Raw genomic sequence first — 56,256 nt, 5'->3', positions numbered from 1 at the left:
CTTGCGACCTGATCGGGCGTCAGTGTCTCGGTGAACCGCAACTCGGCCGCATCTCCCGGCAGGAGTGACGTCAGCACGAACACCAGTACCGAGAGCACGACCAGCTGAAGCACCGCGAGCAGCGCCCGCTGGACGGCGTACGACCGCATTCAGGCCAGCCACACCTTGTCGAACCGGCCCTGGTCCAGCGTGTTCGGCGGCGCCGCCTGCACACCCTGCACCTTCGCCGACACCGCCACGAGGTAATCGGGTAATCCCCACGCGAGGATGCCGCCCTCGTCCCGCAACGACTTCTGCAGTACGCCGTACTTCGCCGACCGCTGCTCCTCGGACGTCACCGCACGCGCCGCCGCGAACGCCGCGTCGAACGCTGGCCGCCGCCAATGCGTCACATTGAACGGCGAGTGCGACAGCAGCCGATCGGTCACGTACTGCGGGATCGGCATGGCCCCCGAGCGATGGTTGCCGATCGCACCCTTCGTCAGCAGGTCCTTCGCATACGTCTGCGGACTCCCGGTCGTCACCTTCAACCGCACGCCGGCCTCCGCGACCTGCTCCGCGAACAACGTCGCCGACTCCACGAACCCGGCCGAGGCGTCCGCGGTGAAGATCTCCACCTGCTTGCCAACCAGACCGGCCTTCGCCAGCAACGACTTCGCCTTGTCGACGTCCCGCTCGCGCTGCGGAAGATCGGCCGGGTAGTACTGATATCCCTTGCCGAACAGGTCGTTCCCGACCGCGCCCCGCCCGGCGAGCACGACGTCGACCAGCCGCTGCCGGTCCGCGAGCAACTTGAACGCCAGCCGCACGTCCGGGTTGTCGAACGGTGGCTGATCGACCTTCATCACGAACGCCTGCATCGTGCTCGCCTTGGCCGCCACGATCCGGACGGCCTTCCCGGCCTCGGCGGTCCGCGCGAACGTCGCGGTCATGTCGTTGGCATACTCCGCCTGCCCACCCTGGACGGCGTTGGCGCGCGCCTCCGAGTCGGCCGACAGGATCTGCAGTTCCTCGATCCGCGCGGGCTCGTCCCAGTAGTCGTCGTACCGGGCGGCGACCATCGATCGGCCGGCCTCGAAGGACACGTACCGGAACGCGCCGGTGCCGACCGGCTCGGCCGGGTCCTTGAACCCGTTCCGCACGATCTGCGTGCCGATCCCGGCCAGCAATGCGGGGAACTCCGCGTTCGGCGCGGTCAGCACGAGCTCGACCGTCGAGCGGCCGATCGCCTTGCTGCGCTTGAGATCCAGCGTCGCGAGCGACGACTGCGCGACCCGCTCGGGTACGGCGGGATCCGCGATCCGGGCGAGGCTGTACAGCACGTCCTCGGCGGTCAGCTTCGCGCCGTCGTGGAACGTCGCGTCCCGCAGCGTGAACCGCCACGTGGTCGCCGTACCGTCGTGGTCCCACTTCGACGCGAGACGCGGTACGGGCTTCAGATCGGGGCCGAGCTCGACGAGCTTCTCGTAGATCGCCTTGTGCCGCGCGATGTCCACGAACAGGCTCTGCACGTGCGGATCCAGCACTTCCTTGGCGCCACCACCGGCGTACACCGCGCGCAACCGCCCGCCCTGCTTGGGTTGCGCGGCCGCATCGGCCCCGCACCCGGTGACGGCAGCCAGCCCGGCAGCCAGCCCGGCAGCCCCGGCCAGCCCCAGAAATCCACGCCTACCCCAAGCCTCGGACACGCGACAATCCTCACGTTAGTGAAAACGATTGTCAAATCCAGCGCGCATCCGAACCCGACGCGAATCATTCTTTCGGCAGGGTCTCGCCCGCCGCCTGCTGTGACGGCGTGTCACCACACAACTACCAGCGAGTACCTGGAGTAACCGCTACTCGTCGCAGTCCGCCGGGGTGCAGGTGGCGGGGAGGTCTTCGGCGATGCGGGTGAGGAGGGTGGTGAGCTGGGTCTGCTCGTCCGGGGTGAGGCGGTCGAAGAAGAACGTTCGGACGGCGGCGACATGGTCCGGAGCGGCGGCGTCGACGGCTTTGCGGCCCAGTTCGGTGAGGCGGACCATCGAGCCGCGGGCGTCGTCGGTGCACTCCTCGCGGCAGACCAGACCGCGCTTCTCCATCCGGCTGACCTGGTGCGACAGGCGGCTGCGTTCCCAGCCGACCGAGCGGCCGAGGTCACGCGTCCGGAGTACGCCGTCGGTGGCCTCGGACAACGGGTGCAGCAGCGCGTAGTCGGCGCCGGACAGACCCGAGTTGGTGATCATCCGCGCCTCGAGCGCGCGCATCAGTTCGCGATGCGTGTCCCGGTACGACTGCCAGAGTCGCGCCTCCCGCTCGTCCAGCCATCGCGGTTGCGTCATTTACCCAGTGTACGGGCGTCTGTTGACATGTCACCGACTCGCGTCACGGCGTCCGCGACAGCGCGACCGCCAGCCCGATCGTCGCCCCCATCACCACGAGTTCCAGTACGGCGAGGTGCCGGAACGCCGCCGCATCCCCGTCCACCAACCGTCGCAGGGTGTGCCGGCGGTGCTGCCACCCGATGAACACCAGAGTCGCGAACGCCAGGGTCTTCCCGAGCACCAGAACGCCGTACCCGCTGGTGACCCACTGGGTGATCAGGCCCCAGCCGTCCGCTCGCCCACCGAGGTGGATCTCGGCGGTCAGCAGTCCCGTCAGACCGACCGTCACGGTGCAGACGAGAGCGAGCGTGCTGAACAACTCGACCGCCTGCGGCGAACGGGCGTACCGCAGTACGGCGCCCAGGCCGCCGACCCACACGACAACGGCGACGACGTGGACGACGAGCGAAGAAGTCGCGAGCACCGACCAGAAGCTCGTACTGGCGATGGCGCCGTGCCCGGTCAGCAGCGGACCGATCAGCGCGGCCACGGTCAGCAATGCGGCGAACCGGGCACCACGCAACGTCTTCACACCAGACAGCACAACGGCCAGTACGGCGGTGAGTACGACGGCAACCGCGAGCGCCCGGACCTGCGGCAATTGTCCCGCCGGCGCCGCGTGTTCGGTGAGGTGGGACAGCGGGATGCCGAGGATCACCGTCGCGGTCGCCACCAGACCGCCGATGCTCGCGACGGCCCACACCCCAGCAGCAACCGCGGCGTCCTGACAGGCCCGGATCGCTTTGTCACCGAGCTTCCCGTCCTTCGCGGGCAGGAACAGCACGACGGCCAGTACGGCGCCCCCGGTCGCCACCGCGGCACCGTCCGCGAGGATCCGCAGTACCGGAACCGCCCAGGAGATGCCGAGGCCGGCGCCGAGCAGCCCGTCCGCCGGCCGCGTCGGGGCACCGCCGGCGGCGAGCAGGCCGAGCACCATCACCACGATGCCGGCGGCAACCATTCCCGGCAGCACCAAGCGGGTGCGGCTCATGAGGCCGGGCGGCGCCGGACGATGACCACCGCCAGGGCGACGACCACCAGCATCACCAGGCACATCGCGACGATCGTGACGGTGTTGGAACTGCTGTCCTGCTGGGTCCCCGTCGGGGTGCCGACCGGTTCGGTCGCGGGGTGGCCGGCGTGCGTGACCGTGAACGCACCGGAGACGGTGACCGGGTGGCCGTCGGCCGAGACCACCCGGGCCTCGACGGTGTACTTGCCGGCCTCGATCATCGCGCCGACCGGCTGGGTGACCGTGTTGTCGACCACCTGGACGTCACCGTTCGCGACGTTCTTGCCGCTCGGCGAGTTCACCTGGACCTGCGTCCCGTCGGCACCGACCGGTTCGTTGAAGGTCAGCACCACCTTCGCCGGCGGCGCGGCCATCGACGCCCCGTCGGCCGGCGTCATCGACTCGAGCTTGGCGTGCGCCGCCGCCACGCCGGTGGAGACCACCAGCGCGGCGAACGACGCGACGAGTATTGCGATCAGTCGGCGCACGGCTACTTCCCGGACTCCGCCGCGACCGGCTTGCGCGGACGCAGACCGAACGCGAGACCGAGCAGCCCGACCAGCAGACCGGCACCGCCGAGCCAGCGGGCGAGCGAGTCCGACGTACCTTCCGACCCTGCGGACGCCGTGGCGGCGACCGGAGTGACCGCGGCGGTCAGCTTCAGCGTCGGCGCGGGGTGCTCGGGCTCGTCGGCGCCGTCCTTGGCGACGTCGGCCCACTTCACCACCTCACCGTCGCTGTACGTCTGGACCGCCGGGAAGCTCAGCGAGTCAACGCCTTCGGGCAGCTTGCCGACCGACAGCGCGAACTCGTCGAAGTCGTTCGGCGGGATACCGCCCGCGGCCGCGGTCCAGGTGACCGTGGTGATCGCCTTGGTCAGCGTCACGTCACCGACCTTGACCGCCGCCGGGAGCTTCTGCTCCGTCTTCTCCACCTTCCACCCGTCCTTCACCTGCGCACCGACGTGTGCGAACGGGTGGTCCGCGGGCAGGGACACGACGAGTTTCGTCGTACTGGTGTTGTCGGACTCGGTCGGGACGCGGAACACCAGCTTCGCGTAGCCACCGGGCTTGGCGTCCGGTGACGACACCGTGACGTGGGCCGACGCCGAGCCCGCGGCACCGATCGCCACGAGCACGGACGCCGCGACGATCGCGCCGGCGCGCAGCACGAATCTCTTGGGCATGAGAGAACCTTTCAAGGCATACGAGTAGTCCGGCCGGTGAGCCGGTTCAGACAGCTGGGAGCACTCGTACGCCGGGAGGCCCGCGCCCGGAGACGCTCGAACCGAGCCGGGCCCCGGTAGGGGTCCAGGGTGAGCGGAAATCCGGAACAGCGGAGGCGAGGGGCAGCACAGGCCGCAGTACCGGCAACTCCGGGAGCAGCCGGGCGAACACCGTCCGTACCCGCAGAACCCACCGGTGCGCGCGGCTGATCGCGAGTACGCCCGCGAGCAGGGCGCCCAGATGCGTTGCGGTCATCAACAGACCGCCTCCGATACCGGGAGACATCCCATGATGCATGGTCGAGGCGTCGAGGGTGACGTGGACGAACAGCTGCACCGTGGCCAGCACAAGGGCCGTCAGCAACCACTCGCCTGCCAGGTGCTCCCCCAGCAGCCAACACACCGCGGCCAGCGCAGCCAACGGCGGCACCACGACGAGCGGAACCCCACCACCCCCGACGAGCACATGACCGAGCACCGCAACCGCGACGCTCAGCGCCGCGACCACGGGCGTGGCCCTGCCCTCGGTCGGCATCACAGTCCCCTCGCTCCAGTCACTCTACGGACAAGAGCGCGCGACCGTTCCCACATTCCTGAGATCTGACCGCGAATCCGTGCAACCGTTTGACCTGTTCAGCACGTTTGCCTCGGCATGACTGGGGAGAGCCGCGGGTGAGACCGGAAACCGAGCAGGATTACGTCGAGTTCGTGACCCATCATGCGAACGCTCTGTGCCGGACCGCCTACCTGCTGTGCGGGGACTGGCGGCGGGCCGAGGACGCGACCCAAGAGGCGCTGATCCGGCTGTACCGGAGCTGGGGCCGGATCCAGCGCAAGGGTGCGATCGGCGCGTACGCCCGGAAGGTCGTCGTGTCGACCACCCTCGACGCGCTGCGCCGCAAGTCCAGCCAGGAGGTGGTCAGCGCCGGCGAGTACTTCGTCAACGAGCCCGACCGCTCCAACTCGCTCGGCGATCTGGAGAACCGGCTGGTGATCACCAAGGCGCTCGCCGAGCTCCCGCCCCGGCAGCGCGCCTGCGTCGTACTCCGCTACTTCGACGAACTGTCAGTCGACGAGACCGCGATCGCCCTCGACTGCCGCCCCGGCACGGTCAAGAGCCAAACGCTGCGCGCGCTGGAGAAACTACGCACGCACCCGGCCCTCGCCGAGCTCTCCGATCTGGCTGGGATGAAGGGCTGAAATGACGAACGAACTGAAGACCTTGATGGACGAGGCGTCCGACCGGCCGGCCACGTTCACCCCGGACGCGACCGAACTCGTCGCCGCCGGACGGCACCGGACGCGCGTCCGTCGGCTGGCGATGGCCGCGACCGCTGCCGGCACCACCGCCGCCGCGGTCGTCGCCGTCCTCGTGGTGGGCCGGCTCGACGGGCCGCAAACCGTCCAGATGCCGGCTCCGGCCGTGACCCAGCCGCCCGCGATCACCGACCTGTGCGCCAAGTCCGACGACTTCTTCCGGACCGCGAACGACGACGCCTGGCGCGAGAAGGTGGTCGCCACCTGGACCGACAAGGTGGTCGAGGTGTCCGATCCCGACGGGTCGATGACCGTGCGGCGGTCGCCGGACGGGACCCAGTACGCGTACTGCGTGGCCGGCGTACCGGTCGACAAGCAGCCACTGGGCGGGTTCGGGGCGACCCTGCTCAACGTCGGCATCGTCACCCGCGAGTACCAGATCCAGCGGTACTGGAGCACGGCCTGCGGCGATCACGCGGTCAATCGCGACAACATGGCCGCACCGGACGGGCACGTCGCGCCGACCGTCTGCCACGGGGTGCGGTACAGCTACGCGGGCCGGGTGCCGGAGGGAGTCACCCGGATCGCGTTCAGCGGCCTCGGCCAGCAGGCCGACGCCACGATCAAGGACGGTTACTGGGCACACCGCGTGTGGACCGGGAACATCCTGCTCGGCAACACCGACCCGATCTACATCACGATGTACGACGCCTCGGGGAAACAGGTGTTCAAGGAGCAGTACTGAAGTCCTGCGATGATGTGCCAATGGACGTAGCGGTGCTGGAGATCGGGGGAAGTCACGTCACGGCGGCCGTGGTGGCGCCGGAATCGTGGGACGTGACCGAGGTGGATCGGGCGCAGCTCGAGTCCCAGGCGGCCGCCGAAGTGGTGGTGGAACAACTCGCGCAGGCGGCCCGGAAGTTGCCGCTGGCAAACGGCCTGGCGGTCGCGCTTCCGGGTCCGTTCGACTTCGGGACCGGGGTGGCCTGGTACCGGGCCCAGGGCAAGTTCGACCAGTTGTACGGCTTCAACCTGGGCGCCGCGCTGGCGAAGGAGCTCGGGATCGACCGGTTGCTGTTCATGAACGACGCCGAGGCGTTCGCCGTCGGTGAATGGACCGCGGGTGAGGTCCGCGGCGCCGAACGCTGCGTCGGCGTCACGATCGGCACCGGCATCGGTACGGCGTTCCTCGCCGACGGCCGGGTGGTCCGCGAGGGCGACACCGTCCCGCCGGGCGGTGAGCTGTACAAGACGTCGTACGCCGGGAAGCCGTTGGAGGACTCGATCTCGGCGCGGGCGATCCTGCGCCGGTACGCCGAACGGACCGGGGCGGAGGCACCCGGGGTGAAGGAGATCGCCGACCAGGCCCGCGCCGGCGAGACCGCCGCGCACGAGGTGCTGACCGCCTGCTTCACCGACCTGGCCGCCGCGCTCGGCCCGTGGCTGGAGCGTTTCGGGGTGACGCGCACGGTCCTCGGCGGGTCGATCTCCGGCGCCTTCGACCTGATCGCCGCGGCGCTGCCCTTCCCCGCGTCCCCGACCCACGACACCGAACACTCCGCCCTCGTCGGCGCCGCCGCCCACTACCTGCGTTCCTGACGAGCCCGGACCTGCACCACCCACCAACCGCGCCTGACGGCCGCTTCGAGCTGTCGGCCGAGCGCAAGCCCGGCGACCGGCGGACGGTTGGTGAGTGGTGGGAGTCCGCCGCTTGTCGGTGGCGGCGGCTACGGTCGGGGTCGTGAAGATCGCCGTACCGCGTCTGCGTGCCCAGCTCGAGTCCGCGCTGCCGGAGCAGATCGAGGACGAGGAGCGGTTGCTCGATCTCGGGCTCGAGGACGTGGACCTGAGCGACCTGGAGGCCGAGCACATCGAGGTCAGCGGTTGCCGGCTGACGCGGTGCAAACTGGCCGGGTCCGATCTCGAGAAGCTGATCGTGGTCGACACCGAGCTCGTCCAGTGCGACATCGCGAACGCCCGCTGGTCGGACGCGGCGCTCACGCGGGTCGCGATCACCGCGTCCCGGATGATCGGGTTCGCCGGACCGGGCGCGACGTTCCAGCACGTCACGGTCCGCGACACCGTGCTCGACTTCGGCTCGTTCCGGTTCGCGAAGTTCCACAAGGTCGAGCTCACCGACTGCCGGCTGCAGAACGCCGACTTCGTCTCCGCCGACCTGACCGGTGCGGTGTTCCGGCGCTGCGACCTGTCCGGAGTCGAGTTCTCCCAGGTCAAAGCCACCAAGGCAGTGTTCGTGGACTGCACCTGGGACGGTGCGAAGGGGCTGGCTTCGCTGGCCGGCGCGACTGTCGCGGCGGCGTCCCCGATCGACACTTTGGCCTTCACGAGTGCGGTGACCGTCGCGACCGGGATCACGCTGGCCCACCCGGACGATCTCGACTGAAGGATCACCGGGCGTGAGCCTCCCCACGCCGAAGCCGGCCCGGCCGGATCGCCCATTAGGGTGGGGCTGTGACTGACTCGACGATCATCTACACGCACACCGACGAGGCTCCGGCGCTCGCCACGTACTCGTTCCTGCCTGTCATCCAGGCGTACGCCGGTCAGGCCGGTGTCGGCGTGGAGACCCGGGACATCTCACTGGCCGGCCGGATCCTCGCGGTCTTCCCGGAATACCTGAAGGACGACCAGCGGATCGCCGACGCGCTGACCGAGCTCGGTGAGCTGGCCAAGACGCCCGCGGCCAACATCATCAAGCTGCCGAACGTCTCGGCCTCGATCCCACAGCTGAAGGCCGCGATCGCCGAGCTGCAGTCCCAGGGCTACGCGCTGCCGGAGTACCCGGACGAGCCGAAGACCGACGAGCAGCGCGACATCCAGGCCCGCTACGACAAGGTCAAGGGCTCCGCCGTGAACCCGGTGCTGCGCGAGGGCAACTCGGACCGCCGCGCGCCCGCCTCGGTGAAGAACTACGCCAAGACCCACCCGCACCGGATGGGCGCCTGGTCCGCCGAGTCGAAGACCAACGTCGCGACGATGGACAACGACGACTTCCGCGCCACCGAGAAGTCCACCGTGATCCCGGCCGACGACTCGCTGCGGATCGAGCTGGCCGGTGACGACGGCAGCACCACGGTGCTGCGCGAGTCGGTCCCGGTGCTGGCCGGCGAGGTCGTCGACGCGTCCGTGCTGCACGTCGCCGCGCTCCGCGAGTTCCTCACCGCGCAGGTCGCGCGGGCCAAGGCCGAGGACGTGCTGTTCTCGATCCACCTGAAGGCCACCATGATGAAGGTCTCCGACCCGATCATCTTCGGCCACGTCGTCCGGGCCTTCTTCCCGGAGACGTTCGCGCAGTACGGCGATGTGCTCGCCAAGGCCGGCCTGACCCCGAACGACGGTCTCGGCGGCATCCTGAACGGCATCGCCGCGCTGCCCGAGGGCGCCGACATCAAGGCCTCCTTCGACGCCGAACTGGCGGCCGGCCCGAAGCTCGCGATGGTCGACTCGGACAAGGGCATCACCAACCTGCACGTCCCGTCCGACGTGATCGTCGACGCGTCGATGCCGGCCATGATCCGTACGTCGGGGCACATGTGGGGCCCGGACGGCGCGGAGGCCGACACCCTCGCCGTACTGCCGGACCACAGCTACTCCGGGATCTACCAGGCCGTCCTCGACGACTGCCGCGCGAACGGTGCGTTCGACCCGTCGACGATGGGCTCGGTGCCGAACGTCGGCCTGATGGCGCAGAAGGCCGAGGAGTACGGCTCGCACGACAAGACCTTCGAGATCCAGACCACGGGCGTCGTGCGGCTGGTGAACACCGCCGGTGACGTCGTCCTCGAGCAGGCGGTCTCGGCCGGCGACATCTTCCGCGCCTGCCAGACCAAGGACGCGCCGATCCAGGACTGGGTCAAGCTGGCCGTCAACCGGGCCCGGGCGACCGGCGACCCGGCGGTGTTCTGGCTGGACGAGACCCGCGCGCACGACGCCCAGATCATCTCGAAGGTGCAGGAGTACCTGTTCCACCACGACACCGAGGGCCTGGACATCCGGATCCTGGCGCCGGTGGACGCGATCAAGTTCTCGCTCGAGCGGATCCGCCGCGGCGAGAACACGATCTCGGTGACCGGCAACGTGCTGCGTGACTACCTGACCGACCTGTTCCCGATCCTCGAGCTCGGGACCTCCGCGAAGATGCTGTCGATCGTGCCGTTGATGGCCGGGGGCGGTCTGTTCGAGACCGGTGCGGGTGGTTCGGCACCGAAGCACGTGCAGCAGCTGGTCAAGGAGAACTACCTGCGCTGGGACAGCCTGGGTGAGTTCTTCGCGCTGGCCGCGAGCTTCGAGCACCTGGCGCAGGCGACCGGCAACGCGCGGGCGCAGATCCTCGCCGACACCCTCGACCGGGCGACCGCCACGTTCCTGAACGAGGACAAGTCCCCGACCCGTCGCGTCGGCGGGATCGACAACCGCGGCAGCCACTTCTACCTGTCGCTGTACTGGGCGCAGGAGCTGGCGAAGCAGACCGACGACGCCGACCTCGCGAAGGCCTTCGCTCCGCTCGCCGAGACCCTGGCGAGCAACGAGCAGACCATCGTCGACGAGCTCCTCGCCGTCCAGGGCACCCCCGTCGACCTCGGCGGCTACTACCAGCCCGACCCGGCCAAGGCCGCCGCCGTCATGCGCCCCTCCAAGACCTGGAACAACGCGTTGTCCTCGCTGTAACCAGCAACGCCGCTTCCCGGCGGGGCGGTCGGCCTCCCGCCCCCAGCCGGGGTGCGGGCTCACGCCGCCACCGCTTTTCTCCAGCCCCCGGCGCCCGCAAGGGCGCCGGGGGCTGTTAATTGAGCGGCGGGCCGCATCTCCTCCTCCTAAACTCGTACGGCATGAAGACGACCCGTTCCGTGCTTGCCGATCAGGCAGCGGACTTTCCCCGTTGGTTCCAGGATGTGATTGCCAAAGCCGAGCTCGCCGACAACGGGCCGGTCCGGGGGACGATGGTCGTGCGACCGTACGGGTACGGGATCTGGGAACTGTTGCAGGAGGCAATGAACCGCCGGATCAAGGCCACCGGCGCCGCGAACGCGTACTTCCCGCTGCTGATCCCCGAGAGCTACCTGCAGCGCGAGGCCGAGCACGTCGAAGGCTTCAGCCCCGAGCTGGCCGTCGTGACGCATGCCGGCGGCAAGCAACTCGAGGAGCCCGCCGTGGTCCGGCCGACGTCGGAGACCGTGATCGGCGAGTACATGGCGAAGTGGGTCCAGAGCTACCGCGACCTCCCGCTCCTGCTGAACCAGTGGGCCAACGCCGTCCGCTGGGAGCTCCGCCCGCGACTGTTCCTGCGGACCACCGAGTTCCTCTGGCAGGAGGGCCACACCGCCCACGCCTCCGCCGAGGACGCCCGCGCCTACGTGACACGGATCCTGTACGACGTCTACCGCGCCGTCATGGTCGACATCCTGGCGATCCCGGTCGTCGCCGGCCGTAAGACCCGCCGCGAACGCTTCGCGGGCGCGATCAACACGATGACGCTCGAGGCGATGACGGGCGACGGCAAGGCGCTGCAGATGGGCACGTCCCACGAGCTCGGCCAGAACTTCGCGCGCGCCTTCGACATCGGGTACCTCTCGCGGGACGGGCAGCGTGAGCTCGCCTGGACCACGTCGTGGGGCAGCACGACCCGAATGGTCGGCGGCCTGATCATGGTGCACGGCGACCAGGACGGCCTCCGTGTCCCGCCCGCGGTCGCGCCGGTACAGGTCGTCGTACTCGCGGTGAAGGACGAGACCGTCGAGGCGGCTCGGCGGATCGCGGCGGACCTGGAGTCAGCGGGGCTGCGGGTGACGGTCGACGATCGCACCGATCAGCCGTTCGGTCGGCGTGCCGTGAACTGGGAGCTGAAGGGCGTACCGATCCGGATCGAGCTGGGTCCGCGCGACCTGGCCGGCGACAGCGCGACCGTCGTACGCCGGCTTCGTGGCTCGGCCAAGGCCGCGGTCGGCCTGGCGGAGCTGACGTCGACCGTCGCGGCGGCGATCGAGGACGACCAAGCGAACCTGCTGGCTGAAGCGGCCGCTCGCCAGGCTGCCCGCATCACCACGGTGAGGACGGTCGAGGAGGCTGTCGAAGCCGCGGCCGCGGGTTGGGCGAGCCTGCCGTACGACGCCGTCGGCGAGGAAGGCGAGGACCGCCTGGCCGAGGCCGGCATGACGGTCCGTTGCCTGCAACGCCAGGACGGTTCATTGCCCATTGGAGACAATGAACCCGACCTGACCGCATACGTCGCCCGCTCCTACTGAAGGCCGTACAGGAGGTCAGCGGGCAAGGTATCTGCGGACGTCGTCGGCTACCTGGGCGCGGTTGCGCAGGCCGTACTTGCGAAGGATCGCGCTCAGGTGGGTCTTGACCGTGTTCAGGCTGACGCCGAGCTCCGCGGCGAGCTGGTCGTTGTCGAGTCCGTCGGCGAGCAGGACGGCGACCCCCTGCTGCGCCTTGGTGAGGCTGCTGAATCGGCGTTCCGGCCCCTCGTCGGTCTCCATCAGCATCTCGATCAGCTCGGACTGGATGTGCTCGGTGGCGTCCACGATCCGGTCCAGGTGCGTGTGTACGGCGGAACTCACGTCGGGCTCCCGCAACGCCTCGGCCGCGATCTCCCGGATCGACGCCACCCGGTGCGTCAGGTACTCCATCACGTGGTCCGACGTCAGCAGGTTCGGCCCGATGTCCCCGGCCGGTAGCCGGCGCAACGCCTGGCGGTCCTCGCCTTCACGGGTCAGGACGCGCTCCACAACCTCGCACAGCCACTCGAACGCACGCACCGCGTTGTCGTCGTACGCCCTGGGCGTGTAGCTCTGCATCGACAGCAGCCCGAACAGCTGGTCGGGCCCGTCCTTGGCCGCCCGGAAGATCGGTACGGTCACCACGTCCTCGGACCGCCGCCCGACCTGCCCGACCGGTACGCCGGCATGCAGCGCGAAACCGTTGTCGTAGGCAAACCGGTACGTCTGCCGGTGCTTCAGCAGCCAGGCGGTCTGACCGTTCGGGCCGAAGATATGAGTATCCGGAGTGACGTAATGACCGTCGTCGTACCCGTACGGGTACCGGACCCGGCTGGCGCCCTGCAGGAACCCGACGAAGAACGCGTCGACAGGCGCGATCTTCCCGGCCACCACCCGGACGTAGTCGTACAGACCGTAGTGGTCGGACCGGAACAGCGCCTCGATCTTGTGGTACGCCTCGCGCAGGATGATGGCGGTCTCCGCATCCACCCGCAGCGGGGCTGCCTTGTCTGCGTCCACGACCCGGCTCCCCACCCGTGCACCATCGATCCCTCGACTATGCCGCCGGACCGGCGACTTGCCAAGCACGATGGGTGGATCGCCCGGATCGAGGCAGCAGTCGCGGGCGGTGGAACGAGTTCCCGAGTCGCCCTCCCAAGCCTCGGCCGAACCCTTCGACACCGCCCGCGACCACGAGTAGGAACACCGGCAACTGTGGTCCCCCGCGTCGATCGGTCCCGTGCCCCCACGAGATCTCCGACCCCCCGACGGATCGTCCGATGTCCCTCCCTCCCCCTTGTCACAACACCGTGCCACCGAACGCCGACCGCTGACTATCGCCCGGCGCATGAACTTCTCCAGCGCCCGGCCTCACCCCGGGAGTGAGGCCGAGGCGGTTACCAACTGGTGTCGACGGGCTTGCCCTCGGTGTACCCGGCGGCGGTCTGGAGCCCGACCACGGCACGCTCGTGGAACTCGGGGAGGGTCGCGGCGCCGACGTACGTGCAGGAGCTGCGGATGCCGGAGACGATCGAGTCCAGCAGGTCCTCCACGCTCGGGCGTTCCGGGTCGAGGTACATCCGGGCGGTCGAGATGCCCTCCTCGAAGATGCTCTTCCGGGCCCGCTGGAAGGGCGAGTCCTCGGCGGTCCGGGACCGGACCGCGCGGGCCGAAGCCATCCCGAAGCTCTCCTTGTAGATCCGTCCCTGGCTGTCCCGGTGCGGGTCGCCGGGCGACTCGTACGTACCGGCGAACCAGGACCCGATCATCACACTCGACGCCCCCGCGGCGAGAGCCAACGCGACGTCCCGCGGATGCCGTACGCCGCCGTCCGCCCACACGTGCTTGCCGAGCTCCCGCGCCCGGGTCGCGCATTCGAGGACCGCGGAGAACTGTGGCCGGCCGACTGCGGTCTGCATCCGCGTCGTACACATCGCGCCGGGACCGACGCCGACCTTCACGATGTCCGCGCCGGCGTTCACGAGATCGGTGACGCCCTCGGCGGTGACGACGTTGCCGGCCACGATCGGCACCTGCGGGCCGAGGGCGCGGACGCGTTCGACCACCTCGAGCATCCGCTCCTGGTGACCGTGCGCGGTGTCGATGACCAGTACGTCGATGCCGACGTCGAGCAACGCCTTGGCCTTCTGCTCGGCGTCCCCGTTGATCCCGATCGCGGCCGCCACGCGGAGCTTGCCGTTCGCGTCCAGGGCGGGGTCGTAGAGCGTCGCGCGGAGCGCGCGCTGGCGGGTGAGGATCCCGACGATCTCCCCGCTCGCGTCCACGACGGGCGCGAGCCGGTGCCGGCCGTCGTGGAGCTGGTTGAACGCGGCTTCTGGGTCGATCCCCTGCGGCACCGTCAGCAGCTCGCGCGACATGATCGCGTCCAGCTGGGTGAACCGATCGGCACCGGCACAGTCCGCCTCAGTCACGACGCCGACCGGCTTCCCGTGGTCGACGACGACCACCGCGCCGTGGTTCCGTTTCGGCAGCAGGTTCAGCGCCTCACCGACGGTGCCCGTCGGCGGCAGCGTCAGCGCCGTGTCGTGCACCGGGTCCCGTTGCTTGATCCAGGCAACCACCTCGGCCACCACGTCCACCGGGATGTCCTGCGGAATCACCGCCAACCCGCCGCACCGCGCGATCGTCTCCGCCATCCGCCGCCCCGACACGGCGGTCATGTTCGCCGCGACCACCGGAATCGACGCCCCGGTCCCGTCACTGGTCGACAGATCCACATCCAGCCGCGACGTCACCCGCGACCGATTAGGCACCAGGAACACATCACTGAACGTCAGGTCCCCGTCCGGCTCCCGATCCAGATGAAACCGCATGACAGACCCCTTCCGCCCGAGTACAAACCAACCCAGCCTGTCACGCGTATCCACGGAATGAAAGGACAACGGTGCGTACTACGGGCGCCCAGCCGGGACCGTCAGCGGTCGAGGACCTTGCCGTGGTGCCCTGGGGCGTCAGTCCGGCGGGTGCCGAACCGAAACATCGCCAACGGGCGTGAGGTCGCCAACGGCACCTGCCCCGGGAACGCGTGTGCGATGGCGCGGTTCCCGTCGAGCTCGGCCTGACGCTGGGCCTGGTTCTGTTTGAGGCTGGGCCTGCGATCACCGAAAGCATCGAGGCCCGGCTGACGGTCGTGAAGGTTCCGTCGGAGCCGCGCGCACGTGTGCTCGTAGATGTTGCCGGCGCCCTGACGCGGCTTGACAGCCAGCAACTCCCGCCGAGGTACGCCGCCCGGCTCCGCAGGCGGCATCTCCCGAAACACCAGCCGATAGTCCGCCTTCGCCTGCGGATCAGACTGCAGATAAGCAGTAACGCAGTCCCGCAGATCCCCTTTACCGGACTCGTACCCGAGTGCGTGGTGACCGTCCGTGGTCCCGTTGGCCAGGTCGCTGATCTGTGTCAGCAACTGTCGGTGCAGGTGACCTGCCGGGCCCCGCGGATCCTTCTCCGCAGCGACCGCAAGACGCCTGAGGTCGACCGCGAACTCCTTGCCGACGACAATCTCGTACCGCGGTCCGTCCTCGGTCACGGCGAGCTGTCCTCAGGCCCTCTGCCCTCGGCCTTCTCGCGCTCCTCTTGGCGAATCTCCTCCAGCACCTGCTGCGTGTAGGGGCCCATCATCTCCGCCAGTTCGTCGACGGTCATGGGGCGGCTCTCCGGCAGCGGCTCGGACGCGTAGACCCGGCGGGTCGGATCGTCGATCGTCCCGGGCGGAGGCTCGTCGTCCCCACGCAACTGCCGGTACTGCGAGGTGGACATGAGGACTGCCTCCGGCTCGCCGTCGTCGCCCCATACAACCGGTACGAACGACGCGGCCCGGATCGCCTCCACCATCGACACGAGCTCCGCAGCCACCGTCTCCACCGCGACCACCCCGGAACGACGCTCGAACTTCGACTCGCCCTCCAGGTCCTCGAACTGGTCATAGGTCAGCAGCACCGCCTCCGGCACCCCACCGTCACCGAAGCTGAACGGCATGGTCCGCCCACGCCGGAACCGAGTCAGTACCCCTGGGACGTCCCGCCGTACGTCATCCACCGAACGAATCCCAGAACCATCAGTAGCCACCCCTCGACTCTACGACGCCACGACCGTCCCGTCCGCACTTATCCACAGCCCCCGCACCGGTGCCGAGTTGCCCGGGCCGGCGCGGCGGGAGCTGCTGGCCATCAAGTCGCGTCGCGGGTGGAACAACATCTACGCGCAGGTCTGCGCCCGTCTGCACCGCCCTCCGAACCATCGGCAGCCAGGGCCCGACCGGTACGACGGCTGGACGCTGCAAGGTGACTCGGCGGTCGTTGTGCCTTTGGCTGCTGGTCAGGTGGACCAGCGGTGGTAGAGGTAGGTCTCCAGGGCGGCGATGGTTGTGTAGAAGGTTTGGGTGTGGCGGGCTACTTGGGGGTCCAGCCAGTTCCAGTTGGCGGAGTGGCCGTAGGCGGCTACTGCGTCGGCGAGGGTGAAGAGAGCTAGGGCTGTGATGAGTCGGGCGGGGCGGGGGTGGTCGTGGAGGGCGGTGGAGAGGATGCCGCGGCTGGCTATGTGGGAGGTCATGGCGATCGAGCGTTCGAGTAGGACGAACTGGTCGACGACCAGGGAGTGTTGGCGGGCGGTGCGCCATTGGTCGAGGGTTTGCTGGTCGGCGGGGTGGGCGATTCCGAGGGCCAGGACGTAGAGGGCCTCGACGCTGCCTACCCCTGAGCCGAAGGCAACTACCTGCGCGCGGGTTGCGGGACGGCGTACGGCGAACGCGAGGGCGGTGCAGGCCAGCTCGGCGACCGCTGAGATCGCACCGCGTCGGACAGCACGGACGAGCAGCGATCGCGGCTCATCCGCACGGATCCCCGCCATCGCACCACTGTCCGCCGGCCCGCGGCTGCCTGTCGGCGCACCTTCCGCCGGCATGCGGCCACCCGTCGGCGCACCTTCCGCCGGCGTGCGGCTGCCCGTCGGCGCACCTTTTGTCGGCGCGCGGTTCCCCGGCGGCGTTCGACCGGCGGGCGATGCGACTCGTTTGAGGACGGAGGCGAGCACCCAGCTTGCGGCTCCGGTGACGGGCCAGGTGAGGGGGACGCTGCGCGACTTGGCCACGGCGACAGGCACGGTCGCGAGCGCAGCGATCCCCAGCGTGCCGATCGCTCCGGAGGTCGTCTCAGAGATCTTGTACGAAGGAACCGTCACTCCTCGTCTGCCGGTGCGGCGCGGAAGCGCTCCTCCTCGGCGGGTACCACCTCGATCTCGGGGAGCGTCGACTCCTCGACGAGGACCACGGTGTTGACGGCGACCGAGACCGCCGGCTGCGTGCCCTTCGTGACCACCCTGACCGCGGGCTTGGTCCCTTTGGTGATGATGCTGACCAACGGCTTCGTCAACGGGAACGCGAGCTGGTCGTCGCCCAGTACTTCGGGTTGCTCGAACCGCCGGCTCGCCCGGATGGCCTCGACCTGCTGACCGTCGAGATCGTAACCGGCGTCGTTGAGCGCCTGCACCGGGTCGCTGTCCATCGCCTCGGCGAACGACGGCTCGGTGAGCACCCGCTCCAGCAGCATCGCGAACTGCTGCTCGCTCTCTGATACCGGGATGTACCTGTCCGGCATGGCTCCTCCCTACGGCTTCACGGCACCGGCCCGATCACAGCGGCAGGTGTCGTAGTGGCCGGCGCGCGCCGTCCGCGCGCCGTTCCTTTCCGGTGTTCCGGTCCCGCGCGTACGCCACGGTGCGCAGATTGGGCAGCGCGTGGCTCGTGCCCCTGACCAGGTCCTCCGGGAAGTACAGACTGATCGGCTCCGGATGTCCGTACTCGATCATCACGCGTTCGGGGTTCCGCGCCCGCGACAGATACATCAACGCCCGCACCTGCCGGCTCACGTCCCAGATCTCCTCCGGCGTCAGCCGCACCCCGCTGCGGAAGAGGTACAGGTTGCGGAAGAACCCGAACTCGTCGTACATCACTTCGCTGACGTCCAGGCGGTCACGCTGTTCCTGCCAGAGCCGCGATCCCGGAATCTGGCAGTACCACTGGAGCAGCAGCCGGACGCCGTACGTCGCGTAGAGTTTCGCGGCGAACGCGATGGTACGGCGTACTTCGGTCACGGTTTCCCAGGGCAGTCCGAGAATGAACGAGAAATCCGCTCGGTCCGCGATTCCGTTGACCATCAGTTTCTGCGCCGCACGTTCCAGGATATCGGTGGTCGTCCCTTTCCCGATCCGCTCCAGACCTTCGTCGTACCCGCATTCCGCGCCGACCAGGAACTGCCCGGTGAACTCGGCGATCGACTCGACGTACCCGGGGAACAGCAGGTCCGTGGCGCGCGAGTCGTACACCAGGCTGGGCGTCATCCCGCGGCGCCGGATCGACTCGGCGATGCGGACCGCCCGCCGCGGATTCATCGAGAACTCGTCGTCGATGATGTGCACGAAACCGGTGTTCGTCCGGCCGGTGTACTCCGACACCGCCTCGAGACGGTCGACGAAGGCCTCGGGTTCGATACTGCGGTAGCTGCGGCGGTACGACGTACTGCAGAACGAGCAGTCGAACGCGCACCCCCGGGACGACTCGATCGAGAGCCCCTGGAACAGACCGGGCCGCAGCTGGTTGTAATCCGGCAACGGAGCCGCGGCGAGATCCTCGGCCGAGAGCTGCCGGGCGACCGGGTTTCGCACCAGTTCGCCGGACTCCGACACCCAGCTCAGATTCGCGACGCCCGCCAGATCTCCGTTGTCCTGTACGGCGTTCGCGAGCTCGACGATCGCCCGTTCGCCCTCGCCGCGGACCACATACTGCACCGGGAAGGTCCGCAACAGATACTCGTCGAACATCGTCGGATGGATGCCACCGAGGACGATCGGAACATCCGGCCGCGCGGCGCGGATCTGCCCGATCACCGACAGGGCGGTCGGCCAGGACATCGAGGTCGCCCCGATGCCGACGAGCCCCGCTTCGGCCACCAGCCGCAGGTACGTGTCGATCCGGTCCGACCCGTCCGAGATCAGGTCGACGAGCGTCGCATCGTGCCCGTGCGCGTGCAGCACCGCCTGCAGCAGGTACATCCCGTACGCCGGGCATTCGCGCACCGCGTCCATCGCAATCGGTCTCGGATCGCCGCCGAAATCGTCCATGATCGGCGGCGAAATCAACACAACCTTCATCGCGCCCCCATTTCACCCGGCGACGAAGAATCAATTAAGTGATTGAGATGTGCGGCCCCCAGAAATACAAACCAAAATCCAGCGTGCGCTTCGGCGTCAGCACGTGTCAAGCACGCCGGAACGCAGACCGGCTCCCCCGCGCACGGGGGAGCCGGTTTCCTGCGGTTTCCGGATCAGCGCAGGTCGAAGCGGTCCAGCTCCATGACCTTGTGCCAGGCGGCGACGAAGTCGGTGACGAACTTCTGCTTCGCGTCGTCGCTGGCGTAGACCTCGGCGACGGCGCGGAGCTCGGAGTTCGAGCCGAAGACCAGGTCGGCCCGGGTGCCGGTCCACTTGGTCTCGCCGTTGACGGTCGCCTCGAACGTCTCCTGGCTGTCGTCGACCGCGTGCCACTCGGTGCCGAGGTCCAGCAGGTTGACGAAGAAGTCGTTCGTCAGCGTGCCCGGGTTCTCGGTCAGCACGCCGTACTTCGACCCGTCGTAGTTCGCACCGAGAACTCGCAGACCGCCGACGAGGACCGTCAGCTCCGGCGCGCTCAGGGTGAGCAGGTTCGCGCGGTCCAGCAGCAGGTACTCCGCCGGGAGGCGGTTGCCCTTGCCGTAGTAGTTGCGGAACCCGTCGGCGACCGGCTCGAGCGCGGCGAACGAGTCCGCGTCGGTCTGCTCGGCCGACGCGTCCACCCGGCCCGGCGTGAACGGTACGACGACGTCGTACCCGGCGTTCTTCGCGGCGATCTCCACACCGACACCGCCGGCGAGGACGATCAGGTCAGCCAGCGAGACCGGCTTCCCGAACGACTGCTGGATGCCTTCGAGCGTCCGCAGTACCTGCGCCAGCTCGTCGGGGTTGTTGACCTCCCAGCCGCTCTGCGGCTGCAGGCGGATCCGCGCACCGTTGGCGCCACCACGCTTGTCGCTGCCGCGGAACGTCGAGGCCGACGCCCACGCGGTCGAGACCAGCTGCGCCACCGTCAGGCCGGACGCCGCGATGGCCGCCTTGAGCGCGGTCACGTCGGCGTCGCCGATCAGCTCGTGGTCGACGGCCGGCAGCGGGTCCTGCCAGATCAGCACCTCGCTCGGGACCTCGGGGCCGAGGTACCGGACGACCGGGCCCATGTCGCGGTGCGTCAGCTTGAACCACGCCCGGGCGAACGCGTCCGCGAACTCGTCCGGGTTGTCCTTGAACCGGCGCGAGATCGGCTCGTAGATCGGGTCGAAGCGCAGCGCCAGGTCCGTGGTCAGCATGGTCGGCTTCTGCTTTTTGTTCGGGTCGAACGCGTTCGGGATGATCTCCTCGGCGTCCTTCGCGACCCACTGGTTCGCACCGGCCGGGCTCTTCGTCAGCTCCCACTCGTAGCCGAACAGGATGTTGAAGAAGTCGTTGCCCCACTTGGCCGGCGTCGTCGTCCAGGTGACCTCGAGGCCGCTGGTGATCGCGTCCGGACCGGCACCGGTGTTGTACGTGTTCCGCCAGCCGAGACCCTGCTGGTCGATCGGAGCACCCTCGGGCTCGGCACCGACGTACTTCTCCGGGTCGGCCGCGCCGTGTGTCTTGCCGAACGTGTGGCCGCCGGCGATCAGCGCGACGGTCTCCTCGTCGTTCATCGCCATCCGGCCGAAGGTCTCGCGAATGTCGCGGGCGGAGGCGATCGGGTCCGGGTTGCCGTTCGGGCCTTCCGGGTTCACGTAGATGAGCCCCATCTGGACCGCGCCGAGCGGCTTCTCCAGTTCGCGGTCACCGGTGTAGCGCTCGTCGCCCAGCCAGGTGGTCTCCGGACCCCAGTAGACGTCGTCCTCGGGCTCCCAGACGTCCGCGCGGCCACCGGCGTACCCGAAGGTCTTGAAACCCATCGTCTCGAGTGCGACGTTGCCGGTCAGAATCAGCAGGTCGGCCCAGGAGATCTTCTGGCCGTACTTCTTCTTCACCGGCCACAGCAGACGGCGCGCCTTGTCCAGGTTGGCGTTGTCGGGCCAGCTGTTCAGCGGCGCGAACCGCTGCTGACCCGCGCCCGCGCCACCGCGGCCGTCGCTGATCCGGTAGGTACCGGCGCTGTGCCAGGCCATCCGGATCATCAGCGGGCCGTAGTTCCCGAAGTCGGCCGGCCACCAGTCCTGCGACGTGGTCAGCACCTCGGCGATGTCGGCCTTCACCGCGGCCAGGTCGAGGCTCTGGAACGCGGCGGCGTAGTCGAACTCCTCGCCGAGCGGGTTCGCCACCGCGGGGTTCTTGGCCAGGATCTTCAGGTTCAGCTGGTTCGGCCACCAGGCGCGGTTCGCGTTCCCGGTGGTCGGGTGCACGCCCTGACCGTGGGCGACGGGGCAGCCTTGGCCCTTGCCCTCCTCGGCGCCGCGGCTCTCCTCGGTGCCTTCACCGGGCAGTGGCTCATGGATCTCGGACATCAGATTCCTTCCAGGAATGGACTTTCGGACGGAAGATCAGGTACGGCCTGAGCAGTCGGCGCACAGTCCCCAATAGATGACCTCGGCCTCGTCGATGACGAACCCGTGGTCCTCGGAAGCGGTCAGGCAGGGCGCATGCCCGACCGCACAGTCGACGTCGGCGATGGCACCGCACGACCTGCAGACCGCGTGGTGGTGGTTGTCCCCCACCCGCGACTCGTAGCGGGCCACCGACCCCAGCGGCTGGATCCGTCGCACCAGCCGCGCTGCCGTCAAGGTGTGCAGCGAGTCGTACACCGCCTGGTGGGAGACCTCCGGCAAGTCGTTGCGCACGGCCCCGATGATCGAGTCCGTGTCCGCGTGCGGGTGATCGTGGACCGCGGCCAGCACCGCCACCCGCGGCCGGGTCACCCGCAACGAAGCCCCACGCAACAGATCCTGGAGCTCATCCACCGTCGGCACGTTCCGCAGTCTTCCGCCTTTTCTGGAATGAGTCAAGATTAGGCTCAGATTGAGACAGCGCGTGTCGCGCCCGTCAGGGCTGGATGTTCTCCAGGTCCTCCAGCAGGCCGGGGTGCCGCGGCGTCCAGTTCAGCGCCTGCCGCGTCTGCGCGCTCGACGACGGCTGGTCGGTCGCGAAGATCGGCCCCAACGGACCGAAGGTTTCCGGGGCAACGGACTCGACCGGAAGACCCAACCGCCTCCCGATGACCGCCGCGATGTCCCGTACGGCGTCCCCCTCGTCGGCGACCGCATGCCACGCGGTCCCGGCCGGCGCATTCTCCAGAACCAACCGGAAGAGCACAGCCGCATCGAGCGCATGCACAGCCGGCCACCGCTGCGTACCGTCGCCCGGATAGCCGGAAACACCAGTCTGGCGCGCGATCTGAGTCAGCAGCCCGGCAAATCCGCCATCACCTTGGTTGTGAACCGTGCGCGGCATCCGTACGGCGGCACTCCGCACACCGCGCGACGCCAGGCCCAGCGTCGCCATGACGGACCGGCCGCGACCGCCTACAGGACCGTCGAGCGGCAGGGGGTCGGCCTCCGTAGACAGTCGGCCGGGCACCCACGGCGTACCCGACACCGTGACGAGCGGACGGCCGCTGTCAACCAGCTCCTCCCCGAGCGCGGCGAGCGCCGCAGTCTCCTCGGCAACCCCGGCCGCGAGCGCTTCCGGGCTGCTGAAGTCGTTGCTGAAGGCAAGATGAATCACGCCGTCAGCCTTGGCGGCGCCGGCGCGCACGGCATCCAGGTCGGCCAGGCTTCCGCGGACGGCCACGGCACCGGCCTCGCGCAGCGCCGCCTCGGACGAGTCGGATCGCGCCAGCGCGAGCACGTCGTGGCCGTTGTCGAGCAACTCACGGACGACGGCGGAGCCGATCAGTCCGGTACCGCCGGTGATGAAGACCCGCATGGGACACTCCTCGATGTGATGGGACCTTTATCCCATCACCGTAGCACCCTGATGGGACAAAGGTCCCATCGCTAGAATGGTGCCATGGCGCGATGGGAACCCGGTGCACGCGATCGACTGGTCGTGGCCGCGGTCGACCTGTTCGCCGAGCAGGGCTACGACGCCACGACGGTCGCCGAGATCGCCGACCGCGCCGGCGTCACGAAGAGCACGTTCTTCCGCTACTTCCCGGACAAGCGCGAGCTGCTGGTGGCCGGCCAGGAGACCTTGTGCCGGCTCCTCGTCGACGGCATCACCGAAGCCCCCGACGCTGCCAGCCCACTCGAGGCAGTAGCCGCCGGTCTCGACCGCGCCTCGACCGCCATGGGCCCGATGAACCGCGAACTCGGCCCCCGCCTCAAGGCCGCCATCGCCGCGAGCACCGAACTCCAGGAGCGTGACGCACTGAAGAGCGTCGGCCTGGCCAATGCCATGACCGACGCTCTCCTGTCCCGCGGCGTCGCGGCCCCGCTCGCTCATCTAGCCGCCGAACTCGGCCTCCTGGCCTTCAAGAACGGCTACACCGCCTGGATGTCACTGGAACACGACGAACTCGGCCTGGCCCCCCACATCCACGCCGCCCTAGAGGAGCTCCGCGCAGCAACCGCATCCCTCACCTGACCATCAGGCCGACCTCTGGCGCTCAGCGGCGGAACCTCTCGGCGAACTCGGTGACCGTCGTTGGCCGGATCTCCGGGTAGCGATCGTTGTCGAGCGGAGCGAGCTTCGCCTTCCCGCTGACCATCGCCCAGACGTACTGCAGGGCGACGTACTCGGTCGGACTGCTCGCGATCGACTTGCGACGCCGGATCTCGCCGGCCAGATCGTCGACACTGCCGAGCTGACGAGGCTCGAGGCGACGGCCCGAGCCTCGCTCCAGCGCAGCGTGGAACGCCTTCATCGTGAGCACGTCGCCTGCCAGCCGCACCGGTCGACCCGCAGATTCCGGATCGAGGGCGACGGCAGCGGTGTACGCCGCCGTGTCCGCGACTGTGGTGAAGTCGCAGGGCTGTTCACCGTCGCCCCAGTAGCTGAACGTCCCGTTGTCCCAGTCGACGATCTCGAGGAACGATGCGGTCATCACCTCGGCAAACGCTCCGTTGAGGACCGACGTGATCCGAACTGGGCTGCCCCCGAAGGCCTCGTGCGCTCTCCGGCGGTGGTCCAGGAAGACATTGTCACCGTCGTCCAGGCGGAAGAGGTCAACCGCGAAGTCCGACGGGATCACCCGCGGTACTCCCGCCTTCTCGGCGGCGCGGAGCAGCGCGACCTGTCCGTCGACGATGACGTCGTCGCCACCTTGCAGCGCCGAGATGACGACATCGGCCCCTTCCATCGCTGTCGCGAGACGAACCGACAGAGACCCTTCGATGACGTTCGCACCGTCGTCGGTCAACGCCTGACTCGCTGTGGACCCGGTCCGGACCAGTGCGCGGACCTCTGCGCCACGACGTACCAGGCTCCTGACGACCTCCCGGCCCAGCATGCCCGTCGCCCCCGCAACAAATACTGATGTCATTGCCGTTCTCCTTCGAGGTGGAATACCGGCAGCGACGCTATGGCTTGAAACCAGTTACAAGGTCAAGCACGAAGGCGGACGCAGATGCGCATCGGAGAACTCGCACAGCACACCGGAGTCGACCAACAACTCCTCCGCTACTACGAGAAGCAAGGTCTCCTCCACCCCGACCGGGCCCCCAACGGCTACCGCATCTACTCCGAGTCCGACGTCAACGCCGTACACCGAATCCGCACACTCCTGGCCGCCGGCCTCACCACAGCAGCCATCGCCGCCATCGGCGACTGCGTCCGCGACAACCCACCCACCCCCGCCTGCGACGGCGTCCTGACCCGCCTCCACACAGCCCGCACCAGGCTCGACCACTCCATCACCCGGCTGCAGTCCGCCCACCAATCCCTAACCACCCTCATCAACCGCCGCCCCACCCCCTAGCCACCCGAGCACCCGCCCCAAGCCAACCGAAGCAACGGCCCGCACCCAACCACAACAGCCGAGCGAAGCGAAGGCCCCCGCCCCAAACCGCGGCCGGGCTTCAACGTGACGACGATCGTCACGGTGCTACGGAAGCACCGGGTGAGAGTCAGGGACGTGCACGGTCACCATCGGTAGCGCGGCCGGCCCCAATGGTTACGATGTGGCACACCATGACCACGTGTTTGACCGTCGCCACCCTGAACGTGCGTGGGCTTCCGCTGACGGGCACCCGTATCGCCGAGCGGCTCGCCGCGATCGCGGCCGAGTTCGATGCCGGCGACATCGGTCTGGTCTGCCTGCAGGAGGTGTTGGCCTACCACCAACTGGCACACCTCCGGAAACGGATGCCGTCCTTCTCACACGTCGCCTATCGGCCCTCGGTGATCGGCCCGGCGGGCGGCTTGGTCACGTTGTCACGGCTGCGACTGGCCGACACGACGTATGCACGCCTTCCGTGGTCGTCGCGTCACTCAGGAATACCCGCTCGCGCGCGATTCAATGCCCTCCACAGCGGGATGCTCACCGTTCGGCTGGCCGACATCCCCGTCCGCGTGCTCAACATCCACCCGACCGCCAACACCGACGGCGACTGGTCTGCACAGAATCGGTTCCATGACCTGCAACGCGAGCAGTTCCTGGCGCTGGCGCGGGCGGTCACGGCCGGCAACTCACCGGCGGTCGTGTGCGGAGATTTCAACGTCACCCAGACGAGCACGCTGCACCGCGAGCTTGAGCAGCGCTCCGGCCTGCGCGACGCCTTCGACGGCCAGTGCCCACCGACTTTCCACTCCGACTACCTTGCACCAGGCAACAACCCACACTGCATCGACTTCATCCTCGTCGCTGAGACGATCGGCGTGGAAGAAACCGACCTTCTGTTCACAGACAAGCGCGTCCTACCCAGCGGCCCGGCCCACCTCTCAGACCACATCGGCCTGCTGGCCCGCCTCCGCCTCCCTGACTAGCGGCCAACACCCCGGCCATCGCGAATGCTGGTCGGGTTCATCTGACCCAACGGTCCCGAACGTGTGCAGCAACGTTCGCGGATCGATGGTCTCGAGCTGCTTGCCGAGCAGGTCCGCAGTTCGCCGCCGGAAGCGGGCGCTTGACACCGGGAACATCAGCTTCTGGTGCGTCAGGTAGGACTTCTTGTTGGCCAGGCGAAAGGCGGCGACGGTGTCGAGCTTGATCGGCAGCTCGGCGTTCCGCGCGGATGCGGCGTACGACTTGACCTGAGCAAGCCGCTCACGCGGCACCAGCAGGTCCACGTCCGGGACCGCGGCGCCCAACCCAAGCAGTCAGACAACCGCGGCGAGCAACCACGGAGCCGAGCGAAGCGAAGGCGCGGGGGGTGCGGGTGGCGGAGCCCCCGCTCGCGGCAAGCGGAGCGCAGCCGCACGAAATGACGAAGGCGACCCGGTCCGCGCTTTCCGCGGACACGAGTCGCCTATCGGCTTCGTGGAGCTGAGGGGATTCGAACCCCTGGCCTCTTCGTTGCGAACGAAGCGCGCTACCAACTGCGCCACAGCCCCGAGTCTGTCGCTCGGTTTCCCTTGCGACCGGGAGACTCTAACACGCCGAGCCCCGCAGACTAAAACCGGATATCAGTCACCGACGGCGCGCTTCACCTCGGGCTCTTCGGCGGGCTTGGGTACGACGGTCTCGGCGACGGCGGACTTGTCGGCGGGGTCCGTCGTACGGGCGCTGGAGAAGACGGCGTCGTCGGTGAGCGAGATGGTTCGCACGGTCCGGTCGGGCGCCTTTTCCTTGAGCACGTAGGTGGGCAGCGTGACAGGCACCGGGTCCCACAGTCCTTCGGCAGCCGGCTTCTCTTCCTTGACCGGAGCAGGCGCCGGCGCAGGCTCGGCGGGGAGCTTGACCTCGATGGTCATCTCCTCGTCGGGCGACGGCATGGGCTTGCCGGCCGGCCCGCGGTCGTGCCGCGCCTGGGCCCGCGCTCGCCGTTCGGCAGCCGCCACGGCACGTTCGCGCGCCTGCCGCCGCAGCTGCACGCGGGTGAGTACGACGAACCCGAGGATCAGCGCGCCGGGTACGGCGACTGTCCACCACGGCAGCATCGCGAGTCCGGCGAGCGCCACGACGGACAGCAGGGAGAGGCTCAGGATCGACAGCACCCGCCGACGGCGCATGGCGGCCACCCGGCGGGCTCGGTTGGGGATGTAGCGCGCGGGTGGCGAGGGGTCGTCGGCGGCGACCGCGCCAGGCGGGCGGACGACGTACCGGGGACGCGACGGGTCACGGGACAGGACGCGCGCTTCGGCCGATGACGGCACCACCGGGGTCCGCCGCGCTTCGTCGCCTCGCTTCAGCCACATCGGGACGAGGTAGGCAGCCCAGGCGGCGACGATCGCCACGTAGATCAGCCCTGTCGTCCCCATGCGACGACGCTAAGGCGCGGCGGGGGCCAGATGAGGTACGTGGGACGGTGTGTCGCAAGAAGACTCGTGTGACTGATGTGAATAGCACGCACCGTAGTCAGGTGAGTCGGGAAACGAGACCGGGCCCGACCTCTTCGACATTGAGCGCGAAGATGCGGTGGTCGCGCCAGTCGCCGTCGATGTGCAGGAACCGTGGCCGTTCGCCTTCGTACCGGAAGCCGAGTTTCTCGACGACCCGCAGACTTGCCTTGTTCTCGGGGCGAATGGCCACTTCGATCCGGTGCAGGCCGAGGGTGAACCAGCAGTGGTCGGCGGCCATCGCGACGGCGGTGGGGACGATGCCGCGGCCGGCGTACTGCTCGTCGACCCAGTAGCCGAGGTTGGCCCAGCGGGCCGAGCCGTAGGTGATGCCGGACACGGTGAGCTGTCCGACGAGGGGCCATTTGGCGCGTGGCCCGGCGCCGGCCGCACCGCCGTACGTGATGACGAACGGCAGCATCCGTCCGTACCGCGCTTGGCGGTTCCAGTCGCGTGCCATGGCGCGGAAGGTGCGCGCACCGTCTTCGGCACCGGGTGGCTGGGTCGCGTCCCAGGGCCGCAGCCAGCTGACGTTGCGTTGGCGCGCTGCGGCCCATTCGCTGCCGTCACCGGCGCGCAGTGGCCGCAGGCCGACCTGCCCGTGCTGCAGCTCCACCGGCCAGCGGACGATCGCCATCAGTCGACGTCCGTCCGCACGTGGTCGCCACCGTGTACCTGCTCGACCGCATGTCTCAACAGTGGCTCCAGTACGGCGAGGCCGTCTTTCACACCGCCACGCGATCCGGGCAGGTTGACGATGACCGTAGTACCGGCGATTCCGGCGAGTCCACGCGACAGTGCGGCCGTTGGTACGCCGTTGGCGACGCCATAAGCCCTGATGGCTTCAGCGATCCCCGGCACCACTTTCGTCAGCACTGCGGCCGTCTGCTCGGGCGTCTCGTCGGTGGGCGAGATCCCCGTACCACCTGTGGTCAGCACCACGTCGTACGACGCCTCGACCGCGGACCGCAGCGCGGCCCCCACTGGCGCACCGTCCGGGACCACCTCCGGCCCGGACACGTCAAAACCCCAGTCCGCCAACCGTGAAGCGATCAGCGGACCTGTGGTGTCGGAGTAGACCCCAGCGGCTGCCCGGTTGGACACGCTGACGACGAGAGCTCTCACGGTCGCTCCCAGTGCCCGGTCTTGCCGCCTTCTTTCAGCTCGACCTGTACATCGGTCAGCGCGGCGGCCGGGTCCAGAGCCTTCACCATGTCGATCACGGCGAGCCCTGCGACCGCTACTGCGGTCAGCGCCTCCATTTCGACACCGGTCCGGTCCGTTGTCTTCACCTGGGCGCGGATCAGCACGGCGTCGTCGGCAACTTCCAGATCGACCTTGGCACCGGTGATCGCGATCGGATGGCACAGCGGAACCAGGTCCGGCGTCCGCTTCGCCCCCATGATCCCGGCGATCCGTGCGACGCCGAGCGCGTCACCTTTCGGTACGCCGTCGCCGCGCAGTGCGGTCACCACCTCGGCGGACACCAGAACCTTGCCGCTGGCAACTGCCCGGCGGACGGTGGTGTCCTTGGCGGACACGTCCACCATCCGCGCGGCCCCGGTCTCGTCGACGTGGGTCAACCCCGCAGGGGGCTCGGTCATCCGGTCTCCTCGTCCGAGGGTGTCCGCGGAACCATCAGGCACCCTCCAACAGCATCAGCTCGACCTGATCGCCGGCCCGGACCGCTGTCACGTCCTCGGGCACCACGATCAGCGCGTTCGCCCGGCTCAACCCGCCCAGCAGGTGTGAGCCGTGCCCGCCGACTGTACTGGCCATCCAGCCCTCGTCGCCGCTGCTGGCCGCAGCGCGGACGAACTGCCGCCGGCCCGGAGGCGAGCTGAACCCGTCCAGCGTCACGCCGGGGACCAGTGCCCGCCGGTACGGCATCTGCCCCATCATCTTGCGCAGCGCCGGCCGCACGAACACCTCGAAGGAGATGTACGCCGACACCGGGTTGCCGGGCAGCGTGAAGATCGGTACGGCGTCCTCACCGATCACACCGAACCCCTGCGGCTTGCCCGGCTGCATCGAGACCTGGGGGAAGTCCACTGTGCCGAGTTTGGACAGCTCCTCCTTCACCACGTCGTACGCGCCCATGCTGACGCCACCTGTGGTGATGACCAGGTCGGCACGCACCAACTGGTCGGAGAGGGTGTCCATGATCCGTTTGGGGTCGTCGTCGACGATTCCGACCCGGTACACCACCGCGCCGGCGTCGCGCGCACAGGCGGCCAGCGTGTAGCTGTTCGAGTCGTAGATCTGCCCCTCGCCCAGCCGGCTGCCCGGCTCCCGCAGCTCCGCCCCGGTCGAGATCACCACGACGCGCGGTCGCGGGCGGGACTTCACCCGCGCCCGGCCGACAGCAGCCAGTACGGCGATCTGCCGCGGGCCCAGCACGGTGCCGCTGTCCAGCACCTTCGAACCGGCGGTCAGGTCCTCGCCGGCGTGGCGCACCGAGCCACCGACCGGCGGCTGCTGGGTGATGCGCACGTTCACGGTCCCGCCGTCGGTCCACTCGACCGGTACGACGCTGTCCGCGCCCCGTGGCATCGGTGCGCCGGTCATGATCCGTACACACGTCCCACGGGTCACCACGATCGGTTCGCTGCGACCGGCCCGGAACTCGCCGACCACGGGTAGCGCGATCGGGTTCTCGTCCGAGGCACCGGCCAGGTCGGCCGCCTGGACGGCGTACCCGTCCATGGCCGAGTTGTCGAACCCCGGCAGGCTGACCCCCGAGACGATGTCCTCGCAGAGCACCTGCCCCACCGCGTCCATCAACGGCTGGTCGAACGCGGGCAACGCGGTCACCCGGCCGAGTACGACCTCCAGATGCTCATCCACACTCCGTCTCACGAGCCCGACCCTAATCCGTACCGGAGGACCGGAGGTAGTTGGCGCGTCGGCCGGCCTGCTACCCGTTGATCGGTACGCCCTCGGGGTGGTTCCCCCACACCATCCGGACGTCCGGAGCGCGTTCCTCGTTCGCCGCTCCGTCGGTACGGCGTACCTCACGGAAGCCGTGCGCCCGGTAGAAGGACTGGGCGCGGGTGTTGATCTGGAACGTCCACAGGGCGAGTCCGCCGGGCCGAAGGTCCTTGGCGAGGTCCACGAGGGTGGAGCCGATGCCCTGGCCGGCCACCTGCGGGTCGACGTACAGCTGGTCGAGGTCGTCGCCGTCCAGGGTGAGCACCGCGACGATCCGGCCGTCGTCGACAGCCACCCAGGTCTGGGCGTCCGGCAGCAGCACGTCCGCGAACCACGTCGCGACCTGCGCGGCGGTGTGGATCGCCGGCGGCAACTGCGCCCCCTCCGCGTGCCGGGAGCGCCACCACACCGCGGCCGCCTCGTCCGTGTCGTACGGCTCCAGCGGCCTGATCAACAGCTCGTCCACCGCAGTCCCCCAGGTATCAGCTCAGGTCAGGTCGGCTCAGCTCAGTTCGGTGCCGTCCGGGATCACCCGGCGCTCGCCGTCCGGCGCGGTCACCTCGACGTCGCCGACCACCACCACGTCCTTGCCGAAGGCAACGTCACCGCGGACCGCGAGCCGGTCGGCCCGGACCAGCGACGGCGGGCCGGCGGCGAACCGGGCGTCGAAGTCGGCGAGGATCTTGAAGTACTCCGGGTCCAGGTCGACGTACGGCTCGTCACCCTCGTGCGTCGTGGTCAGGTCGCCGGCCTCGTCCAGCTCGTAGACGTCCGAACGGAGCACCAGCAGGTCGTTCGTGGTCTTCACCGGCTTGAACCGGCTGCGGTCGACGACCACCGCCTGCGAGCCGTCGAAGGTCTCGATCGCGGTGCCCATCCCGGTCTCCAGCTGGATCACCTTCGGCGACGAGGGGTCGGCCGGGTCGACCGTCTTGCGGTTCACCATGATCGGCAGCCCGAGCACGCCGTCGTGCCCGGACATCAGCTCGTCGAGCCGGTCCAGGTCGATCCACAGGTTGTTGGTGTTGAACATCTTGTGCCGGGTGATGTCCTGGAAGTACTGCGTGTCCTCGTCCGCGACCTGGGCGCTGTCCCGCAGGATCAGCCGGCCGTCGGACTTCCGCACCGCGACATGCCCGCCCTTCCGGTCCGAGCGCGTCCGCCGGCAGACCTCCATCCCGAACGGTACGTCGTGTTCGGCCATCCACGCGGCGATCCGGGGGTCCGGCGTCGCGCCGAGGTTGTCCGCGTTCGAGATGAACGCGTGCCGGAAACCGTGCTCGCGGAGCGCGTCCAGGGTGCCGGAGGCAACCAGCGCGGTGAACAGGTCGCCGTGACCGGGCGGGCACCAGGCCAGCTCCGGGTCGGGCTCCCACTCGGCCGGGGTCAGGTCGTCGGCGAGCAGCTTCGGTTCCATGTTCTGCTGGAAGTCGAGCGGCAGTCCGTCGATCGCGAGGCCGTCGTACTCGCCGAGGATCTGCAGCGACTCGGTCTTGGTCCGGAACGAGTTCATCAGCACCAGCGGCAGCGGTACGTCGTACTTGCGCCGGGTGCTGAGAATCTGCCGGGCGATGATGTCGAGGAAACTCAGCCCGTCCTTCACCGGCAGCGCGGACTTCGGGCCGGTGACGCCCATCGACGTACCGAGGCCGCCGTTGAGCTTGATCACCGCGGTCTCGGCCAGCGCGGCCCGGAGCGCGTCCGGGTCGGTGTCCAGGTGGTCCAGGTGGGGCAGATCGCCGACCGGTTCGATGTCGGCCTCGCGGATCTTCCCCTGCTGGCCCGACTCGAGCAACCGGTAGTAGTGCGTGAAGACGCGAATGGCGACGTCGGCAGCACCGGCGGCACGCATCTTCTCCTGCGCTTGTCTGAGACCCACCTCACTCATGCACCAACCCTAGGGGACAGTCGGTAATCCCAGTGTTGCCCGCGTCACGCTCCTACGATGCGGATGTGTTCGAAACGAAGGCCGCGGCGCGGCAGCACTTCCTGGAGGCGCGAGGGCAGCGGACCCGCGCGGAGGGACTGCTGGCGAGCGCCCAACAGGCGTTGCCGGACGTGTACCGGGTCGCTGTGTACGTGTCGAGGGCCCCGGAGCCGCAGACCGGCGCGCTGATCGACTGGCTGCTCGCGACACGCCGTGAAGTCCTGCTGCCGATCCTGTACGCCGACAACGACCTCGGCTGGGGTGTCGCGCCCGGTGCGGCCGATCTGGTGCCCGGCCGGCTCGGTCTGTCCGAGCCGCCGACCGATCTGGGCCCCGACGCGATCGCCGGCGCCGATCTGGTGATCTGCCCGGCCGTGGCCGTCGCCCGCGACGGAGTCCGCCTGGGCCGCGGCGGCGGCTCGTACGACCGGGCCCTGGCCCGCACCAGGCCCGGTACGCCGATCTGGGCCGCCGTGTACGACACCGAGGTCGTCGACGCGCTCCCGTCCGACGCGCACGACCACCCGGTCGACGCCGCGTTGACGCCACATCGCTTGATCACGCTGCGAAGATCGGGAGATGACTGAGACCGCGGTCCAAGCCGCAGCCACAGCCGCACGCACCCTCGGCCTGACTGTCACCGACCCCACGGTGCTCTACACCGCGTTCTCGACGGTGGTGCACCTGAAGCCGACCTCAGTGGTCGCCCGGGTGCCGATGAACCTGCCGGACGGCCTCAAGGAGCCGGAACCAGCAGGCCGCCGTCAACAGCGCGAACTGGACGTCGTCGCCTGGCTGGCCGAGCAGGGGTTCCCGGTGGTGCCGCCGAGCCCACTGGTGCCCCGCGAGCCGGTGTCCCAGGACGGGCTGTCGATGACGTTCTGGACGTACGTCGAGGTCGACCAGGCCGCCGAGCCCGACTACTACGGCGCGACCACCCGCGTACCGGAGCTGCACGCGCAACTCGCGAAGTACCCAGGTGAGCTGCCCTGGATGACCCCTCTGCGTCTGATCGGACCGGGGCTCGCCGCAACCGAGGCCGTGCCCGGTCTGCTCGAGCAGGAGGACCTGGAGCGGGCGCGCGCCGAGTGGCGGGTGCTGGAGCCGGTGCTGACCAGCCGCAGCGGCTTCGAGACGGCGTTCCCCTCCGCGACCATCCAGCCACTGCACGGCGACGCACCGTCGTGGAACCTGATCACCACCGTCGACGGCCCGCTGTGGGCCGACTTCGAGGACGTCGGAATCGGACCGATCGAATGGGACGTCGCCGGCTTCGGCCCCGACCTGTGCAAGGCGTACGACGAGGGCGCCCGGGCTCGTGGTCTCCCGACGCTGGACCCGCGGATCCAGCAGGTGATGGACCTGGTCCGCGCACTGCAGGTCCTCGTGTGTACCCCACTGGTGCCGCAGATGCCCCCACTGGCCGACGGGATCCGCATGTTCGCCACCCAGTGGCGCGCAATGCCGTTCGCTGGTGGACTGAACTGATGCTGCGCGAGTACGTCGACAACGGGGCGATGCCCGGACTCATCAGCCTGGTGAGTCGTGGTGACGAAACCCGGATCGAGGTGCACGGCAGAACGGAGTACGACGGTCCGGAACTGCAGCGGAACAGTCTGTTCCGGATCTCGTCACTGACCAAGCCGATCGTCGCCGCCGCGACCATGCTCCTCGTCGACGAGCTGCGACTGTCCATGGACGCGCCGGTGGCCGACGTACTGCCGGAGCTCGCGCATCCAGTCGTACTGCGGGATCCGGACGGACCGATCGACGACACCGTCCCGGCGGAGCGGCCGATCACCGTGCGGGACCTCCTCACGTTCCGGCTCGGGCTGGGTGAGTCGGACAACCCCGCGCTGCGGCAGCGGGAGGCCGAGCTGGAGGTGCACACGTTCGGTCCGCCGGTACCGCGGACTCCACTGGAGCCGGACGAGTGGATCAAGCGCCTCGCGACGCTGCCGCTGCAGTACCAACCTGGTGAGCGGTGGCTCTACTCGACCGGTTCACACGTGCTCGGCGTACTGCTCCCACGGGTGACCGGGCAGCCGCTGGAGGAGTTCCTCCGCGAGCGGATCTTCGAGCCGTTGGGGATGCACGACACCGGGTTCACCGCGGTGGATCCCGCCAGGCTGACCACGGCGTACGTCGGGGACGACGTACTGGACCCGGCCGCGGAGAGCCAGTGGCTGACGCCGCCGTCGTTCCCGGACGCGAGTGGTGGGTTGATCTCGACGATCGACGACTATCACGCGTTCACGCGGATGCTGCTGACCGGCGATCTGCTGTCACCCGCGGCCGTCGCTGAGATGACGAGCGACCAGCTGACGCCGAAGCAGCGAGCGGCGGCCGCCGACTTCCTCGGCCCTGATACCGGATGGGGTTACGGGATGTCCGTCGGCGGCGGCCGGTACGGCTGGGCGGGCGGACTCGGCTCGCTCTGGTCCACCACGCCCGCGGACGGGACGATCTCGATCCTGCTGACCCCGCGGGCGCTCTGGACCTGGCCGGAAGAACTCTTCGCCGAGGCCGGCGCGCCCGCGTGGTGACCAGCTAGCTGCCGGGCTTCGTGAAGGTCAGCGAGTGCTTGCGGGTCGCCTCGACCGCGCCCTTGGTGTACGCCCACTGGAGCGTCTGGCCCTTGACCCACAGGTCGGTCTGGTCGGTGTAGTTCGACGAGAACGCGTGACCTGACACGCCGGTCAGGTTCACCCAGCGGGACTGGTCGAAGTCGGACAGGTCGACGACCATCCGCATCGACGGAGTCGAGGTCACCTGGTACCCCTCGGAGGCGTCCCAGGAGGTCGCGTCGACGATCGACGTGCCGCCGCCGAGCTCGTACGGGCCGCGGTTGAAGATCTTCTCGACCACGCCGACGCCGGACGTACCCAGGGTCTGGTTGGTCAGCGTGAGCTTGTGCAGGCGGCCCCACTGCCAGTTGGACGGCTCACGCGCCATCTTCTGCGTGATCTCGGTCCGGGCGTTGACCAGCGCCTCGCGCAGGATGTCGTCGCGGCTCTCCCGCTGCGGCGTACGGATGTTGTCCCACCAGCCGCTGTTCGGCTGGCCGAGCAGGTTGTGGATCACCTCGAACCAGCGTGACCCACCGTCCGGCCAGGTGCCTTCGGGGAGCTGGTCGTGGAACGTCAGCGCGAGCAGGTTGCGCCAGACCACGTTGAAGTACGCCGCGGCCGCGGAGTCCGCCGGCTGGGTGAAGTCCCAGTTCCGCAGGGTGTCCTGACCTTGCTTGTCGAACGCGTCGTCGATGCTGATCTGCAGCAGGTACGGCACCACCATCTCGGCGGCCTTGTTCTTGGTGTCCAGCTGGATCGACGCCATCGCGTTCGCGTCCAGCTTCCCGGCGTCCTTGATCCGGTCCAGGATCTGCTGCGAGCGGTAGCCGTAGTCCCACGAGTTCGTCAGGTAGTACGTGTAGGTGTTCGGCACCACGGCCTGGTTGGCGGTGACGATGATCCCGCTCGGTGGATCGAACTCGTTCGGCAACGCGTCGAACGGGATGTAGCCCTTCCAGTTGTACTTCGGGTCCCACCCGGGCACCGGCCAGTCGCCACGACCGGTGGCCCGGATCGGGATCAGTCCGGGCGACTGGTAGCCGATGTGGCCTTCGGTGTCGGCGTACACGAGGTTCTGCGAAGGCACCTGGAACTGCGCGGCGGCGGCCCGGAACTGGGTCCAGTCCTGGGCGGTGTTGATCGCGAACAGCGCGTCGGCGGTGCGTCCTGGGTTCAGCGCGGTCCACTGCAGCGCCACGCCGTACGCCTTCGGGTACTTCGCCTGCGCCGCGGCCTGCTCGCCGACCTTCTTCTCGTCCTCGCCGACGTCCGAGATCAGCGGACCGTGCCGGGTCTCGCGGACGGTGATCTTCACCGGGTCGTCCTGGCCGGCGATCTTGAACGTCTCCTCGCGCGTGGTCATCGCGCGCCACTTGTTGTTGTAGAGGACGTTGTTGCCGTCGATCCGCTCCAGGTACAGGTCCTGGACGTCGGGGTCGAGGTTGGTGAAGCCCCAGGAGATCGCGTTGTTGTGACCGATCACCACGCCGGGCAGGCCGGAGAAGCTGAAGCCGGAGACGTCGAACGGACAGGTCTTGCCGACGTTGTTGCAGTGCAGACCGACCTGCGTCCAGATGCCCGGCATGGTGGCGCCCAGGTGCGGGTCGTTGGCCAGCAGCGGTTTGCCGGTGGTGGTGTGGTCACCCGAGACGACCCAGGAGTTCGAGCCGACGCCGTCACCCTGTCCGAGCAGCTGCGGCAGGCCCTTGGCGACCTTCTGCACCGAGTCCAGCGACCCGAGCAGGTCCTTCGTGAGCATGCTCCGGCGGACCTCGGTGCTGACCGGCGTGGTGGTGAACTTGCCGTTCTTGCCGATCGAGCCGGACTCCATGATCGGCTGGTTCCGCTCGTACGGGTACTGCGGGTAGAGGCTCTCGATGTTGCGTGCCGGGAACGCCGACAGCAGCTTGGTCCGGGTGATCTCCTCGTCCAGGTTGCCGCCGAGGTCCCACGCCATCGCCTTCAGCCAGGCCAGCGAGTCCGCCGCGGTCCAGGGCTCCGGGGTGTAGTTCTTCGGGCCACCGGGCTGCAGTGAGAGGATGCCGTACTCCAGGCTGAGCCCGGAGCCGCTGTGCTTCGACAGGTACGCGTTGACGCCGCGGGCGTAGTCGTCGAGGTACTCCCGGGTGGTCGGGCTGAGCAGCGGCAGCTCCTGCTCCGCGACCCGCCGCCAGCCGAGCGTCCGGACGAACTTGTCGGTCTCCAGCGCCGTCTTGCCGAACAGCTCGGTCAGCCGGCCGGAGGTGACGTGCCGCCGGAAGTCCATCTCGAAGAACCGGTCCTGCGCGTGCACGTAGCCTTGCGCGGCGAACAGGTCGGCCGGGGAGTCGGCGTAGATCTGCGGGATGCCGTTGGCGTCCCGGACGACGCTGACGTCGGCGTCCAGACCGTCGAGTTCGATCGTCCCGTCGTACGTCGGGAACGAGTGGCGGACGACGAAGACAACGGTTCCCGCGATCACCACGAGAAGCGTGATGAGGGCGATTCCGCTGTAGATGAGAGCTCGAAGCAGGCGACGCACGGACCCAACCGTAGAGAATCCCCCCGCCCTCCCCAAATGGAGTCCCTCACAACTTTGCGTTGCTCTGCGTTCCCTCGACATGGACGCACAGTTGAGGTATGAGGCAGTCCCCGTTTCCGCGCTGGACCGGATCCGCTGCAACGGCTACGACGACTTCGGGAACACCGTCGTTCCGCGGGTGTCCGAGGGCGGTGAGCCACTGCGCTGCTGCCTCACGGTCGCCGGCGCGGGCGAGCGCATCGCGCTGGTCGCGCACCGCCCGATGACCGCCGGCGGACCGTACGCCGAGGTCGGGCCGGTGTTCGTCCACCTGTCCGCCTGCCCGGCGCCGGCCGCCGGCAGCTTCCCGATCGACTACCGGGACCGGCGTGCGGTTCTCCGCCCGTACACCGCGGACGGTCAGATGCTGGACGGCGTCGTCGCGGATCCTGGGACGAGCGAAATCGAGCTCAAACGACTGTTCGAGGATCCTGCGGTGGACAGCGTCCAGGTGCGGAACGTGGTGGCCGGCTGCTGGAACTTCACAGTGCGGCGACAGGGCTGAGTTGGAATACTTCGGGCCGCTGGCGCATTATTAGCAGTCGGGTAGTAGGAGTGCCAGCGGCTTGAAGGGAACCGACCGTGCCGACGTACCAGTACCAGTGCACCGACTGTGGCGAAGCGCTCGAGGTGCGCCAGAGCTTCACGGACGACGCGCTGACCGTGTGCCCCAACTGCCAGGGCAACCTGCGCAAGGTCTTCAACGCCGTGGGCGTCGTGTTCAAGGGATCCGGGTTCTACCGGACCGACAGCCGATCCTCCGGCAAGAGCTCGGTGCCGGCGAAGTCCGAGTCCTCCTCGGGCTCGTCCAGCTCGTCCTCGAACGGGTCGGGCTCGTCGTCCGGCAGCTCGTCGTCCGGTTCTTCGTCGTCGGGGTCCTCCTCGTCGTCCGGCTCGTCCTCGAGCGGCTCGTCGTCCTCGGGCACCAGCGCCGCCTGAACCACCGCGCCTGTGGATAACTGACGAGAGGGTGCCGGCGAAACTCGTACCTTCTCCGGCATGAAAATCCACTCCGCACTTCGTGACCTGATTCGCGCCGCCCGGTGGCACCGTCGGCTCCTCGCCGGCGTCGCCGCCGCGGCCGCCGTGTACTTCGGCCTTCTGGCGCTCTCCCCCGCACCGCCACCGACGGTCGCGGTGCTCGCGGCTGCCCGCGACCTGACCGGCGGCGCCGTGCCCACGCGCGACGACCTCCGCACCGTCGACCTACCACCCGGCGTGGTGCCGACCGGCGCGCTCAAACCAGGCGCCGACCTCGGCGCTCGCGTGTTGAGCGGCCCGGTCAGATCTGGGGAACCACTCACCGACGCCAGATTCCTGGCTCCACCGGCCGTGCCTCGCGGCTTGCTCGCCTATCCGTTCCGCATCGACGACGCCGACATCAGCGCGCTCCTCCGCGTCGGCGACAAGCTGAACGTGTACGCCGCGACGAGCACGACCGCGGACGCCGCGGTCCTACTCGCCGAAGCTGTCCCGGTGATTACCCTCCCGGCTCCGAGCTCGGCGACCTCCGGCGCGCTGATCGTGATCGCAACCACACCCGAGATCGCGGGCAGACTGGCCCAGGCCGGTACGAGCGCTCGACTCACCGTGGCCCTGACCCACGACACCAGCTGATCACTGAGCGGACTGGTCAGAGCGCGAAGCGTTCCCTGACCGGCGCGGTACCTCGCTCTCGCGGCTCCGCGGCCCTAGCTTGTCCGGGTACATCCCACCCGCTTCGTGGAGGCACCCCACATGCTCAAGGGCTTCAAAGAATTCATCATGCGCGGCAACGTCGTCGACCTCGCGGTCGCCGTCGTCATCGGCGCCGCGTTCGGGAAGATCGTCACCGCCCTCGTGGACGGTCTGATCAACCCGCTGGTCGCGGCGATCTTCGGCAAGACAGACATCTCCAAGGTCTGGAGCTTCAAAATCAACGGCGCGACGTTCTCGATCGGCCTGATCCTGGACGCGGCGCTGAACTTCCTGTTCGTCGCGGCAGCCGTGTACTTCTTCATCGTGATGCCGCTGAACAAACTGGCCGAGCGCCGCAAGCGCGGTCAGGAGCCAGAGCCGGAGACCACGCCACTGACCACGGACCAGGAGCTGCTGTCCGAGATCCGCGACCTGCTGCGCGCCCGTCAGCCGTAAGACCTGCCATCGGCAGGTGGGCGCACACCCTCAGCCAATGAGCTCGCCGGCGTCCACCTGCTCACCGGCGTACCGCATCCAGCGGTACGGGACCGGTTGCCCGTCGTTCCACTCCTCCATCAACGCGGCCGGGACATCGACGAATCCGCTGCCGTGATAGGCCCGGATCGCCGGGGCGTTCTCCGGCCGGACCCGGACGAACACCTCCGAGTAGCCGGCGTCGAGGGCCGGCCCGAGCAGTGCCCGGACCAGCTCGCCGCCGAACCCGCGGCCCCGGACCTTCGGGTCCACGATGATCCGGGCGAGCTCGACCTCGTCCTCCTCGTCGTCCAGCCACACCTCGCCGTACCCGACCGGACGCTCACCGTCGAACAGCAGATAGGAGTGGATGTCCTCCTCGATCGTCCGCCAGCTCGTCCGCAGGTCCGCCGGGAAGGGATACTCCACCCGCCCGGACAGCAAAGCCACTTCCCTCTCGTTCAGCGCCCAGCTCGCGACCTGGACGCCGTACCCGTCGGAAAACCCCCGAAGCTCCACGCGCTCCCCCTCAGTTGACGAACTCCACGATCGTTCGCACCAGCTGATCCAGGGACGGCGGGAAGGCGGGCGTCGGCGGTTCCGGACACCCGGCCAGCTCATGACTCCCCCGAATCGACCGCAGCAGCGCGTCGACCGTCTTCCGCTGATGTGACGGATTCTCCGGTACCGACGGCAGGACCGCCACCCGAAAACGGGTCAGCGCGGCCAGTTCGACCTCTGTGACACCTCGTAGTACCCCACTCGACAGCAGCTCGTCGGCGGCGTCGGGCGGGCAGCCGGCGGCCACCAACCGGCCCCTGGTCCGCTCGTTCAGCGCGGTGTCGTCGCCGGTCGCGGGCCAGGCCAGCAGGAGGCGATCGACCAGTTCCGGAAACCTCAACGCCAGCAGGACCGCGACGGTACATCCATTGGAGGCGCCAACGATTCTTACCGGACCGGAGAGTTTCGCCAGGTGTTCACCGAGCGCCGCGGCCTCGAGGGCCCACGCGCTGGCATGTCGCGGCCGATCGGGCGTCAGCACGTCCAGGCCGTGCGGGGCGAGTGCGGCGGTCAGACCGTCGGTGACTCCCGTCGTACCCCAGAACGCGCCGGCGTCCATGGCTTCCCAGAGGCCGCCGTGGACCAGCAGGACGGACGCGCTCACCCGTGGTGCGGGGGGACCTCGTTCAGGATGCGCTCGTCGTCGTCCGCGGCGCCGAAGTCGTTGTCACCCCAGGTCCGCGGGTCGTCGTCACGGGTCTGCTCCGGCAGCAGCGGCTCGTCGTCTTCGTACGGGCTCGTCATAGGTCCAGATTACCGAGTCGCCGTGGGTCGCCGGGACCGATTTCGCCCTCGACCACCTCGCCCTGGATCTGGCCGGCGGAGCCGCCGCCGAGCTGCGATCCGACGGCCTCCTGGATCAGCGGCGCGATCCCCGGTTCACCGTGCCACCGATTGGTCCCGAGCACGGCCCACGAGGTCAGCACCGACAGGGTCGGCGTCGCCAGACCGGCCAGCCGCAGCGGTACGGCGTTCTGGAACGCGAAGGTGATCGTCCAGTTCGCCGGATCGGGGTAGAACTCCTGCACTGCGCTGTAGTAGAAGCTCATCCAGCCCTTCGCGGGCAGATGGCAGAGCAGGCGATAGTTCGTCGCCACGACCGGGAGTTCCTGGACGTCGCGCCACGACTGCTGCATGTCCCGCTTGGCCGCGGCCTTCCGGCTCGCGTTCACCGCGGCGTTGGCGGCCATCAGCCCGAGGACCAGCGCGGGCCGGCCGATCACGAAGCCGCCGCTGGCGGTGTAGCGGCCGTTGCCGCCGTACAACCGGGCGTACTGCGCGGTGGTCTGGATGTACGCGCGCTCGCCCTGGTCGAGGACGAGCCCGTACATGGTCAGTTCCTGGGGCGCGTTGCCGGCGAGCAGCCAGCGTGCCCAGTCGACACCGAGCTGCCACTCCTCGCGTTCCCGCGCCGCGGCCGCCGCGGCGGCGTTCTTCTTCCGGCCCACGACACAGCATCGTAGACATCGGCAAGCCGACGCGGCGCGTCCGACGGCGCGTTCGGCGACCAGTACGCCCGCGTTACAGCTGTGCCTCGGTTGCCGCACGATCCGGCGACGTGACCGGAAAGACGCGCCGCCGTGATGTTCTGGCACGCACTGCGTGACCCCGTTCCACCATGATGGTGGACCTTGCCAACCCGGAAGGACCGAGTCGTGAGTGCACTACGGACACGGGGCCTGATCGGTGCGACGCTCGTCGTGGCTGTACTCGGATTTGCCGCCGCCTGCGGCTCCGAGAACGCCTCGTCCCCGCCCGCCGCCCAGCCCACGGATACACCGACCACCCCCAGCCCGTCAGCCACCCCCAGCGGCACCCCCAGCACGGACTGCCCCGAGACCATCACCGCTGTTCGCACGGCCGCCGACAAGGTGGTCTGGGGCCAGGGCGTCGCCGCGTCGACGTTCCAGCCGGTCAGCGTGACGATCTGCCAGTACGACCCACAGGCGGCCGGGCAGGACTACGCGACCGTGACCAGCAAACGTAACGGCAAGCAGGCAACCGCACTGTTCGCCTTGGTGAACGCGGCGAAACCCGTCGCGAAGAAGCCGGCCATGTGCACGAAGGAACTCGGACCCACCTACGTCCTGCGCTTCACCGACAACGACCGCGGCGTGCTGTCGTTCACCGCTGAAGCATTCGGGTGCCACCGGCTGGTGGCGACCTCGCTGGAAGGCCAGGGCAAGCCCGGCACCCTCCCGGCCCCGCGCCAGGTGAGCGCCGAGCTGATCAAGTCCCTCGGCCTCCGCTGACCCCCGCGCCGGACGCGCACCCCGAAGCCGTCCGGAGCGGGCCACCCGCGCCTGCCTTGCGGGTCCCTCTCGAGGTCGACCCGCAAGGCAGGTTGCGGCAGCAGGTGTGCCCGTGAACCACCGCGGCTGCCCGCGTGCCGACGTACCCCGTCGGCGAGATGGAACTGTGCGGGAACGGTTGCATCAGCTGGGCGGGTCGATGCGTCTAATAGGTGTGAGGAGTTGTACGCCCAGCCAGGGAGTGGCGAGTGGAGTTCGAGGAGTACGTGTCCGCCCGCGGACAGGAACTGGTGCGGCTCGGGTTCACCGTCTCCGGCGACTACCAGCGTGCGGAGGACCTGGCGCAGATCGCGTTGATGCAGGCGTTCCGTTCCTGGCGGAAGGTGCGCAAGGCCGACGATCCGCACCACTACGTCCGGCGGATCCTGGTGAACGAGTTCCTGTCGATGACCCGGCGGCGCTCGTACACCGAGGCCCCGACGGCCGATATCGAACCGCAGCGCACCGTCCCGGATCACGCCACCGACATCGCGAACTCCGATGACCTGTGGCGATCCTTGGCGACGCTGTCCGCCCGGGAGCGGGTCGTGCTGGTCCTGCGCTACTACCAGGACCTCGACGACCAGACGATCGCCGACGTGCTCGGCATCAAACCGTCTTCGGTGCGTGCGACCGCCAGCCGGGCGCTCGCGTCGCTGCGGCGGAATCCAACGTACTCAGGGGCCGGCGAGTCCCATCGTGTCGATGAGAGGTTGTCGTGAGCAACACCGATCTCGAGGATGACCTGCGCAGTACCTTCGAACGCGCCGCGGCCTCGGTGCCGCAGAGCACCGGCCTGACCGAGCGCGCCACGACGGGCGCCCGCCGCGCCCAGCGCCGTACCTGGGTCGTCTCCGGCGCGGCCGCGGCCGCTGTGGCGGTGGTCGCTGTCGTCGGCTTCGGGCTGGCCGGCTCGCAGAACAAGCCGTCCCAGCCTCGGGTGGCCGCTGTGCCGGCTGTGGGCTCGCCGACAGCGCAGACGAAGCCGCTGACGGCCCAGACCGTGTCCGGCACCTGGCGTGCGGTGGAGATGGCCGGCTTCAAGGCGCTGAAGACGTCCCGGCCGCAGGATCCGGTGCTGACGCTGCGCCCCGACGGCACGTGGACCGGTTCGGACGGCTGCAACGCGCTGCAGGGGACGTACACGATCGGTCAGCGCGGCGCGTTCACGGCGACCTCGGGTCCGCAGCACATGATCGGGTGCGACAACGTGCCGCATACCGGCGTACTGCAGGCGGCCAAGCGGGTCGCGGTGGACGGCGACACCCTGCAGTTCTTCGCGACCGACGGGCACCAACTTGCGAGTTACGCTCGCGCACGGTAGTCGCAATTGCTCGCGGACGGTGATCACGTCTTGACGGAACGGAGTACCTGACCGGACCATCTAGGTGTTTGGTCCACCGATCTGGGGAGCTTCGTGCGACTCTCTGTTACCGTCCCGCTGCTCACACTCGGCTCAGCCTCACTCTTCGCAGTCGCCCTCACCGTGCCCTCGTCGGGAGCGGTGGCGGGTACGACAGGCATGGTGGCGTGCTCGCATGCCCAGCCGAGTACGAGCTCGACCGATGCGAAACGGCTCTCCCAGCCGACGTCGAGCTCCGACGCGCGCCCGCTCGGTGAGTCGCTCGGCGACGGCATCTCCGCGGCGGTCGACTCCCTCGAGCCGCTCGACGCGACCGGCCGCCCGAAGTCAGGCCTCCCGTACGGGCTCAGCCAGGGCATCATCGGCGTGGTCGGCTCGGCCACCAGCGGGTACAAGGTCGTCGTCGACTCCGCGACGCTGGACACGAAGAAGTACCAGTCCGCGATGGCCAGGAACCTCCCGGCGGCGGGCAAGCGGATGGTGAAGGTCGAGCGCAGCTGCCGCTCGGCCAAGTCCATCGCCGACGCGTGGAACGCCGTCGGCGACCGCTCGTGGTCCGCCGACGCGTCCCGGACGACCTTCGCCGCCGACCTCGACCCGGTCAGCGAGAACGTCGTGGTCGAGTACGACGCGGCGACCACCTCCCCCGAGTCCCAGGCCGGCCTTCGCGAGCTGTCCGGCGTACAGCTCGTCGCGGGTTCGCTCGCGCGCACGTCCCGGCTCAGTGACACCCCGAAGGGCGGTCACTGGGGCGGTGCCCGGATCACGTCGGCGCTGAAGAACTGCACGGCCGGTTTCTCCGTCGTACGGCGGTCCAACGGCCAGCGCGGCTCGGTGACCGCCGGCCATTGCGGTCAGCGCGGGACGGTCTGGAAGTCCGGCACGAACTACTACGGCACCACCACGGTGCGGACGAACTACCCGGACTACGACCAGTCGCTGGTCACCGGTAGCGCGTACGGCCCGAAGATCTGGACCGACGGTCCCGGCGACACGATCGCCACCCGGACGGTCACCGGCGGCGGCGACCCCGGCGTCGGCACGGTCGTCTGCCAGTCCGGCAGCTTCAGTACGTCGGTCTGCGGCCTCACGGTCCGTTCGACGTCGGCGAAGTACTGCGATGCCGACGGGTGCACGACGTACGTGATCCGCGCGACCCGCGGCGGCCTGGTCGCGATCATCGGCGGCGACTCCGGTGGCCCGGTCTACTCCCGTCGCGGCAGCAGCTCGGCCACCATCCGCGGCATCGCCTTCGCCGGCGCCGGCTGCGCTGCCTCCCGCTGCACCACTCTCTACGCAGAACGCTACAAATCCATCACCGGCCACCTCGGCGTCACCGCCCTCACCGGCTGACCCCGACCACACCCGCACCTCCGCTAAGCTGTCCCCGCGTGCGCCCCCGTAGCTCAGGGGATAGAGCGTCGGTTTCCTAAACCGTGCGTCGCAGGTTCGAATCCTGCCGGGGGCACTGGCCGGTATCCCATGTCTAAAAGGGATACCGGCAGTTCTATGTGATCGCCCGCTCTGACCCTGACGACGCACAGCGCTGTTGCGCTCGGGCTGGGCCCGTCTCGGTCGGCCCCGGCGGTCTCGGCCGCCTCTAGTCACGCTCCGTGTAGACGGCCGCCAGGGTTCCGGCGCAGAAGGCTGGCGCCAAGAAGGCGACCGCGGCGAAGGCCACGAAGACGGCGCGGACGCGGAAGGCTGCGGCATGAGCGTCTGCAACTGTGGGTTTCTTCACCGGCCAGCGGCGAGTCAAAGGCATGTAGGCCTGAGCCAGCCGTAACCCACAACTGAATCACGGCAACAGGAACACCCCGGTCAGGGTAAGTGACCGAGGTGTTCTGCGTTCCAGGGTAGGCGCTCCCGGCTGCATGGCTAGACGCGGCTCTCATGGGTTCAGGGGTCGGGATGGGCCGGAGGGACCCGGACGGCGGTTCAGCCCAACCTCGCCAGCCGCGCGCAACGCTCCGGGGTCAAGGTCACCGCTACACGGCTCGCATCGCATCCTCTAGCCCGCTCACGGCTCCCTCACCGGGGAACCGGTGGCGTAGCTCCTGGTCAAGCTCACTCGCGATCATCCGTAGATGCACCTTGCTCTGCCGGCCATCCTTGAGCCCTTCGACGCCTAGGCCGACAGCCGCCTCCAGGTCACCTTCGCGACCGGCGACGAACGCCAGCGTCAATCTGCACTCCGCAATCCGCATCGGGCTTAGCTCGGTCCCGTCCGGCGCGATGTTGTCGCGGATCACGGATGTTGCGTAGTCGCCCGCCTGCGCGTTGTCCTGCGCCATGCGGTGCACGTCCATCGCGTAGTAGTCCCACTTCGCCGGATCAACCTTGAAGTGGTTGTCCGGCCGGTCGGGGTACGGCAACGCATCGAGCAGGTCACGGCCGGACTCAAGCACCGACGCCAATCCAGACTCACCGAGGCGCGCTCTCGCCTTCGCTTCCTGAGCAATGAGCTGCACCTGCACACTGGTTCCCGGGGCTGCTGCCTGTCCCCGCCGCGATGAGTCGACGGCCTGCCGGAACCGTCCCTGCGTCAACGCGAACCACGCAGTCATCTCGTGCCCCCACCCCACGATCTCCGGGTGCCCTGCTTCAATGCCCAACTGAGCGGCCGCTACCCGCGTGGATTCTGCAGCCGTGCCCATCCCCAGGTCGTACTCAACACATCCCGCAAGTAACGCCAGCCAACCGCCAGCCACCAACAGATCCGTATGCGCCTTCAGGCCAACCGGCCGCCGCAAAAGGCTTCCGACGTACTGCAACCACTCGTGAGCCTCGGTACGCAGTTCCAGCGCATCACGCCGGTTGTACTGGCAGCACAACTCCTCAACCGTCGATTGCAGAGCCTCAATCGTGTTCGGTGTCGTGTCTGACGTCTGAAGCCGGGAGACCAGTTCGGCCGTCTGCCACGGCCGATCGCTGAGCTTCGTAGTCGCGTCCTGCCTCGCTGCGGCGATGAGCTCGCCCTTCGCCCGCAGAGCTTCATCACATCTCCGCGCCACGTCCTCGGTGGCTGGCTTCCGTCCGTTCTCCACGTTGGACAGGTAGGACCGGCTGAAGTGGGTTGCCCGCGCCAGATCGCCCAGCGACCACCCGCGATGATCACGGTACTCACGGAGACGACTCCCGAACGTCATGACCCCAGTGTCACCTACGCCTTGTATCCCTGTCTCCCGATGCTGAGGGATACGCGGGAATGATCGATCCGGCGCGCTGTAGGGGTGATGCTCCAACCATGAACGACCGAACGCGGGGACCCCTGAAGGACGGCACACGCTGGCCGGAACTACGGGCTGCGCAAGACATCGACTGCGACGGAGAAAACCCCACGACCGGCTGTCGATGCATCCTCGGGCACCATAACGGCTACCACCGCGACAGCACCGGCGCGGAGTGGCTGGATGACTAACTCCAATTGATCCGGCGGGGCTGGCGTGTTGATCCCTGCGTCCGCGCTGGTCCCGCCTGCCAACTACCCGTTCGGCCGTTCAGCCACGATCTCCGCTCCATGGACTTCGTCGTCGTCGGCAGACTCGATATCGCCTTTTGCACGGGCCCTCGGCCGATTCACCCGCTATCCGCCGCCACACCGCCGTCCACCGTCGGTGACTGATCAGGACGTTTCCTAAACCGTGCGTCGCAGGTTCGAATCCTGCCGGGGGCACCTAGCGGGTCATGGGCCGTCTGAGGGTTCCGGTTGGGGGGCGGCTGTTCGGGGTGCTTTCGTGGTGCGGGACTGTTTGCGGGTGGCCAGGAAGTACTTGACGCCTTCGAGGGTGAGGAAGGCGGTCACGACCGCGATCAGGATGGGCGCGGTCTGCAGGGCCCCTACCTGAGTCAGGAACGCGGTCATCAGAACCATCGCGAACGGAGCGGACACCATCGCGCCCGGGACGGCGGCGAGCATGCAGGTGAACGCCAGTCCGAGCGGTACGCCGGGGATGACCTGGTGCACGATGACTCCGGCCGTGCCGCCGATGAACAGCGACGGGAAGATCGGCCCGCCGATGAAGCCGCTGCCCTGGCTGACGGCGAAGGTGAGCATCTTCGCGATCACCAGGGCCACGAGCAGGCCCAGGCCGAGGCCGCCCGCCTGGTCGAGCACGACCTTCAACTGGTCGCTGCCGTTGAACATGGTCAGTGGCAGGGCCACCCCGACGATCCCGAAGATCAACCCGCCGAGCACCGGCTTGGTCAGCTCGGGGAGTTTCAGCCGCTCGAACAACCGTGCCGCGCCGAGCATGAATCCGGCGAGCAACGTCACGACCAGAGCGGCGAACAGGCCCAGCGCGATCCCGGCCAGGAGTTGCCAGTCCTTGAACGTGTAGGCCGGAACCTGGTAGTCGTCGAGGAACGCAGCGCCGGCGATGACGAAGTAGACGGCGAACGAGATGCTCGATGCCACGGTCTGTGCGGCCAGGGCCTTGGTGAGCCGCCGTCCGCCCGGACGGGCGACCTCCAGGATCAGCAGCACCACGATCACCGGGCTGGAGAACAGCCCGCCGTAGGCGCCGGCGAAACCGGCCAGAGTGTTCACCCCGGCGTTCTCGGTCTTGAGCCTTCGTCGCTCGGCGAGCCAGCTTCCGACGCCACCGCCCATGGCTCCCAGCGCCTTCTCCGGGCCGAGGCTGGCGCCCCCGATCAGCGACACCGTCGAGACGGCCGCGATCCCGGGCACCAGCCGAGTGTCGACGTGCTCGGTCTGCAGGTCGTCGAACAGCCCGGGAGTCTTCCACGGGACATGCAGCAAACGACGTACCAGACCGACCAGGACACCCGCTGCCACGGCGACCGCGATCCACCACCACTTGCCGCCGAACCAGCCCGAATCGGCATCGCTGTACCACTTGCCGCCGAGCGTGAGCACGCCGATGAAGATCAACCCGGCGAACGCTCCGAACACCCCGAGCACCACGGCGTACCCGATCAGCACCCAGAAATCCCGGTGCTGGGTGACCGGCGGAGCGGGGCCTTGCCCGGGAGCCGCGGTCACGACCTGTTCCTCAGCCCAGAATGACGCCAACCGGCAACAACCATGTCTTGAACGCTAGGGGTGCTCTCCGGCGAAGGCATCACCCGCTCGGGATGGCCCTCGCCGGACGATGGTCAGATCGCGACGCCTGCAGGCGTGGCCGCGGACGCCGATGCGGCCTCGGCCGTCTTGGAGACGTCCTTGACCTCGAGCCCCGGCTTGCGCCACCAGTCGAGTACGCCGAGGAGCGCGCCGAACACGACCAGGTAGGCACCGAGTACGACGAGCGGCCGGGTGATCCCGTTGCCGCCGAAGTACACCGTGTTCCTGAGCAGGAGGTACGCGTTCTCCGGGGGCAGGTACGGCCCGATCGCCCGCCAGAAGCCCGGCAGGTACGGGACGCCGTTCGCCCCTCCCGAGGACGGTTTGCCGAAAAGGATGACGATGAACACGGTGATGAAGGTTCCGACGGCTCCGAGTAGTCGTTGCAGGACCGCCGCGAACATTGCCACGACGGCAACGACCAACGCCATGATCCCCCAGACCGCCCAGAACTTGTCCGTCGGGAATCCGTTCCGCCACGGGCCGGCCACCAGCGCGACCAGCCCGCTGAAGACCACTGAGAAGGCGAGCAGAACCAGACCCCGGTACCGCCCGGTCGGTACGCCGGTCGCGGTGCGCAGCATCGTCGACGACATGTACCCCGCGATCAGCAACGGAGTGAGCAGCATGGACAGGACGATCGCGAACGGATCACCCGACGCCAACGGGGTCGGTGTGTACGACGACACGGCCAGCTGCGCGCCGCTGCTCCTCGCCACTCTCTCGAACTGGGTGATGAGGTCCAGCCCGGCGAGATCGCTGATCGAGGGCACCACGATCAGCGTGCTCTGACCGTCGGCAGTGACCAGCGCTCCCCACGCGTCCGCCTTGCCGATCGCCGTCTTGGCGTCGGATTCGCTGGCGTGGGTGGTGACATCGAGCGAGATGTTCTTCTGTACCTCGCTGAGCAGCGGCGACTGCCCGGCGACAGCGAACGGCAGGTTGTGCGCGAGTGGCCGGTGCGAGGCACTCGTGTAGTTGCTCGCGAAGAGGCACTGTTGCAGACCTCCGAGCAGCAGAGGGATCGCGAGCACCGCGGCCACCCGCCGAGCGGCTGAACCACCCGTCTGCCCGTTCCCCTGCACGGCTGTCCGTGCAGCTGCCGCGGAAGTCCGGCGAGCCCGAATGTCGAGGAAACCGAGTACCACCCCGGCGACGACCATGTAGGCCAGGAGAATGACGATCGGCGTCGTGATGTTGTTCGAGGAGAAGTACAGGACGTTCTGGATCAGGTCCGCCCCGTGGCGGGGCGGTAACCAGCCGCCGATGGTCTGCCAGTACGCCGGCATCAGCGCAGTACCGGCCGAACCCGACGTGGGCAGCCCGACGACGATGAAGAACGCCAGCGCCACCACCATCGCCACCACCGCGGGCAGTACCGCCAGAAGAACCGCGGTCACGAACGCCGTCGTGACCTCGATCAGGAACAGACAGGGGAAGAGCGGCCAGAACCTGTTGCCCGCGAACGCGCCGAACCACGGACCCGCGATCAGCAGCGTCAGGAGCGTTCCGATGAGCGCGTACCCGGCGAGAATCGCCAGCCGCCATTGCTGGACGGCCTTTCCGGTGGACTTGGTGGCGAGAATCGCCGACACCAGCCCGCCCACAAGGATCGGCAGCAGGAGCAGGCCACCGACCGCGCCCACCGGATCCTTGTCCGCGGGCAACGGCTTGACCTGCTCGACCGCCAGCGGACGCCCGGCCTTCGACGCGGCCGCCGCGAACACGGGTCCGATCTCGGTCGTCGCGAAGAAGCTCTTGGCCGGCACGAGGATCAGGGTGTCGCTCGACGTACCCGTGATGTACGCGCCGTAGATGTCGCCTTGGTTGATGGCATCCATCACGGCCGACTCGTTCGGGTAGGTCTTGTTGTCCCACGACGTCGAGTACCCACCGACCTTCGCCGACTGCGCGGCCGTGACCACCGGCGACGATCCAGTGACGCCGAACGGCATGTTGCGCGGGACCTGTGCCTGGAGCGCCGTCAGGCACACCAGGGTCAGCCCGATCGCGATCACCGCGACGAGCAGGGTCGCCGCCAAGACCTTCACGACGCTCGCGCGCCGAGCGCTCCCTGGCTCAGTTGGTGACGCAACGCTCGCCTGCTGGTTCGCCCCTGTTGCCATCTCGACCACCTGCCCATCGGACACCCAACGGATCCGCAAACTCCATCGTCGGGAGCCGAACAGTCCGGCGGGATCACCCCCACCGGGTGGTTCGCCTGCCGCGGCCACCCGGACGAGAATGAGGATCTGGAAGCACGCAGAGGGCGGCAACCATGGCCAGGGCAAGCGGACCAGCGCAACACACCGTTCACGCGGGAAAGGGCCCGAGTTGGCTCTCGAAGGTGTTCGCGGTCGACAACGCCGGGATCAACTGGCCACGCGCTGTCATGGTCCTGGACGTCATGCTGGTGCCGCTGCTGGTCTGCTGGGCCGTCGGGTACGAGCAATATCTCCTCAGCGCGGTCTTCGGCCTGCTGTTCGCCGCGCTGTGCGACGTGGGCGGAAGCTACGCCACGCGCACGTTCCATACCGCCGTCTTCGCGCTGGCCGGCGCGGCGTTGACCGCGCTGGCCTTCGGCATCGGCGCGGACGCCTGGGGCTGGGTGGCGCTTGCGGCGTTCGCCGTCACGCTGCTGGCCGGCCTGGCGGTCGCGTTCGGGGTGCACAGGTTTGTTGCCGGCCTGCTCCTCAACCTCTGGTTCATCGTGGCCCTGGCGCTCGCGTTCGGCTACCAGGCCGCCCACATCAGCAGTTCCACCTGGGCTCAGGTGCTTGCCTGGGTTGGCGGATCGGCGCTGTGGATCGCGGTGTCGTTCGCCGGGTGGCTGATCCTCGGGCGCAACGACCGGCCGCAGCCGTTCGCGGAACTGCCCGGTGACATCTCGCGGCGCAAGCTGACCCGGCCGATGGTGTTGTTCGCGGTGATCCGCGCCGCGGTCATCGGCGGTACCGTCGCACTCGCGTTCGGATTCGACCTGTCACATGGCTCGTGGATGCCGATCGCGGCCATGGTCGCGATGAAGCCGAGCCTGGAGCAGAGCACGCTGGTCGGGTTGCAGCGTCTGACCGGTGCGGTGATCGGTGCGGTCACGGCCGCGCTGGTACTGCTGATACCTGCCAGTGAACACGGTTCGCGACAGGTGGAGGTCAGCCACGGGCTCGAGGTGGTTGCGCTCATCCTCCTGATGCACGGGGTGGCGATTCGCTTCTGGAACTACGCGGCGTACTCCGGTGCCATCGCGGCGGCAGTGCTGATCCTGCTGGACCTCCCGCAGCCGTCCGACTATTCCGCAGAAGGCGATCGGGTGCTGTGGACGATGTGCGGTGTCGGCATCGGTGTCCTCGTCATGCTTCTGGCCGGACTACTCGGCAAACGCACCGCCAAAGCACGGCCGCACCGGGCCGGGCAATCGGCCTGAAGAGGACGGCTCGGTACCGAGCGAGCCTCACCGAGGGTTGTCTGCCGGTTCGCCCTTCGCCTCCGGCGGCGGTGCTGCCCTGCGCTGCCGCCCACGCTGGACGGCGCCGACGACCACCTTCAGCGCCACGCCGAAGACGACCAGGTCGGCGATCATCTGCCCGGTGACCACCAGCCGGGCCGCGTCGCTCTTGGCGGTGATGTCACCGAACCCGACCGTGGAGAACACGGTCACGGTGAAGTACAGCCCGTCGCTGTGGGTCAGATGCTCGCCGAAGTTGCTCATCGACCGCGCGGCCATCACGACATAGGCGGAGGCGAACAGCAGCAGGAACAGCGGGAGGCTGGTGGCCAGCGATTCGACGGCCCGCACCCCGGGGAATGGGGATCGGAGAATCATCAGGACCTGGGCCGTGACCAGAGCGATGAACAGAACCAGCCCGACGACAAGAATGGTCACGACGGCGAAGGTCGAGGCGTGGTCCAACGGCAGCGCGTAGTACAGGGCGACCAGCGCCGCCGCCACCGCGGTGACCCGCAGCAGCATCCACGCCAGCCTGCCGAACGAGGGCCGGGCCGCGGCCTGGTACGGCGCAACGCCGGTGCCGGCGGTCATGACGCCTGCCGCCTTCCGCCGGCCGCGGCCCGGAACAACAGTCCGCCTGACTGCACGGCGTACCTGTTCCTCGGATCACTCGGGATTTCGTCCGTCGCGCGCATCATGCACCTCCCTGCGACTTGGCTGTTCAACGCCTGGTCAACGCCTGGTCAACGCCTGGTCAGGGCCTGACGGCTTCGACGGTGCCGGCCTCGACGGCGGCCGCGAGTCGCTGGTGGTCGCGGTCGTTGACGTCGGCGTACGTCAGCGCGAAGTCGGCGACTGCCTCGTCGAAGGTGTCCGACTTCCCTAGGTACGCCGCTATTGCCACCTCATCGCCTCCTCTGCCGTGTGCGCGAGCGAGAGTCCGGCCGCACAGAGCGCCGTACACGCGAAGGCCGCCGGGGGTGAGCTTCGACGGGTCGATCTCGCCCTTCATGTCCCACAGCTGCCGTACGTAGTAGTCGTCGCCGTCCGCTGCCGTCGTCCAGCCGAGGAACTCGTCCGACAGCGCCTGCAGCAGACGCTGGCCAGCCACCACCCGATGCCCGTGTGTCGGGTATCTGCTGGCCGCGATGTACGGCTCGAGGACCGAGGCCTCTGCCTGCTTGACCTGAAGGAACAGCACGTCGTCCGGGCTCTTGCCACGCATCAGCACAACGAAACAACGGGTACCGACACTGCCGACGCCGACCACCTTCCTCGCCATGTCGACGATCTCGTACTGGTCGAGCAGTGCGCGCCGGTCGTCGCCGAGGCTCGCCCGATACCTGTCAAACGCGTACTGGACGCCCTCAGCGATGCGGTCCGCGTCCTCAGCGGCCCACAGTTGGCGGACCGGGACCAGCAACGGCGGACGACTGGCCAGACGAACCGCCGCGCCGTCCGGCCGGCAGAGCCTGGCCAACGCACCCAGGCTGTCGCGGGCCCGAGCCTTCGAGAAGATCTTCGCCAGCCGGTCAGGAGACAGCTTCGGCGCCCGGACCCCGAACTCGGCCGCCAGTTGCTCGGTAACATCGGTCAGCTTCTCGGAGGACATGTGCAGGTACCACAGGTCGATCGTCCGTCGTTCCGCGAAGCCCAGCATCGCCTCGCGATAGCCGCGCACCGTCGACCGAGCGGCGTCGTGTTGCCCGCCGTACGGGAGGCCCTGCTGCCGGGCGGCGACCGCGACGCTCGCCGCGAGGCGCTTCACGTCCCACTCCCACGGCCCGGGCAATGTCTCGTCGAAGTCGTTCACGTCGAAGACCAGGTCCCGCTCCGGCGACGCGAACAGCCCGAAGTTCACCAGGTGCGCATCCCCACACACCTGGACGGTGATGCCGCTGACCGGACTCCCCGCGAGATCGTTCGCCATGATCGCGGGACCGCCGCGGAAGAACGCGAACGGCGACGACAGCATCCGGCCGTAGCGGATCGGGACCAGGTCCTTCTCGCGGGTGGCGGCCTGTTCCTCGAGGATGTCGATGGGGTCGGGCCGATCGGGTGCCGGTGCCCACTCAGCGTGCGTCCGCCGTGGCGCTCGTTTCCGAGCGGCCTTCCCCAGCGTCCATCGGGCCTGCGAGGTCAGGTCCTGCGCGGCAGCGGCGTACTCGTCGAACATCGGGCCGCTCAGGTGCGCTCGCTGGACGAGGACTCGGTGATCGGCAGGGCGCCGCCCTCGGCCGCCTCACGCTCGTCCTTGTCGGGCAGCCCGCGCACGCTGCCGATGATCGCCACGGCGATCGCAGCGCCGAGCAGCGGGCCGGCGACGTACACCCACCAGCCGGTGTAGTCGTTGCCGACGATGTCGGGTCCGAGGGTGCGGGCCGGGTTCATCGAGGCGCCGCTGATCGGGCTGGCGAACAGGCCGAGCAGCGCGACCGTCGAACCGACCGCGATGGCCGCGTTGTGGCCGATGCTGCGGGCGCCGGTCGCCGTGTTCAGGATGATGCTGACCAGGATCGCGGTCAGCACCGTCTCCATCACGAACGACTTCCACTCGCCGCCCGACGAGCTGATCGGATAGTTGCTGCCCTGACTGACATCGCCGAACATCCCCTGCAGGAACAGGGCGGCACCGATCGCGCCGGCGAACTGGACCGCCCAGTAGGGCACCAGCCATTTCGGCGGGAAGACACCCCGGGCGGTGAACGCGAAGGAGACGGCCGGGTTGATGTGCAGTCCCGACAGCGGGCCCCAGGCGTAGATCATCGCCATCACCGCCGCCCCGGGTGCGATCACCGCCGCGGTCCTGCTGATCGGCGCGTTACCCACGTAGTGGTTGATCACTCCGGACCCCGCCGCCACCGTGACGAGCACGAACGTGCCCAGGAACTCGATGATCAGCCGGATCCACAGCGGTCGCTGCCGGAGGACGTCTTCCTCGAACCGGACGAAGTACCGGCGCCCGAGGGTAGCCGTCGTCCGGTCGAGGTCGGGGCCGAGCCCGGGATCTGCCATGGCGCATCCCTTCCTGTTCTGCGGGTTCAGACGCCCGTGGTCGCTTCGACCCGGCCGGCCTTCACGGCGTGCTGGAGCGCGGCGTAGTCGCGGTCGTTCTGGTCGGCGTAGGTCTCGGCGAAGTCGGCGATCGCCTGGTCGAAGGTGTCCGAACCACCGAGGTACGCCGCCAGGGCGACGCGGTCGCCGGAGCGGGCGTGCGCGCGGGCCAGGGTCGATCCGCACAGACGGGCGTACAGCGACATCCCCGAGGGCACCGCCTGCTCGATCGGGAAGGAGAACTTCCAGTCCTTGAGCTGGCGCACGTAATAGTCGCGGTCCACGCCGTCCGGGCCCGGGACGCGGGTCCAGCCGAGGAAGATGTCGCTCTCGGCCTGCATCAGGTGCTGTCCGGCGACCACTCGCTCGCCTTGGTTGGTGTACTGGCTGCGCCCGCAGTACGCCGCCAGGACCGAGTCCTGTGCCTCCTTGGCCTGCAGGAACACGGGTTCGACCCCGTCGCCGCTGTCCATCAGCACGATCCACGCGCGGGTACCGACACTGCCCACGCCGACGACCTTCCGGGCCGCCTGGACCAGCGTGAACTGCTCGAGCATGTGCCGCCGGTCGGACTGCAGGGTACGCCGGTACTTGCCCAGCATCTTGCGGATCTGCGCGTACACCGCATCGGCCTGTTCGTCGGCGAAGACCTCCTCGATCGGGACGACGATCGGCGCGTCGCTGATGATCTGCCGCCGGCCGTCGACGACCGTGGTCAGCTTGCGC

At 68.7% G+C, this 56,256-nt stretch carries 59 protein-coding genes and 2 tRNA genes (2 of these 61 running past the window's edge); 22 read left to right on the top strand and 39 right to left on the bottom strand.

Going from position 1 to position 56,256, the window contains the following annotated elements; genetic code table 11:
- The 7 genes from ACFYRH_RS26995 to ACFYRH_RS26965 form a co-directional block, all read right to left on the bottom strand.
- On the bottom strand, positions 1-149 hold the 5' portion of the coding sequence (locus ACFYRH_RS26995; protein WP_387781015.1) for an ABC transporter permease. 790 nt of this gene lie to the left of the window's left edge; 149 of the gene's 939 nt are visible here — the first part of the coding sequence; the start codon lies at positions 147-149; its stop codon lies off the left edge, out of view.
- Positions 150-1,688 carry an ABC transporter substrate-binding protein gene (locus tag ACFYRH_RS26990; protein ID WP_387781012.1) on the bottom strand — a complete coding sequence of 513 codons (1,539 nt, stop codon included), beginning with the start codon at positions 1,686-1,688 and terminating at the stop codon, positions 150-152.
- Between the two features lie 147 nt (positions 1,689-1,835).
- Positions 1,836-2,318, bottom strand: a complete 483-nt coding sequence (locus ACFYRH_RS26985; protein ID WP_387781009.1) for a MarR family winged helix-turn-helix transcriptional regulator — start codon at positions 2,316-2,318, stop codon at positions 1,836-1,838.
- A 43-nt stretch (positions 2,319-2,361) separates the two neighbouring features.
- Positions 2,362-3,351 (bottom strand): CopD family protein, encoded by a 990-nt coding sequence (locus tag ACFYRH_RS26980; RefSeq protein WP_387781006.1) that lies wholly within the window; start codon positions 3,349-3,351, stop codon positions 2,362-2,364.
- Complete coding sequence (locus tag ACFYRH_RS26975; protein WP_387781003.1) at positions 3,348-3,860, bottom strand: copper resistance protein CopC; 513 nt, start codon at positions 3,858-3,860, stop codon at positions 3,348-3,350. The genes ACFYRH_RS26980 and ACFYRH_RS26975 overlap by 4 nt, the downstream gene beginning before the upstream one ends.
- A gap of 2 nt (positions 3,861-3,862) precedes the next feature.
- Positions 3,863-4,558, bottom strand: coding sequence for a YcnI family protein (locus tag ACFYRH_RS26970; protein ID WP_387781000.1), 696 nt, complete (start codon positions 4,556-4,558; stop codon positions 3,863-3,865).
- A gap of 46 nt (positions 4,559-4,604) precedes the next feature.
- Positions 4,605-5,132, bottom strand: coding sequence for a hypothetical protein (locus ACFYRH_RS26965; RefSeq protein ID WP_387780997.1), 528 nt, complete (start codon positions 5,130-5,132; stop codon positions 4,605-4,607).
- Between the two features lie 137 nt (positions 5,133-5,269).
- Here ACFYRH_RS26965 and ACFYRH_RS26960 point away from each other — a divergent pair, with 137 nt between their 5' ends.
- From ACFYRH_RS26960 to proS, 6 genes are all read left to right on the top strand, one after another.
- Positions 5,270-5,797, top strand: a complete 528-nt coding sequence (locus ACFYRH_RS26960; RefSeq protein ID WP_387780994.1) for a SigE family RNA polymerase sigma factor — start codon at positions 5,270-5,272, stop codon at positions 5,795-5,797.
- A 1-nt stretch (position 5,798) separates the two neighbouring features.
- On the top strand, positions 5,799-6,599 hold the full coding sequence (locus ACFYRH_RS26955; RefSeq protein ID WP_387780991.1) for a hypothetical protein: 801 nt from the start codon (positions 5,799-5,801) through the stop codon (positions 6,597-6,599).
- 20 nt (positions 6,600-6,619) lie between these two features.
- On the top strand, positions 6,620-7,453 hold the full coding sequence (locus ACFYRH_RS26950; protein WP_387780988.1) for an ROK family protein: 834 nt from the start codon (positions 6,620-6,622) through the stop codon (positions 7,451-7,453).
- A 142-nt stretch (positions 7,454-7,595) separates the two neighbouring features.
- Positions 7,596-8,258 carry a pentapeptide repeat-containing protein gene (locus tag ACFYRH_RS26945; RefSeq protein ID WP_387780985.1) on the top strand — a complete coding sequence of 221 codons (663 nt, stop codon included), beginning with the start codon at positions 7,596-7,598 and terminating at the stop codon, positions 8,256-8,258.
- A 68-nt stretch (positions 8,259-8,326) separates the two neighbouring features.
- Positions 8,327-10,543, top strand: coding sequence for an NADP-dependent isocitrate dehydrogenase (locus ACFYRH_RS26940; protein ID WP_387780982.1), 2,217 nt, complete (start codon positions 8,327-8,329; stop codon positions 10,541-10,543).
- Between the two features lie 161 nt (positions 10,544-10,704).
- Complete coding sequence (gene proS / locus ACFYRH_RS26935; protein WP_387780979.1) at positions 10,705-12,117, top strand: proline--tRNA ligase; 1,413 nt, start codon at positions 10,705-10,707, stop codon at positions 12,115-12,117.
- A 15-nt stretch (positions 12,118-12,132) separates the two neighbouring features.
- Here proS and ACFYRH_RS26930 read toward each other — a convergent pair whose 3' ends face one another.
- The 10 genes from ACFYRH_RS26930 to ACFYRH_RS26885 all read right to left on the bottom strand — a co-directional run bounded on the left by ACFYRH_RS26930 (position 12,133) and on the right by ACFYRH_RS26885 (position 23,076).
- Complete coding sequence (locus ACFYRH_RS26930) at positions 12,133-13,116, bottom strand: LuxR C-terminal-related transcriptional regulator (RefSeq protein ID WP_387780976.1); 984 nt, start codon at positions 13,114-13,116, stop codon at positions 12,133-12,135.
- A 377-nt stretch (positions 13,117-13,493) separates the two neighbouring features.
- Positions 13,494-14,930 carry a GuaB1 family IMP dehydrogenase-related protein gene (locus tag ACFYRH_RS26925; RefSeq protein ID WP_387780973.1) on the bottom strand — a complete coding sequence of 479 codons (1,437 nt, stop codon included), beginning with the start codon at positions 14,928-14,930 and terminating at the stop codon, positions 13,494-13,496.
- Between the two features lie 101 nt (positions 14,931-15,031).
- Positions 15,032-15,643 (bottom strand): hypothetical protein, encoded by a 612-nt coding sequence (locus ACFYRH_RS26920; protein ID WP_387780970.1) that lies wholly within the window; start codon positions 15,641-15,643, stop codon positions 15,032-15,034.
- Positions 15,640-16,152, bottom strand: a complete 513-nt coding sequence (locus ACFYRH_RS26915; protein ID WP_387780967.1) for a hypothetical protein — start codon at positions 16,150-16,152, stop codon at positions 15,640-15,642. Before ACFYRH_RS26915 ends, ACFYRH_RS26920 begins: the two co-directional genes overlap by 4 nt.
- A 279-nt stretch (positions 16,153-16,431) precedes the next feature.
- Positions 16,432-16,962 carry a hypothetical protein gene (locus ACFYRH_RS26910; RefSeq protein ID WP_387780964.1) on the bottom strand — a complete coding sequence of 177 codons (531 nt, stop codon included), beginning with the start codon at positions 16,960-16,962 and terminating at the stop codon, positions 16,432-16,434.
- Between the two features lie 326 nt (positions 16,963-17,288).
- Complete coding sequence (locus ACFYRH_RS26905) at positions 17,289-17,708, bottom strand: hypothetical protein (protein WP_387780961.1); 420 nt, start codon at positions 17,706-17,708, stop codon at positions 17,289-17,291.
- Positions 17,709-17,742: 34 nt separating this feature from the next.
- Entirely contained in the window at positions 17,743-19,260 is a 1,518-nt protein-coding gene (locus ACFYRH_RS26900) for a B12-binding domain-containing radical SAM protein (RefSeq protein ID WP_387780958.1), read from the bottom strand.
- Between the two features lie 173 nt (positions 19,261-19,433).
- A complete protein-coding gene (gene katG / locus ACFYRH_RS26895) occupies positions 19,434-21,659 on the bottom strand; it encodes a catalase/peroxidase HPI (protein ID WP_387780955.1) in 2,226 nt (741 codons plus the stop codon).
- Positions 21,660-21,695: 36 nt separating this feature from the next.
- Positions 21,696-22,112 (bottom strand): Fur family transcriptional regulator, encoded by a 417-nt coding sequence (locus ACFYRH_RS26890; RefSeq protein WP_387780952.1) that lies wholly within the window; start codon positions 22,110-22,112, stop codon positions 21,696-21,698.
- 82 nt (positions 22,113-22,194) lie between these two features.
- Positions 22,195-23,076, bottom strand: coding sequence for an SDR family oxidoreductase (locus ACFYRH_RS26885; protein ID WP_387780949.1), 882 nt, complete (start codon positions 23,074-23,076; stop codon positions 22,195-22,197).
- Between the two features lie 84 nt (positions 23,077-23,160).
- On the opposite strand from ACFYRH_RS26885, the gene ACFYRH_RS26880 reads away from it, so the two are divergent.
- Complete coding sequence (locus ACFYRH_RS26880) at positions 23,161-23,736, top strand: TetR/AcrR family transcriptional regulator (protein WP_387780946.1); 576 nt, start codon at positions 23,161-23,163, stop codon at positions 23,734-23,736.
- Between the two features lie 22 nt (positions 23,737-23,758).
- Here the strand turns inward: ACFYRH_RS26880 and ACFYRH_RS26875 are convergent, their stop codons facing one another.
- Positions 23,759-24,634, bottom strand: a complete 876-nt coding sequence (locus ACFYRH_RS26875; RefSeq protein ID WP_387780944.1) for an NmrA family NAD(P)-binding protein — start codon at positions 24,632-24,634, stop codon at positions 23,759-23,761.
- An 84-nt stretch (positions 24,635-24,718) separates the two neighbouring features.
- On the opposite strand from ACFYRH_RS26875, the gene ACFYRH_RS26870 reads away from it, so the two are divergent.
- Entirely contained in the window at positions 24,719-25,069 is a 351-nt protein-coding gene (locus ACFYRH_RS26870) for a MerR family transcriptional regulator (RefSeq protein WP_387780941.1), read from the top strand.
- Between the two features lie 212 nt (positions 25,070-25,281).
- Positions 25,282-26,076, top strand: a complete 795-nt coding sequence (locus ACFYRH_RS26865) for an endonuclease/exonuclease/phosphatase family protein (RefSeq protein ID WP_387780938.1) — start codon at positions 25,282-25,284, stop codon at positions 26,074-26,076.
- Here ACFYRH_RS26865 and ACFYRH_RS26860 read toward each other — a convergent pair.
- The 9 genes from ACFYRH_RS26860 to ACFYRH_RS26820 form a co-directional block, all read right to left on the bottom strand.
- A complete protein-coding gene (locus ACFYRH_RS26860) occupies positions 26,032-26,379 on the bottom strand; it encodes a hypothetical protein (protein WP_387780935.1) in 348 nt (115 codons plus the stop codon). The genes ACFYRH_RS26865 and ACFYRH_RS26860 overlap by 45 nt on opposite strands.
- A gap of 191 nt (positions 26,380-26,570) precedes the next feature.
- Positions 26,571-26,643: transfer RNA gene (locus tag ACFYRH_RS26855), tRNA-Ala, on the bottom strand.
- A 72-nt stretch (positions 26,644-26,715) separates the two neighbouring features.
- Complete coding sequence (locus ACFYRH_RS26850) at positions 26,716-27,510, bottom strand: hypothetical protein (RefSeq protein WP_387780933.1); 795 nt, start codon at positions 27,508-27,510, stop codon at positions 26,716-26,718.
- A 97-nt stretch (positions 27,511-27,607) separates the two neighbouring features.
- A complete protein-coding gene (locus ACFYRH_RS26845; RefSeq protein WP_387780930.1) occupies positions 27,608-28,225 on the bottom strand; it encodes a GNAT family N-acetyltransferase in 618 nt (205 codons plus the stop codon).
- Complete coding sequence (locus tag ACFYRH_RS26840; RefSeq protein WP_387780927.1) at positions 28,225-28,713, bottom strand: molybdenum cofactor biosynthesis protein B; 489 nt, start codon at positions 28,711-28,713, stop codon at positions 28,225-28,227. Before ACFYRH_RS26840 ends, ACFYRH_RS26845 begins: the two co-directional genes overlap by 1 nt.
- Complete coding sequence (moaC, locus tag ACFYRH_RS26835) at positions 28,710-29,192, bottom strand: cyclic pyranopterin monophosphate synthase MoaC (RefSeq protein ID WP_387780925.1); 483 nt, start codon at positions 29,190-29,192, stop codon at positions 28,710-28,712. Before moaC ends, ACFYRH_RS26840 begins: the two co-directional genes overlap by 4 nt.
- A gap of 34 nt (positions 29,193-29,226) precedes the next feature.
- Positions 29,227-30,447: a gephyrin-like molybdotransferase Glp gene (glp, locus tag ACFYRH_RS26830; protein WP_387780922.1), complete on the bottom strand. Its 1,221-nt coding sequence runs from the start codon at positions 30,445-30,447 to the stop codon at positions 29,227-29,229.
- 58 nt (positions 30,448-30,505) lie between these two features.
- Positions 30,506-30,985, bottom strand: coding sequence for a GNAT family N-acetyltransferase (locus ACFYRH_RS26825; RefSeq protein ID WP_387780919.1), 480 nt, complete (start codon positions 30,983-30,985; stop codon positions 30,506-30,508).
- A gap of 36 nt (positions 30,986-31,021) precedes the next feature.
- Positions 31,022-32,407, bottom strand: a complete 1,386-nt coding sequence (locus ACFYRH_RS26820; protein ID WP_387780916.1) for a UTP--glucose-1-phosphate uridylyltransferase — start codon at positions 32,405-32,407, stop codon at positions 31,022-31,024.
- A 65-nt stretch (positions 32,408-32,472) separates the two neighbouring features.
- On the opposite strand from ACFYRH_RS26820, the gene ACFYRH_RS26815 reads away from it, so the two are divergent.
- From ACFYRH_RS26815 to ACFYRH_RS26805, 3 genes are read left to right on the top strand one after another with little or no spacing between them, the layout of a single operon-like run.
- Entirely contained in the window at positions 32,473-33,033 is a 561-nt protein-coding gene (locus ACFYRH_RS26815; protein ID WP_387780913.1) for a 5-formyltetrahydrofolate cyclo-ligase, read from the top strand.
- Positions 33,026-33,934, top strand: a complete 909-nt coding sequence (locus tag ACFYRH_RS26810; protein ID WP_387780910.1) for a phosphotransferase — start codon at positions 33,026-33,028, stop codon at positions 33,932-33,934. The genes ACFYRH_RS26815 and ACFYRH_RS26810 overlap by 8 nt, the downstream gene beginning before the upstream one ends.
- Positions 33,934-34,992, top strand: coding sequence for a serine hydrolase domain-containing protein (locus tag ACFYRH_RS26805; RefSeq protein WP_387780907.1), 1,059 nt, complete (start codon positions 33,934-33,936; stop codon positions 34,990-34,992). Before ACFYRH_RS26810 ends, ACFYRH_RS26805 begins: the two co-directional genes overlap by 1 nt.
- A 4-nt stretch (positions 34,993-34,996) precedes the next feature.
- On the opposite strand, the gene ACFYRH_RS26800 is transcribed toward ACFYRH_RS26805, so the two are convergent.
- Positions 34,997-37,537 carry a penicillin acylase family protein gene (locus ACFYRH_RS26800; protein WP_387780904.1) on the bottom strand — a complete coding sequence of 847 codons (2,541 nt, stop codon included), beginning with the start codon at positions 37,535-37,537 and terminating at the stop codon, positions 34,997-34,999.
- Between the two features lie 91 nt (positions 37,538-37,628).
- Here ACFYRH_RS26800 and ACFYRH_RS26795 point away from each other — a divergent pair, with 91 nt between their 5' ends.
- The 4 genes from ACFYRH_RS26795 (at position 37,629) to mscL (ending at position 39,709) form a co-directional block, all read left to right on the top strand.
- On the top strand, positions 37,629-38,081 hold the full coding sequence (locus ACFYRH_RS26795; RefSeq protein ID WP_387780901.1) for a DUF1203 domain-containing protein: 453 nt from the start codon (positions 37,629-37,631) through the stop codon (positions 38,079-38,081).
- A 77-nt stretch (positions 38,082-38,158) separates the two neighbouring features.
- Entirely contained in the window at positions 38,159-38,515 is a 357-nt protein-coding gene (locus ACFYRH_RS26790; protein WP_387780898.1) for an FmdB family zinc ribbon protein, read from the top strand.
- Between the two features lie 60 nt (positions 38,516-38,575).
- Complete coding sequence (locus ACFYRH_RS26785) at positions 38,576-39,193, top strand: hypothetical protein (RefSeq protein WP_387780895.1); 618 nt, start codon at positions 38,576-38,578, stop codon at positions 39,191-39,193.
- Positions 39,194-39,313: 120 nt separating this feature from the next.
- A complete protein-coding gene (mscL, locus tag ACFYRH_RS26780) occupies positions 39,314-39,709 on the top strand; it encodes a large conductance mechanosensitive channel protein MscL (protein ID WP_387780892.1) in 396 nt (131 codons plus the stop codon).
- A gap of 30 nt (positions 39,710-39,739) precedes the next feature.
- Here mscL and ACFYRH_RS26775 read toward each other — a convergent pair whose 3' ends face one another.
- The 4 genes from ACFYRH_RS26775 to ACFYRH_RS26760 are packed head-to-tail and all read right to left on the bottom strand — an operon-like array spanning position 39,740 to position 41,736.
- Complete coding sequence (locus ACFYRH_RS26775; RefSeq protein WP_387780889.1) at positions 39,740-40,246, bottom strand: GNAT family N-acetyltransferase; 507 nt, start codon at positions 40,244-40,246, stop codon at positions 39,740-39,742.
- A gap of 10 nt (positions 40,247-40,256) precedes the next feature.
- Positions 40,257-40,892, bottom strand: a complete 636-nt coding sequence (locus tag ACFYRH_RS26770; RefSeq protein ID WP_387780886.1) for an alpha/beta fold hydrolase — start codon at positions 40,890-40,892, stop codon at positions 40,257-40,259.
- Positions 40,889-41,032: a hypothetical protein gene (locus tag ACFYRH_RS26765; RefSeq protein WP_387780883.1), complete on the bottom strand. Its 144-nt coding sequence runs from the start codon at positions 41,030-41,032 to the stop codon at positions 40,889-40,891. The genes ACFYRH_RS26770 and ACFYRH_RS26765 overlap by 4 nt, the downstream gene beginning before the upstream one ends.
- Positions 41,029-41,736 (bottom strand): hypothetical protein, encoded by a 708-nt coding sequence (locus ACFYRH_RS26760; RefSeq protein ID WP_387780880.1) that lies wholly within the window; start codon positions 41,734-41,736, stop codon positions 41,029-41,031. Before ACFYRH_RS26760 ends, ACFYRH_RS26765 begins: the two co-directional genes overlap by 4 nt.
- A 207-nt stretch (positions 41,737-41,943) precedes the next feature.
- Between ACFYRH_RS26760 and ACFYRH_RS26755 the strand changes: the two genes are divergently transcribed.
- From ACFYRH_RS26755 to ACFYRH_RS26735, 5 genes are all read left to right on the top strand, one after another.
- Complete coding sequence (locus ACFYRH_RS26755; RefSeq protein ID WP_387780877.1) at positions 41,944-42,540, top strand: hypothetical protein; 597 nt, start codon at positions 41,944-41,946, stop codon at positions 42,538-42,540.
- A gap of 248 nt (positions 42,541-42,788) precedes the next feature.
- Entirely contained in the window at positions 42,789-43,301 is a 513-nt protein-coding gene (locus ACFYRH_RS26750; protein ID WP_387780874.1) for a SigE family RNA polymerase sigma factor, read from the top strand.
- Positions 43,298-43,903 carry an META domain-containing protein gene (locus ACFYRH_RS26745; RefSeq protein ID WP_387780871.1) on the top strand — a complete coding sequence of 202 codons (606 nt, stop codon included), beginning with the start codon at positions 43,298-43,300 and terminating at the stop codon, positions 43,901-43,903. The genes ACFYRH_RS26750 and ACFYRH_RS26745 overlap by 4 nt, the downstream gene beginning before the upstream one ends.
- 93 nt (positions 43,904-43,996) lie before the next feature.
- Entirely contained in the window at positions 43,997-45,295 is a 1,299-nt protein-coding gene (locus ACFYRH_RS26740) for a hypothetical protein (RefSeq protein WP_387780868.1), read from the top strand.
- Between the two features lie 42 nt (positions 45,296-45,337).
- Positions 45,338-45,410: transfer RNA gene (locus ACFYRH_RS26735), tRNA-Arg, on the top strand.
- Positions 45,411-45,930: 520 nt separating this feature from the next.
- Here ACFYRH_RS26735 and ACFYRH_RS26730 read toward each other — a convergent pair.
- The 3 genes from ACFYRH_RS26730 to ACFYRH_RS26720 form a co-directional block, all read right to left on the bottom strand.
- Positions 45,931-47,091 carry a helix-turn-helix domain-containing protein gene (locus ACFYRH_RS26730; protein WP_387780865.1) on the bottom strand — a complete coding sequence of 387 codons (1,161 nt, stop codon included), beginning with the start codon at positions 47,089-47,091 and terminating at the stop codon, positions 45,931-45,933.
- A gap of 536 nt (positions 47,092-47,627) precedes the next feature.
- Positions 47,628-48,947: a chloride channel protein gene (locus tag ACFYRH_RS26725; protein WP_387780862.1), complete on the bottom strand. Its 1,320-nt coding sequence runs from the start codon at positions 48,945-48,947 to the stop codon at positions 47,628-47,630.
- A 113-nt stretch (positions 48,948-49,060) separates the two neighbouring features.
- Positions 49,061-51,079: a hypothetical protein gene (locus ACFYRH_RS26720; protein ID WP_387780859.1), complete on the bottom strand. Its 2,019-nt coding sequence runs from the start codon at positions 51,077-51,079 to the stop codon at positions 49,061-49,063.
- Between the two features lie 296 nt (positions 51,080-51,375).
- Between ACFYRH_RS26720 and ACFYRH_RS26715 the strand changes: the two genes are divergently transcribed.
- Positions 51,376-52,452, top strand: a complete 1,077-nt coding sequence (locus ACFYRH_RS26715) for an FUSC family protein (RefSeq protein WP_387780856.1) — start codon at positions 51,376-51,378, stop codon at positions 52,450-52,452.
- A gap of 27 nt (positions 52,453-52,479) precedes the next feature.
- Here the strand turns inward: ACFYRH_RS26715 and ACFYRH_RS26710 are convergent, their stop codons facing one another.
- From ACFYRH_RS26710 to ACFYRH_RS26695, 4 genes are all read right to left on the bottom strand, one after another.
- On the bottom strand, positions 52,480-53,067 hold the full coding sequence (locus tag ACFYRH_RS26710) for a potassium channel family protein (RefSeq protein WP_387780853.1): 588 nt from the start codon (positions 53,065-53,067) through the stop codon (positions 52,480-52,482).
- A 163-nt stretch (positions 53,068-53,230) separates the two neighbouring features.
- Positions 53,231-54,652 (bottom strand): DUF2252 domain-containing protein, encoded by a 1,422-nt coding sequence (locus ACFYRH_RS26705; protein WP_387780850.1) that lies wholly within the window; start codon positions 54,650-54,652, stop codon positions 53,231-53,233.
- Positions 54,653-54,660: 8 nt separating this feature from the next.
- Positions 54,661-55,491, bottom strand: a complete 831-nt coding sequence (locus ACFYRH_RS26700; protein WP_387780848.1) for an MIP/aquaporin family protein — start codon at positions 55,489-55,491, stop codon at positions 54,661-54,663.
- Positions 55,492-55,517: 26 nt separating this feature from the next.
- Positions 55,518-56,256 carry the 3' portion of a DUF2252 domain-containing protein gene (locus tag ACFYRH_RS26695; protein WP_387780846.1) on the bottom strand. It continues 728 nt past the right edge of the window, so only the last 739 of its 1,467 coding nucleotides appear in the window; the start codon falls outside the window, past its right edge; its stop codon occupies positions 55,518-55,520.

Origin of the sequence: Kribbella sp. NPDC004875 (genome assembly GCF_042873375.1) — a bacterium.
Taxonomy (GTDB): domain Bacteria; phylum Actinomycetota; class Actinomycetes; order Propionibacteriales; family Kribbellaceae; genus Kribbella.
This window is presented reverse-complemented; position numbering and strand designations above follow the sequence as displayed.

What these genes read in the sequence shown, in the direction of transcription:
- ACFYRH_RS26985 (WP_387781009.1), bottom strand. Translation starts at nt 2,318, where the DNA reads ATGACGCAACCGCGATGGCTGGACGAGCGGGAGGCGCGACTCTGGCAG.
- ACFYRH_RS26980 (WP_387781006.1), bottom strand. Translation starts at nt 3,351, where the DNA reads ATGAGCCGCACCCGCTTGGTGCTGCCGGGAATGGTTGCCGCCGGCATC.
- ACFYRH_RS26970 (WP_387781000.1), bottom strand. Translation starts at nt 4,558, where the DNA reads ATGCCCAAGAGATTCGTGCTGCGCGCCGGCGCGATCGTCGCGGCGTCC.
- ACFYRH_RS26965 (WP_387780997.1), bottom strand. Translation starts at nt 5,132, where the DNA reads ATGCCGACCGAGGGCAGGGCCACGCCCGTGGTCGCGGCGCTGAGCGTC.
- ACFYRH_RS26955 (WP_387780991.1), top strand. Translation starts at nt 5,799, where the DNA reads ATGACGAACGAACTGAAGACCTTGATGGACGAGGCGTCCGACCGGCCG.
- ACFYRH_RS26950 (WP_387780988.1), top strand. Translation starts at nt 6,620, where the DNA reads ATGGACGTAGCGGTGCTGGAGATCGGGGGAAGTCACGTCACGGCGGCC.
- proS (WP_387780979.1), top strand. Translation starts at nt 10,705, where the DNA reads ATGAAGACGACCCGTTCCGTGCTTGCCGATCAGGCAGCGGACTTTCCC.
- ACFYRH_RS26925 (WP_387780973.1), bottom strand. Translation starts at nt 14,930, where the DNA reads ATGCGGTTTCATCTGGATCGGGAGCCGGACGGGGACCTGACGTTCAGT.
- ACFYRH_RS26910 (WP_387780964.1), bottom strand. Translation starts at nt 16,962, where the DNA reads ATGGCGGGGATCCGTGCGGATGAGCCGCGATCGCTGCTCGTCCGTGCT.
- ACFYRH_RS26905 (WP_387780961.1), bottom strand. Translation starts at nt 17,708, where the DNA reads ATGCCGGACAGGTACATCCCGGTATCAGAGAGCGAGCAGCAGTTCGCG.
- ACFYRH_RS26900 (WP_387780958.1), bottom strand. Translation starts at nt 19,260, where the DNA reads ATGAAGGTTGTGTTGATTTCGCCGCCGATCATGGACGATTTCGGCGGC.
- katG (WP_387780955.1), bottom strand. Translation starts at nt 21,659, where the DNA reads ATGTCCGAGATCCATGAGCCACTGCCCGGTGAAGGCACCGAGGAGAGC.
- ACFYRH_RS26885 (WP_387780949.1), bottom strand. Translation starts at nt 23,076, where the DNA reads ATGCGGGTCTTCATCACCGGCGGTACCGGACTGATCGGCTCCGCCGTC.
- ACFYRH_RS26880 (WP_387780946.1), top strand. Translation starts at nt 23,161, where the DNA reads ATGGCGCGATGGGAACCCGGTGCACGCGATCGACTGGTCGTGGCCGCG.
- ACFYRH_RS26875 (WP_387780944.1), bottom strand. Translation starts at nt 24,634, where the DNA reads ATGACATCAGTATTTGTTGCGGGGGCGACGGGCATGCTGGGCCGGGAG.
- ACFYRH_RS26870 (WP_387780941.1), top strand. Translation starts at nt 24,719, where the DNA reads ATGCGCATCGGAGAACTCGCACAGCACACCGGAGTCGACCAACAACTC.
- ACFYRH_RS26865 (WP_387780938.1), top strand. Translation starts at nt 25,282, where the DNA reads ATGACCACGTGTTTGACCGTCGCCACCCTGAACGTGCGTGGGCTTCCG.
- ACFYRH_RS26850 (WP_387780933.1), bottom strand. Translation starts at nt 27,510, where the DNA reads ATGGGGACGACAGGGCTGATCTACGTGGCGATCGTCGCCGCCTGGGCT.
- ACFYRH_RS26845 (WP_387780930.1), bottom strand. Translation starts at nt 28,225, where the DNA reads ATGGCGATCGTCCGCTGGCCGGTGGAGCTGCAGCACGGGCAGGTCGGC.
- moaC (WP_387780925.1), bottom strand. Translation starts at nt 29,192, where the DNA reads ATGACCGAGCCCCCTGCGGGGTTGACCCACGTCGACGAGACCGGGGCC.
- ACFYRH_RS26820 (WP_387780916.1), bottom strand. Translation starts at nt 32,407, where the DNA reads ATGAGTGAGGTGGGTCTCAGACAAGCGCAGGAGAAGATGCGTGCCGCC.
- ACFYRH_RS26810 (WP_387780910.1), top strand. Translation starts at nt 33,026, where the DNA reads ATGACTGAGACCGCGGTCCAAGCCGCAGCCACAGCCGCACGCACCCTC.
- ACFYRH_RS26805 (WP_387780907.1), top strand. Translation starts at nt 33,934, where the DNA reads ATGCTGCGCGAGTACGTCGACAACGGGGCGATGCCCGGACTCATCAGC.
- ACFYRH_RS26785 (WP_387780895.1), top strand. Translation starts at nt 38,576, where the DNA reads ATGAAAATCCACTCCGCACTTCGTGACCTGATTCGCGCCGCCCGGTGG.
- mscL (WP_387780892.1), top strand. Translation starts at nt 39,314, where the DNA reads ATGCTCAAGGGCTTCAAAGAATTCATCATGCGCGGCAACGTCGTCGAC.
- ACFYRH_RS26765 (WP_387780883.1), bottom strand. Translation starts at nt 41,032, where the DNA reads ATGACGAGCCCGTACGAAGACGACGAGCCGCTGCTGCCGGAGCAGACC.
- ACFYRH_RS26730 (WP_387780865.1), bottom strand. Translation starts at nt 47,091, where the DNA reads ATGACGTTCGGGAGTCGTCTCCGTGAGTACCGTGATCATCGCGGGTGG.
- ACFYRH_RS26710 (WP_387780853.1), bottom strand. Translation starts at nt 53,067, where the DNA reads ATGACCGCCGGCACCGGCGTTGCGCCGTACCAGGCCGCGGCCCGGCCC.
- ACFYRH_RS26705 (WP_387780850.1), bottom strand. Translation starts at nt 54,652, where the DNA reads ATGTTCGACGAGTACGCCGCTGCCGCGCAGGACCTGACCTCGCAGGCC.
- ACFYRH_RS26700 (WP_387780848.1), bottom strand. Translation starts at nt 55,491, where the DNA reads ATGGCAGATCCCGGGCTCGGCCCCGACCTCGACCGGACGACGGCTACC.